The sequence below is a fragment of the Ruminococcus sp. RTP21484sp1_RTP21281st1_A8_RTP21281_210402 genome (assembly GCF_040914025.1).
Classification (GTDB): Bacteria; Bacillota; Clostridia; order Lachnospirales; family Lachnospiraceae; genus Blautia_A; species Blautia_A faecis.
This window is the reverse complement of record NZ_JBCPGE010000003.1, coordinates 1-55463: the sequence shown is the minus strand read 5'-3', so window position 1 is coordinate 55463 and position 55463 is coordinate 1. Positions and strand designations below refer to the sequence as shown.

The 55463-nt window shown below is 44.3% G+C and carries 68 protein-coding genes, 2 tRNA genes and 1 other RNA gene (1 of these 71 running past the window's edge); 12 read left to right on the top strand and 59 right to left on the bottom strand.

Annotated elements, in window-relative coordinates:
* Nucleotides 1–309, bottom strand: the start of a protein-coding gene (locus AB5170_RS02080; RefSeq protein ID WP_173735392.1) for a folylpolyglutamate synthase/dihydrofolate synthase family protein. The gene continues 984 nt to the left of window position 1, outside the view; only the first 309 of its 1293 coding nucleotides appear in the window; it begins with the start codon at nucleotides 307–309; its stop codon lies off the left edge, out of view.
* Between the two features lie 114 nt (nucleotides 310–423).
* On the opposite strand from AB5170_RS02080, the gene AB5170_RS02075 reads away from it, so the two are divergent.
* The 3 genes from AB5170_RS02075 (at nucleotide 424) to AB5170_RS02065 (ending at nucleotide 2301) form a co-directional block, all read left to right on the top strand.
* Entirely contained in the window at nucleotides 424–813 is a 390-nt protein-coding gene (locus tag AB5170_RS02075) for a hypothetical protein (protein WP_173771834.1), read from the top strand.
* 133 nt (nucleotides 814–946) lie between these two features.
* Nucleotides 947–1870, top strand: coding sequence for an aspartate carbamoyltransferase (gene pyrB, locus AB5170_RS02070; protein WP_148462381.1), 924 nt, complete (start codon nucleotides 947–949; stop codon nucleotides 1868–1870).
* A complete protein-coding gene (locus AB5170_RS02065) occupies nucleotides 1864–2301 on the top strand; it encodes an aspartate carbamoyltransferase regulatory subunit (RefSeq protein ID WP_118578704.1) in 438 nt (145 codons plus the stop codon). The genes pyrB and AB5170_RS02065 overlap by 7 nt, the downstream gene beginning before the upstream one ends.
* A 257-nt stretch (nucleotides 2302–2558) precedes the next feature.
* Here AB5170_RS02065 and rnpB read toward each other — a convergent pair.
* From rnpB to AB5170_RS02025, 8 genes are all read right to left on the bottom strand, one after another.
* Nucleotides 2559–2910, bottom strand: an RNA gene (gene rnpB, locus AB5170_RS02060) — RNase P RNA component class A.
* Nucleotides 2911–3027: 117 nt separating this feature from the next.
* The gene (locus AB5170_RS02055; RefSeq protein ID WP_173771836.1) at nucleotides 3028–3942 is read right to left on the bottom strand and encodes a type IV pilin protein; all 915 of its coding nucleotides are present in this window, start codon (nucleotides 3940–3942) and stop codon (nucleotides 3028–3030) included.
* Between the two features lie 38 nt (nucleotides 3943–3980).
* A complete protein-coding gene (locus AB5170_RS02050; protein ID WP_173769372.1) occupies nucleotides 3981–5645 on the bottom strand; it encodes a nucleoside kinase in 1665 nt (554 codons plus the stop codon).
* Between the two features lie 137 nt (nucleotides 5646–5782).
* Entirely contained in the window at nucleotides 5783–6565 is a 783-nt protein-coding gene (locus AB5170_RS02045; RefSeq protein ID WP_173771843.1) for a Nif3-like dinuclear metal center hexameric protein, read from the bottom strand.
* Nucleotides 6555–7364: a class I SAM-dependent methyltransferase gene (locus AB5170_RS02040; protein WP_173716357.1), complete on the bottom strand. Its 810-nt coding sequence runs from the start codon at nucleotides 7362–7364 to the stop codon at nucleotides 6555–6557. Before AB5170_RS02040 ends, AB5170_RS02045 begins: the two co-directional genes overlap by 11 nt.
* A gap of 10 nt (nucleotides 7365–7374) precedes the next feature.
* On the bottom strand, nucleotides 7375–8502 hold the full coding sequence (gene rpoD, locus AB5170_RS02035) for an RNA polymerase sigma factor RpoD (RefSeq protein WP_118578714.1): 1128 nt from the start codon (nucleotides 8500–8502) through the stop codon (nucleotides 7375–7377).
* A 38-nt stretch (nucleotides 8503–8540) separates the two neighbouring features.
* A complete protein-coding gene (dnaG, locus tag AB5170_RS02030) occupies nucleotides 8541–10334 on the bottom strand; it encodes a DNA primase (protein ID WP_173771845.1) in 1794 nt (597 codons plus the stop codon).
* Between the two features lie 100 nt (nucleotides 10335–10434).
* A complete protein-coding gene (locus AB5170_RS02025) occupies nucleotides 10435–11445 on the bottom strand; it encodes a deoxyguanosinetriphosphate triphosphohydrolase (RefSeq protein ID WP_173771847.1) in 1011 nt (336 codons plus the stop codon).
* Between the two features lie 211 nt (nucleotides 11446–11656).
* On the opposite strand from AB5170_RS02025, the gene AB5170_RS02020 reads away from it, so the two are divergent.
* Nucleotides 11657–11741, top strand: a tRNA-Leu gene (locus tag AB5170_RS02020).
* Between the two features lie 66 nt (nucleotides 11742–11807).
* Nucleotides 11808–11892: transfer RNA gene (locus AB5170_RS02015), tRNA-Leu, on the top strand.
* Nucleotides 11893–12250: 358 nt separating this feature from the next.
* Here AB5170_RS02015 and AB5170_RS02010 read toward each other — a convergent pair.
* From AB5170_RS02010 to AB5170_RS01995, 4 genes are all read right to left on the bottom strand, one after another.
* A complete protein-coding gene (locus AB5170_RS02010) occupies nucleotides 12251–12883 on the bottom strand; it encodes an N-acetylmuramoyl-L-alanine amidase (RefSeq protein ID WP_173771848.1) in 633 nt (210 codons plus the stop codon).
* A 27-nt stretch (nucleotides 12884–12910) separates the two neighbouring features.
* Nucleotides 12911–13042 (bottom strand): hypothetical protein, encoded by a 132-nt coding sequence (locus AB5170_RS02005; protein ID WP_276512281.1) that lies wholly within the window; start codon nucleotides 13040–13042, stop codon nucleotides 12911–12913.
* Between the two features lie 31 nt (nucleotides 13043–13073).
* Nucleotides 13074–13532 carry a holin family protein gene (locus AB5170_RS02000; protein WP_173771849.1) on the bottom strand — a complete coding sequence of 153 codons (459 nt, stop codon included), beginning with the start codon at nucleotides 13530–13532 and terminating at the stop codon, nucleotides 13074–13076.
* Nucleotides 13533–13622: 90 nt separating this feature from the next.
* Complete coding sequence (locus tag AB5170_RS01995; RefSeq protein WP_173771850.1) at nucleotides 13623–15413, bottom strand: tail fiber domain-containing protein; 1791 nt, start codon at nucleotides 15411–15413, stop codon at nucleotides 13623–13625.
* Nucleotides 15414–15478: 65 nt separating this feature from the next.
* Here AB5170_RS01995 and AB5170_RS01990 point away from each other — a divergent pair, with 65 nt between their 5' ends.
* A complete protein-coding gene (locus tag AB5170_RS01990; RefSeq protein ID WP_368365037.1) occupies nucleotides 15479–15745 on the top strand; it encodes a hypothetical protein in 267 nt (88 codons plus the stop codon).
* A gap of 581 nt (nucleotides 15746–16326) precedes the next feature.
* On the opposite strand, the gene AB5170_RS01985 is transcribed toward AB5170_RS01990, so the two are convergent.
* The 45 genes from AB5170_RS01985 to AB5170_RS01765 form a co-directional block, all read right to left on the bottom strand.
* Complete coding sequence (locus tag AB5170_RS01985) at nucleotides 16327–17319, bottom strand: tyrosine-type recombinase/integrase (protein ID WP_173771852.1); 993 nt, start codon at nucleotides 17317–17319, stop codon at nucleotides 16327–16329.
* Between the two features lie 369 nt (nucleotides 17320–17688).
* The gene (locus AB5170_RS01980) at nucleotides 17689–18243 is read right to left on the bottom strand and encodes a hypothetical protein (protein ID WP_368365036.1); all 555 of its coding nucleotides are present in this window, start codon (nucleotides 18241–18243) and stop codon (nucleotides 17689–17691) included.
* Between the two features lie 17 nt (nucleotides 18244–18260).
* Nucleotides 18261–21332: a hypothetical protein gene (locus AB5170_RS01975; protein ID WP_173771854.1), complete on the bottom strand. Its 3072-nt coding sequence runs from the start codon at nucleotides 21330–21332 to the stop codon at nucleotides 18261–18263.
* An 11-nt stretch (nucleotides 21333–21343) separates the two neighbouring features.
* Nucleotides 21344–21730, bottom strand: coding sequence for a hypothetical protein (locus AB5170_RS01970; protein WP_173771855.1), 387 nt, complete (start codon nucleotides 21728–21730; stop codon nucleotides 21344–21346).
* A complete protein-coding gene (locus AB5170_RS01965) occupies nucleotides 21714–21962 on the bottom strand; it encodes a hypothetical protein (RefSeq protein ID WP_173771856.1) in 249 nt (82 codons plus the stop codon). Before AB5170_RS01965 ends, AB5170_RS01970 begins: the two co-directional genes overlap by 17 nt.
* 12 nt (nucleotides 21963–21974) lie before the next feature.
* Nucleotides 21975–22379: a DUF6711 family protein gene (locus AB5170_RS01960; RefSeq protein WP_173771857.1), complete on the bottom strand. Its 405-nt coding sequence runs from the start codon at nucleotides 22377–22379 to the stop codon at nucleotides 21975–21977.
* 11 nt (nucleotides 22380–22390) lie between these two features.
* A complete protein-coding gene (locus tag AB5170_RS01955; RefSeq protein ID WP_173771858.1) occupies nucleotides 22391–25279 on the bottom strand; it encodes a hypothetical protein in 2889 nt (962 codons plus the stop codon).
* A 39-nt stretch (nucleotides 25280–25318) separates the two neighbouring features.
* On the bottom strand, nucleotides 25319–25669 hold the full coding sequence (locus tag AB5170_RS01950) for a hypothetical protein (RefSeq protein WP_173771859.1): 351 nt from the start codon (nucleotides 25667–25669) through the stop codon (nucleotides 25319–25321).
* 26 nt (nucleotides 25670–25695) lie between these two features.
* Nucleotides 25696–26130 (bottom strand): hypothetical protein, encoded by a 435-nt coding sequence (locus AB5170_RS01945; protein WP_173771860.1) that lies wholly within the window; start codon nucleotides 26128–26130, stop codon nucleotides 25696–25698.
* An 11-nt stretch (nucleotides 26131–26141) separates the two neighbouring features.
* Nucleotides 26142–26558, bottom strand: a complete 417-nt coding sequence (locus tag AB5170_RS01940; protein ID WP_173771861.1) for a phage tail protein — start codon at nucleotides 26556–26558, stop codon at nucleotides 26142–26144.
* A 16-nt stretch (nucleotides 26559–26574) separates the two neighbouring features.
* Nucleotides 26575–26949: a hypothetical protein gene (locus tag AB5170_RS01935; protein WP_173771862.1), complete on the bottom strand. Its 375-nt coding sequence runs from the start codon at nucleotides 26947–26949 to the stop codon at nucleotides 26575–26577.
* The gene (locus tag AB5170_RS01930) at nucleotides 26946–27461 is read right to left on the bottom strand and encodes an HK97-gp10 family putative phage morphogenesis protein (RefSeq protein WP_368361403.1); all 516 of its coding nucleotides are present in this window, start codon (nucleotides 27459–27461) and stop codon (nucleotides 26946–26948) included. The genes AB5170_RS01935 and AB5170_RS01930 overlap by 4 nt, the downstream gene beginning before the upstream one ends.
* Nucleotides 27458–27832, bottom strand: a complete 375-nt coding sequence (locus AB5170_RS01925; protein ID WP_173772689.1) for a hypothetical protein — start codon at nucleotides 27830–27832, stop codon at nucleotides 27458–27460. Before AB5170_RS01925 ends, AB5170_RS01930 begins: the two co-directional genes overlap by 4 nt.
* A complete protein-coding gene (locus tag AB5170_RS01920; RefSeq protein ID WP_202030789.1) occupies nucleotides 27807–28145 on the bottom strand; it encodes a phage head-tail connector protein in 339 nt (112 codons plus the stop codon). Before AB5170_RS01920 ends, AB5170_RS01925 begins: the two co-directional genes overlap by 26 nt.
* 5 nt (nucleotides 28146–28150) lie before the next feature.
* Nucleotides 28151–28396, bottom strand: a complete 246-nt coding sequence (locus AB5170_RS01915; protein WP_173772687.1) for a Rho termination factor N-terminal domain-containing protein — start codon at nucleotides 28394–28396, stop codon at nucleotides 28151–28153.
* A complete protein-coding gene (locus tag AB5170_RS01910; protein WP_173772685.1) occupies nucleotides 28393–29325 on the bottom strand; it encodes a hypothetical protein in 933 nt (310 codons plus the stop codon). The genes AB5170_RS01915 and AB5170_RS01910 overlap by 4 nt, the downstream gene beginning before the upstream one ends.
* A 17-nt stretch (nucleotides 29326–29342) precedes the next feature.
* Nucleotides 29343–29993: a DUF4355 domain-containing protein gene (locus AB5170_RS01905; RefSeq protein WP_243881981.1), complete on the bottom strand. Its 651-nt coding sequence runs from the start codon at nucleotides 29991–29993 to the stop codon at nucleotides 29343–29345.
* A gap of 133 nt (nucleotides 29994–30126) precedes the next feature.
* The gene (locus AB5170_RS01900) at nucleotides 30127–30291 is read right to left on the bottom strand and encodes a hypothetical protein (RefSeq protein WP_173772683.1); all 165 of its coding nucleotides are present in this window, start codon (nucleotides 30289–30291) and stop codon (nucleotides 30127–30129) included.
* Nucleotides 30292–30395: 104 nt separating this feature from the next.
* Nucleotides 30396–30566, bottom strand: a complete 171-nt coding sequence (locus AB5170_RS01895; RefSeq protein WP_173772681.1) for a hypothetical protein — start codon at nucleotides 30564–30566, stop codon at nucleotides 30396–30398.
* Nucleotides 30567–30743, bottom strand: a complete 177-nt coding sequence (locus AB5170_RS01890; protein WP_173772679.1) for a hypothetical protein — start codon at nucleotides 30741–30743, stop codon at nucleotides 30567–30569.
* Nucleotides 30744–32318, bottom strand: coding sequence for a minor capsid protein (locus AB5170_RS01885; protein ID WP_173772677.1), 1575 nt, complete (start codon nucleotides 32316–32318; stop codon nucleotides 30744–30746).
* On the bottom strand, nucleotides 32315–33742 hold the full coding sequence (locus AB5170_RS01880; RefSeq protein ID WP_173772675.1) for a phage portal protein: 1428 nt from the start codon (nucleotides 33740–33742) through the stop codon (nucleotides 32315–32317). Before AB5170_RS01880 ends, AB5170_RS01885 begins: the two co-directional genes overlap by 4 nt.
* A 5-nt stretch (nucleotides 33743–33747) precedes the next feature.
* Entirely contained in the window at nucleotides 33748–35121 is a 1374-nt protein-coding gene (locus AB5170_RS01875; RefSeq protein ID WP_368357072.1) for a PBSX family phage terminase large subunit, read from the bottom strand.
* Between the two features lie 34 nt (nucleotides 35122–35155).
* The gene (gene terS / locus AB5170_RS01870) at nucleotides 35156–35935 is read right to left on the bottom strand and encodes a phage terminase small subunit (RefSeq protein WP_173772673.1); all 780 of its coding nucleotides are present in this window, start codon (nucleotides 35933–35935) and stop codon (nucleotides 35156–35158) included.
* Nucleotides 35936–36026: 91 nt separating this feature from the next.
* Complete coding sequence (locus tag AB5170_RS01865; RefSeq protein ID WP_173772671.1) at nucleotides 36027–36620, bottom strand: hypothetical protein; 594 nt, start codon at nucleotides 36618–36620, stop codon at nucleotides 36027–36029.
* A gap of 10 nt (nucleotides 36621–36630) precedes the next feature.
* Nucleotides 36631–37584: a hypothetical protein gene (locus tag AB5170_RS01860; RefSeq protein ID WP_173772669.1), complete on the bottom strand. Its 954-nt coding sequence runs from the start codon at nucleotides 37582–37584 to the stop codon at nucleotides 36631–36633.
* Between the two features lie 588 nt (nucleotides 37585–38172).
* On the bottom strand, nucleotides 38173–38631 hold the full coding sequence (locus tag AB5170_RS01855; RefSeq protein WP_330602727.1) for a hypothetical protein: 459 nt from the start codon (nucleotides 38629–38631) through the stop codon (nucleotides 38173–38175).
* The gene (locus AB5170_RS01850) at nucleotides 38570–38779 is read right to left on the bottom strand and encodes a hypothetical protein (RefSeq protein WP_173772667.1); all 210 of its coding nucleotides are present in this window, start codon (nucleotides 38777–38779) and stop codon (nucleotides 38570–38572) included. The genes AB5170_RS01855 and AB5170_RS01850 overlap by 62 nt, the downstream gene beginning before the upstream one ends.
* Nucleotides 38772–38966 carry a hypothetical protein gene (locus AB5170_RS01845; protein ID WP_173772665.1) on the bottom strand — a complete coding sequence of 65 codons (195 nt, stop codon included), beginning with the start codon at nucleotides 38964–38966 and terminating at the stop codon, nucleotides 38772–38774. Before AB5170_RS01845 ends, AB5170_RS01850 begins: the two co-directional genes overlap by 8 nt.
* Entirely contained in the window at nucleotides 38920–39069 is a 150-nt protein-coding gene (locus tag AB5170_RS01840; RefSeq protein ID WP_173772663.1) for a hypothetical protein, read from the bottom strand. Before AB5170_RS01840 ends, AB5170_RS01845 begins: the two co-directional genes overlap by 47 nt.
* The gene (locus tag AB5170_RS01835; protein ID WP_173772660.1) at nucleotides 39063–39311 is read right to left on the bottom strand and encodes a hypothetical protein; all 249 of its coding nucleotides are present in this window, start codon (nucleotides 39309–39311) and stop codon (nucleotides 39063–39065) included. The genes AB5170_RS01840 and AB5170_RS01835 overlap by 7 nt, the downstream gene beginning before the upstream one ends.
* Nucleotides 39312–39470 (bottom strand): hypothetical protein, encoded by a 159-nt coding sequence (locus tag AB5170_RS01830; protein WP_173772658.1) that lies wholly within the window; start codon nucleotides 39468–39470, stop codon nucleotides 39312–39314.
* A 42-nt stretch (nucleotides 39471–39512) separates the two neighbouring features.
* Nucleotides 39513–40709, bottom strand: a complete 1197-nt coding sequence (locus tag AB5170_RS01825; protein ID WP_243881980.1) for a phosphoadenosine phosphosulfate reductase family protein — start codon at nucleotides 40707–40709, stop codon at nucleotides 39513–39515.
* Nucleotides 40710–40898: 189 nt separating this feature from the next.
* Nucleotides 40899–41126, bottom strand: a complete 228-nt coding sequence (locus AB5170_RS01820) for a hypothetical protein (RefSeq protein WP_173772654.1) — start codon at nucleotides 41124–41126, stop codon at nucleotides 40899–40901.
* A complete protein-coding gene (locus AB5170_RS01815) occupies nucleotides 41123–41524 on the bottom strand; it encodes a RusA family crossover junction endodeoxyribonuclease (protein ID WP_226837535.1) in 402 nt (133 codons plus the stop codon). Before AB5170_RS01815 ends, AB5170_RS01820 begins: the two co-directional genes overlap by 4 nt.
* Before the next feature lie 241 nt (nucleotides 41525–41765).
* Entirely contained in the window at nucleotides 41766–44045 is a 2280-nt protein-coding gene (locus AB5170_RS01810) for an AAA family ATPase (protein ID WP_173772652.1), read from the bottom strand.
* A 2-nt stretch (nucleotides 44046–44047) separates the two neighbouring features.
* Nucleotides 44048–45637, bottom strand: a complete 1590-nt coding sequence (locus AB5170_RS01805; protein WP_173772650.1) for a DEAD/DEAH box helicase — start codon at nucleotides 45635–45637, stop codon at nucleotides 44048–44050.
* Between the two features lie 2 nt (nucleotides 45638–45639).
* A complete protein-coding gene (locus AB5170_RS01800) occupies nucleotides 45640–46086 on the bottom strand; it encodes a hypothetical protein (RefSeq protein WP_173772648.1) in 447 nt (148 codons plus the stop codon).
* Between the two features lie 16 nt (nucleotides 46087–46102).
* Nucleotides 46103–47254 carry an ATP-binding protein gene (locus tag AB5170_RS01795; protein WP_173772646.1) on the bottom strand — a complete coding sequence of 384 codons (1152 nt, stop codon included), beginning with the start codon at nucleotides 47252–47254 and terminating at the stop codon, nucleotides 46103–46105.
* On the bottom strand, nucleotides 47255–48547 hold the full coding sequence (locus tag AB5170_RS01790) for an AAA family ATPase (protein ID WP_173772644.1): 1293 nt from the start codon (nucleotides 48545–48547) through the stop codon (nucleotides 47255–47257).
* Nucleotides 48548–48550: 3 nt separating this feature from the next.
* The gene (locus AB5170_RS01785; protein ID WP_173772642.1) at nucleotides 48551–48913 is read right to left on the bottom strand and encodes a DUF3846 domain-containing protein; all 363 of its coding nucleotides are present in this window, start codon (nucleotides 48911–48913) and stop codon (nucleotides 48551–48553) included.
* 88 nt (nucleotides 48914–49001) lie between these two features.
* Complete coding sequence (locus AB5170_RS01780) at nucleotides 49002–49250, bottom strand: hypothetical protein (protein WP_173772640.1); 249 nt, start codon at nucleotides 49248–49250, stop codon at nucleotides 49002–49004.
* A gap of 118 nt (nucleotides 49251–49368) precedes the next feature.
* Nucleotides 49369–49527: a hypothetical protein gene (locus AB5170_RS01775; protein WP_173772639.1), complete on the bottom strand. Its 159-nt coding sequence runs from the start codon at nucleotides 49525–49527 to the stop codon at nucleotides 49369–49371.
* Nucleotides 49517–49852, bottom strand: a complete 336-nt coding sequence (locus tag AB5170_RS01770) for a hypothetical protein (protein WP_148463810.1) — start codon at nucleotides 49850–49852, stop codon at nucleotides 49517–49519. The genes AB5170_RS01775 and AB5170_RS01770 overlap by 11 nt, the downstream gene beginning before the upstream one ends.
* Nucleotides 49853–49869: 17 nt before the next feature.
* Nucleotides 49870–49998 (bottom strand): hypothetical protein, encoded by a 129-nt coding sequence (locus tag AB5170_RS01765; RefSeq protein WP_270414050.1) that lies wholly within the window; start codon nucleotides 49996–49998, stop codon nucleotides 49870–49872.
* 78 nt (nucleotides 49999–50076) lie between these two features.
* On the opposite strand from AB5170_RS01765, the gene AB5170_RS01760 reads away from it, so the two are divergent.
* Nucleotides 50077–50880, top strand: a complete 804-nt coding sequence (locus AB5170_RS01760; RefSeq protein ID WP_173772636.1) for a DUF4393 domain-containing protein — start codon at nucleotides 50077–50079, stop codon at nucleotides 50878–50880.
* Nucleotides 50881–51069: 189 nt separating this feature from the next.
* Here the strand turns inward: AB5170_RS01760 and AB5170_RS01755 are convergent, their stop codons facing one another.
* The gene (locus AB5170_RS01755; RefSeq protein WP_173772634.1) at nucleotides 51070–51285 is read right to left on the bottom strand and encodes a helix-turn-helix transcriptional regulator; all 216 of its coding nucleotides are present in this window, start codon (nucleotides 51283–51285) and stop codon (nucleotides 51070–51072) included.
* 191 nt (nucleotides 51286–51476) lie between these two features.
* On the opposite strand from AB5170_RS01755, the gene AB5170_RS01750 reads away from it, so the two are divergent.
* The 5 genes from AB5170_RS01750 to AB5170_RS01730 all read left to right on the top strand — a co-directional run bounded on the left by AB5170_RS01750 (nucleotide 51477) and on the right by AB5170_RS01730 (nucleotide 55248).
* A complete protein-coding gene (locus AB5170_RS01750) occupies nucleotides 51477–51800 on the top strand; it encodes an XRE family transcriptional regulator (RefSeq protein ID WP_173772632.1) in 324 nt (107 codons plus the stop codon).
* A 107-nt stretch (nucleotides 51801–51907) separates the two neighbouring features.
* Entirely contained in the window at nucleotides 51908–51991 is an 84-nt protein-coding gene (locus AB5170_RS01745) for a putative holin-like toxin (protein WP_226815750.1), read from the top strand.
* 201 nt (nucleotides 51992–52192) lie between these two features.
* A complete protein-coding gene (locus tag AB5170_RS01740) occupies nucleotides 52193–52687 on the top strand; it encodes an ImmA/IrrE family metallo-endopeptidase (RefSeq protein ID WP_173772630.1) in 495 nt (164 codons plus the stop codon).
* Between the two features lie 11 nt (nucleotides 52688–52698).
* Nucleotides 52699–53880 (top strand): NINE protein, encoded by a 1182-nt coding sequence (locus AB5170_RS01735; protein WP_243881979.1) that lies wholly within the window; start codon nucleotides 52699–52701, stop codon nucleotides 53878–53880.
* A gap of 258 nt (nucleotides 53881–54138) precedes the next feature.
* Nucleotides 54139–55248 (top strand): tyrosine recombinase XerC, encoded by a 1110-nt coding sequence (locus AB5170_RS01730; protein ID WP_173772626.1) that lies wholly within the window; start codon nucleotides 54139–54141, stop codon nucleotides 55246–55248.
* Nucleotides 55249–55463: the final 215 nt, after the last annotated feature.

The window sequence follows — 55463 nt, the reverse complement described above, 5'->3', positions numbered from 1 at the left end:
GGAAATTTCTGTCACATACTTTGCAAAATCTTCCTGTGAGATCTTCTCGCCGGCAATCTCAAGACGTTCTCTGTAAGAATAAAGAGTTGGGGATATGTATCTGCCCACTTTATAGCCTGCCCGGGTAAGGGTGGTGTATAAATAAGCAATCACGGAACCCTTTCCATTGGTTCCGGCTACGTGGACATAAGGAACTGCATCCTGAGGATTTCCAAGCCTGTCCAGCATTTCACGCATATTATCAAGTCCCAGCACGGAACCGTATTTCGCCGAATCATCGATATATGCACGGCATTCCTGATAGTTCATAATAAAAGCTCCTCGTTTGTCAAATATCTTTTTCTCTCCATTATAACCTTGCGGCATAAATTTAGCAAGAATGGGAATGTTATTTTTATCATTTTACCCAAGGAGACCAAGCATATGAAAAAATACCCTTTTCTCTTCTGTGGTTTTACCGGCTTGTGTCTGGAGATTCTCTGGACCGGGCTCCATTCCCTGCTCCGGGGAGATGCGTCCATGAAAGGGACTACCTCTCTTCTTATGTTTCCCATTTATGGCTGTGCATCCCTGATTCTGCCTGTATACAAAAAGCTGAAAAACCTTCCGGCACTTCTGCGAGGCTCCCTTTATACTGCCGGATTTTACCTGGCAGAATTTGCCAGCGGTTCTATCCTGCAGGCTTTTCACATGTGCCCCTGGGACTATTCCGGAGTGCCCCATCAGTACAAAGGAATCATCCGTCTGGACTATCTCCCGGTCTGGTTTCTCACTGGATTGTTTTTCGAAAAAATACTTACAAAATCTTCTTGAAAAATCATTCCAAGTAGTATATGATAGGTCGAAGAGATTTTGCGTTACCACTCACAGAAGATCCTTTTTGAAAGAGTTTTTGTGAACCGTAACACTCTACCCCAAAACCACACACTCATAACGGAGGTATATCATGAGACACTTAATGAGTCCGCTGGACCTTAGTGTTCCGGAGCTTGAGAAGCTTCTGGATCTTGCCAGCGATATTGAGAAAAACCCCAAAAAATACGCACATACCTGTGACGACAAACGGCTTGCCACACTTTTCTATGAGCCAAGTACCCGTACCCGTCTCAGTTTTGAAGCTGCTATGATGAACCTTGGCGGTAAGGTTCTTGGTTTCTCATCTGCAGATTCCAGTTCCGCAGCGAAAGGGGAAACTGTTGCCGATACCATTCGTGTTGTTTCCTGCTATGCAGATATCTGTGCTATGCGTCATCCCAAAGAAGGTGCTCCGCTGGTAGCTTCTATGGTTTCTAATATTCCTGTTATCAATGCCGGTGACGGTGGTCATCAGCATCCAACTCAGACTCTTACAGACTTACTTACCATCCGTTCCTTAAAGGGACGTCTTGACAACATTACCATCGGTCTGTGCGGAGATCTGAAATTCGGACGTACCGTTCACTCTCTGATCGAGGCACTGGTTCGCTACAACAATGTTAAATTCGTACTGATCTCTCCGGAAGAGCTTCGTATCCCAAGCTATATCCGTGAGGACGTGCTGAAGAAGAACAACATCGAGTTCCTAGAAGTAGAACGTCTGGAAGATGCTATTCCGGAGCTTGATATTCTTTACATGACACGTGTTCAGAAGGAGCGTTTCTTCAACGAGGAAGACTATGTTCGTATGAAAGATTTCTACATACTGGACAAGCAGAAACTTTCCCTTGCAAAGGATGACATGTACATTCTTCATCCGCTTCCTCGTGTTAACGAAATTTCTGTTGAAGTGGACAGCGATCCGAGAGCTGCATACTTTAAACAGGCCCAGTACGGTGTATATGTGCGTATGGCCCTGATTCTTACATTATTGGAGGTGGAACTGCCATGTTAAATGTTGGAGCACTTCGTGAAGGTTTCGTATTAGACCATATCAAAGCCGGCAAGGCTATGACTATTTATCATGACCTGAAGCTTGACAAGCTTGATTGTACCGTTGCGATCATCAAGAACGCAAAGAGTAATAAGATGGGCAAAAAGGACATCATCAAGGTTGAGTGCCCGATTGAGGATCTGGATCTGGATATCCTTGGTTTTATTGATCACAATATCACTGTAAATATTATTAAGGATGAGAAGATCGTTGAGAAAAAAGACCTTCGTCTTCCGAAGCAGGTTGTAAACGTGATCAGATGTAAGAATCCCCGCTGTATCACTTCCATCGAGCAGGGACTGGATCAGGTGTTTGTTCTGGCTGATGAGGAGAATGAGGTTTACAGATGTAAATATTGTGAGGAGAAATACTCCGGTCACAGAAACAAATAAGTTATCTCTGTAAATCATTGTTTTTTATAACAATATTGATATTTTATTGTGGAAGCTGAATACAGCTTCCACTTTTTTGTAACAGAAAATTCCGGTGAAATTTCCTGTCCATCTGGTCGCATCCTCGCGGAGCGTTTTTTGCTTTATCGGAACATTACGGAGTAATTTCCTATAAAGCAAAAAACCTGAGAAAATCCAGCAGAACTGAATCTTCCCAGGTTAAATATCATATTGTATGATACAATCCGATTCTTAAATACGCAAGCAGACCGATAAGCCGGGTTATGTCGTTGAGTGATCATCTGTCTAGGCCTTCCGTTGCCGAAAGGCTCAAGCGACCTACCTGAAAGCACGACGGGCCGCCGTATCGCTTTCTGCTCGGTCTTGCTTCGAATGGAGTTTACATGTGCCCGGCCTGTTACCAGGACGGCGGTAGTCTCTTACACTGCCTTTCCACCCTTACCATGGCAAGCCATGGCGGTTTATTTCTGTTGCACTGGTCTGGGAGTCGCCTCCACCGGACGTTATCCGGCATCCTGCCCTGTGAAGCCCGGACTTTCCTCGTCTGAACCCTTTCGTCTGTTCAGCCGCGATCACCTGGCCTGCTTGCGCAAGTGCTATTTTAACATTATTGCTTTAAGATGTAAAGCACTATTTCTCATTTCTTCCTGTCGTAGAACCTGTAAAGGTTACTGTAAACGGAGTAAACAGTAACCCTGTAAATAATCATTTGAGTAAATCTTTATACTCTTTCTTTTCAAGTTCCTTCTCATATGCAGCATAGGCTTCTGACAGAGAGCTATACACTTGACCACCCCCGGCCATAATAACCTTTTTATACCCTTCTTTATCTAGGTGATCGGAGATTGCCACATGCGTTACCTTGTTATTTTTGCCAATTCTCGCGGCAGTTGTAGAATTCGAAACATAATATTTCTCGTCTCCTGTTTGAATCAATATTGGAATCTGCTTACCAACTCCCACCTTATCGATATCAAATGAAGTCCAGAACAAATATCTTTCAGATTTCTTTTCTGCCCTTCCATCTCCCAGAAACGCCCATGTACCATTCTTCAGCAGACTTTGTTCGCCCAATACTGCTTCGATTTTCGGGACAAAAGTTGAAAACCCCGCTGCTTTCGAATCAATTTCAAAATTACTGTTATTCTTTATTTGTGGTTCATTCAGACAGCCACTGCTTTCCAGAGTTGCAAAGAAATCCTCCCTCATGTTATAGCTATTTGACGCAGAAGTCCCATCCCCGCTCCATACAAATTTGGTTCCATTTTCCTGGTCAAACGAAATCTCACAATGTCCACCTGCTCCTGGTTTTCCCCTCCAGTTATACGTATCGCCTTCCTTTACTGAATGGCTGATTCCCCCAATTGTAATTACATCCGCTGACTGCCAGTCATACTGTTTCTGTTTCAGATCGACAGTAACCACTTTATCATAGATTCCCATGTTTGCCTCAGTCAGCACTTCTGCATAAGCAGCGCGTACATTTGCAAGGTCTGCTGCTTCCCTGCTTTTTTCCAACTGACTTCCGAAAACAGGTATTGCAACAGCCACCAGCACCGCAATAATTGCAACCACGATCAAAAGCTCAGCCAATGTAAAGCCTTTGCGACTTATTTTCATAAAATACTCCTCAACTTCTTACAAGCACATCTGCATCATCAGGTGTTAAAACAGCTTCCCCCTATAAATTCTCTTAACAGGGAATTATTAGGCACTTCCTCGCTTGGCACAGCTACAAAATAATCAAAAAATTTCAGCAACCTGTTTGCCTCCAGATATTCCGGCTCCTCTTTGGAAATTCCGAAGAGAAGAGGCTCTGCGTATACCTTCAGACATGCCAGTTCATAGATCAGTGCCGAGTTAAACATAACATCCGCTTCTTCCTGGTATGGAAAAATGTTTTTCTCCTCGCCGCGTCTTACAGAGGGCCATCTTGCAATGGTCTCGCCGGCTGAGGTTCCTCTGGTTCTTGCATCCCGGACAATTCTGCGAATCAGCCTGCCGTCTGTGGTAGGAATCCGGTTGTGTTCATCAATGTTCAACTGGGTGAGGGCGCTGATATAGATTTTGAACTTGCTCTCCTTCGGAAGTGCGTAGCTTAATTTGTCATTCAAGCCGTGGATTCCCTCAATAACAAGGATGTCTTCTTTTCCCAGCTGGAGAAAATCGCCTTTATATTCTCTCTGCCCGGTCTTGAAGTTGAACACCGGAAGTTCTATTCTCTCTCCATTAAGAAGTGCCAGCATATCTTTGTTGAACTGCTCCACATCAATGGCTTCCAGACACTCGTAATCCTTTTCCCCGAATTCATCCAGCGGGGTATGCTCTCTGTTTACAAAATAATTGTCAACAGCAATGGGATGTGGCTTCATTCCATGTGCCGCCAGCTGAATGGAAAGCCTGTGGGAAAAGGTAGTCTTGCCAGAGGAGGACGGACCGGCGATCATAACGAACTTCTTGTTTCCGGCCTCCACAATCTGCTCTGCAATTCTGGCAATTCCAGACTCCTGGATTGCCTCCTGCATAAGAAGGATCTTCTGTATTCCCTGGGAAACGATCTGGTCATTCAGTTCACCTACTGTGGAGATTTCCAGCTTTCTGCCCCACTCTTCAGAATCCTTCTGCACCTGGAAGATCTTCTCCTGGGGCTGGAATTCCGGAAGCACATCCGGAGTCTTAGCCTCCGGCAGAATCAGCACAAAGCCTTCATCATACAGCTTCAGGTCAAAATATGGCACATAGCCGGTATCGTAAGCCATTGCCCCGTAAAAATAGTCCTCGAAATTCTCTATGCTGTAAATATTCACCCTGGAAACCCTGCGATAGCGGAACAGCTTCTCTTTATCATACATTCTGTGATGATGAAAAAGCGCAATTGCTTCATCCGTTCCTACACTTCGTTTCTTCACCGGGATTTTCTGCTCCACCAGTTCTGTCATCCGCTTCTTTACCTGGTCAAGAAATGCCTGATCCAGCTTCTGTTCTCCCGCCATGGTAAAGTAAAAACCGCTTCCTACAGAATAATGAAGCACCACTTTATCTACTTTTTCTTTGCCTGCAAGATCGTAAATTGCCTTTAAAAGCACCAGACATGCAGTTCGCTTATAGGTTTTATTTCCAATGCTGTCTTTTGTGGTGACCAGCCGGACTTCACCGTCCCGTTCCGCTTTTTTATGAAGCTCACAGATCTTGCCTCCTGCAATTACAAGAATAACAGGGGCCGGGCTGGTCTTTTCGTACTCTTTTACAACTTCTTTATAGGTAATTCCCATGGGAAACTCTCTGGTTTCCCCATTGATTGTAAGTTTCACTGCATGATCCATAAAATCTCCTTTTCTAATCCGAAAGATCAATTAGGCTAAACATAAATCACATTTTCCAAAACCAGACAATATTATTCTGACAACTCATTTTATCTCCGGACGGACGTCATCTCGCCCATCCACACCAGGTCTCAACCTTATAGTATAGTATACGGGCTTCTCACCTTTGCGCAGCTGACTGTAAGCTCCGGAAACGCTTTTGCCAGTCTTTCCTTCATATCTTCCATAAAAATATATTCCGTACCGTAATGACCTGCATCAATGATTGCAAGCCCCTGGGCAACGGTGTCAATTCCGGTATGGTGGTCTATATCACCTGTCACATATACATCAGCCCCGGCTGCAAGCACATCCTGGATCATGCTTTTACCAGAACCGGTACATACGGCAGCCGTTTTCACAGTCTGTTCCAGATTTCCGTACACTTTCACATCTGAAAGCTTCAGATTCTTTTTTACAAGAAGGGCGTACTCCTTTAAAGTCATCTCACAAGGCAGATTTCCCACACGCCCAAAGCCAATGGTCTCCCCGTCTTTTTCCCCGGTGGCACAAAGTACTTTCGTATCTGACAGTTCCAGATATCTGGCACTTAAATCTGCCATTCCCAGAATATCATAGTTGGTATGCATCGCATAATAAGATATTCCATGGCGCACCAGACTGATAATCTTCCGTCCTGTAAAGCTATGATTGTTAATCTTCTTAATACCGGAAAAGATCATAGGATGGTGGGTAACGATCATGTCAGCGTCAGCCCGGATAGCCTCGTCTAACACTGCTTCGGTAAGATCAAGGGCAAGAAAAACATGTTTTACTTCACTCTCGTCATCTCCTGTAAGAAGTCCCACATTATCCCAGTCCTCTGCAACTGCTGCCGGAAAATTTCCTCCCAGCCATTCTGTCAGTTCTTTAACCTTCATATTCTGCCAGCGCAGCAGCGATCAGCTGCGCCTCCTCCTTTACTTCCAAAATGCGGGCAGTAACTGCCTCTGCCTTCGGTGCCGTTTCCAATTGGTCCAGAATCTGGGAGCGGATCCGGGATTCCCGCTGAAGATAATGGTAAAGCACCTGGTTCTTTTCCTGAAGAAGATATTTGCCAAAGGCTTCCTCCAAGGTGTAAGCAGCTGGATTTTCCGGCATTTCTGCCCATTCATCAGCATGTAGGTTCTCAGAAGAAGCAGCTTTCACAGACGTATTTTTTGGGAAAGAATCCACGTTAAGTTTCAAACTGCTGTGAACATTTTCCCCAGGCACCACCCGCATCATGGGATAAAATTTCCCATCCTCTTCCACCATTTTCTCTTCTGTGATCTCCCAGCCTTCAGACTGGATAAATCTGCGAAAATGGGGAATGTCGGACTGTGGCTGTAAAATCAGCTCAGAGAAAGAATTTCTCACAGACCTGCCATCTGTGAGAATCCTTTCCATAAGGGGACCGCCCATACCTGCGATCACAAGGGTGTCACCCTCTCCGGCTTTCAAGCCTTCAAGTCCGTCTGAGAGCCGGGTCTGTATGTATTCCTCCAGTCCATACTGCCGGATATGTTCCTGTGCCCTGGAAAGTGGCCCTTTTCGCACATCCATTGCAATGGCGGATGGAATTTTTTTCTGCTGTATCAGGTATACCGGCAGATATCCATGATCGCATCCCACATCTACCAGCCGGTTTCCTTCTGTCACCAGGTCTGCGATTGCAGACAGTCGTAAGGATAACTGCATAGTCCTCTCCTTAATCCAGATAATCCTTCAGCTTGCGGCTGCGGCTTGGGTGACGGAGCTTACGAAGAGCCTTTGCCTCAATCTGACGGATACGCTCTCTGGTAACATTAAACTCCTTGCCAACTTCCTCAAGTGTTCTTGCACGTCCATCATCAAGCCCGAAACGAAGGCGAAGAACCTTCTGTTCTCTCTCAGTAAGAGTGCCAAGAACTTCTACCAGCTGTTCCTTCAAAAGAGTAAATGCTGCAGCATCAGCCGGAACCGGAACATTGTCATCCTGGATGAAATCTCCAAGATGGCTGTCCTCCTCTTCACCAATAGGGGTCTCCAGAGAAACCGGCTCCTGGGAAATCTTCAGGATCTCACGCACGCGGTCAACCGGCATGTCCATCTCTTCCGCGATTTCCTCCGGAGTAGGTTCACGTCCAAGCTCCTGGAGTAACTGTCTGGAAACGCGGATCAGCTTGTTGATCGTCTCAACCATATGAACCGGAATACGAATGGTACGCGCCTGGTCTGCAATGGCTCTTGTGATAGCCTGACGGATCCACCAGGTAGCATAGGTACTGAACTTGTAACCCTTTCGGTAATCAAATTTTTCGACAGCCTTGATAAGACCAAGGTTACCTTCCTGAATCAGATCCAGAAAAAGCATTCCACGTCCTACATAACGCTTTGCAATGCTGACAACAAGACGAAGGTTGGCTTCTGCCAGACGCTTCTTGGCATTTTCGTCGCCCTGTTCCATTTTCTTTGCAAGCTCGATTTCTTCTTCTGCTGAAAGAAGCGGAACTTTACCAATTTCTTTCAGATACATACGAACCGGATCCTCAATGCTCACACCTTCCGGAACAGAAAGATCGATCTTGTCCAGCTCTACTTCTTCCTCATCGTCCAGGCCATCAATATCCATGTCATCGTCCAGCATAAGGTCATCTGCACTGTTCTCTGTGATACGCAGCACATCTACCCCACTTGCCTCAAGGAAATCGAAGATCTTGTCCATCTGTTCCGCATCCAGTGGCTGGTCTTTGAAATAATCACTAATTTCCTGATATTCCAGTACGTTTTTCTTCTTTTTTGCAAGCTCCAGAAGTCCCACCAGTTTCTCACTGAATTTGCCCATATTCATTTCCATAGGTACTCTAACCTCCATATAGTGTTAATATTTTATCCTTATTCAAAAGAAATATGCAATTGCTGCCTTTTTCTTCCAAGCTCCTCCAGATCCTTCTTGGCCTTTACAAGCTCCTGTAAAGCCCCCATATCTGCAGGATCCCAGTTTTTATTTTTCTCCGCCAGACTCTCCTGTTTAATGCGGATCAAAGCATCGGAAAATGCTCTCTGCTGTTCCTCCTTTGTCTCAAGGTGGATCGTGGCATTAAAGAGAGAGGCCACCTCTTTCTGCTCTTCACTGTCTGTAAAAGCATTCAGAAGTCTGGCCGGATTCACATCTCCCTCTTCGTGCTGCTTCCAGAGCATTTCTGCCACCTCTTTATAAAGAGGAACTACAAAATCTGAAGGGGAAAGATATTTCTCCACAGTATCAAAAATTGCCGGATAGGTAACCAGCCAGGTAAGCATCAGCTTCTGGGATTTATCTGCCGCGCTCTCCTTTTTTCTCATTGGAGAGCCGCCGGATTTTGGCTGGATACGCTTCTCTGCAGGCGTACCCTTCAGAGCAAGGGTGTTTACACGCTTCCGAAGGTCTTCCACACTGATTCCATATCTGCGGTATTCTTTTACAATTGCTTCAATATACAGATTCCGCTCCAGTTCATCAGAAAGTTCCAGAAGATACTGGGCACACCGCTCAAAAAACCGGTTCTGTCCCTGTGGCTCATCCATAGGAAAATCACCGGAAGCAATACTTACCCGGAACATAAAGCTGTCCGTAGCTGCCTCCAGCCTTTTCTCAAAAGCCTCTGCGCCTTCTGCTTTGATAAATTCATCAGGATCCTTGTGAGGCCGTAAATTCACCACTCTGGAATTCACGCCGGCTTCCCGTAGAATGGGAATGGCTCGCAAGGCGGCTTTTACACCAGCTTCATCACTATCGTAAAGAAGAAGCACTTCCTGTGTATACCTCTTCACCAGACTGGCATGTCCGGATGTAAGCGCCGTTCCCAGAGAAGCCACTGCATTGGTAAATCCTGCCTGGTGCATGGAGATTACATCCATGTAGCCCTCGCACAGGATCAGGTAATTTTTCCTGGTGGTTCTGGCTATATTCAATCCGTACAGATTACGGCTCTTGTCAAAAATACGGGTCTCTGGCGAATTCAGGTACTTGGGCTTGCCGTCTCCCATCACTCGCCCGCCAAATCCAATCACCCTGTTATTGACATCCATGATTGGAAAAATAACACGATTCCAGAATTTGTCATACATGCCCTGGCGTTCATCCACATTGAAAAGGCCGGATTCCCGAAGAAGTTCATCACTGTAATTCTGGGATTTCAGATATTTATACAGGTCATCACTGTACTTGTCTGAATACCCCAGACCGAATTTCCTGATCGTCTCTTCGCTGAGACCTCTGCCTGTAAGATAATCGTGGGCATTTTTTCCACCTTCACGGCGCAGCTGGTAATAAAAATACTGAGCCGCTTTCTTATTGATCTCAAGCAAGGCTGCGCGCTTCTCCGCTTTCGCCCTTGCCTCCTTGGAATATTCGATCTTGGGAAGTTCCACACCGGCACGCTCTGCCAGATGGGAAAGTGCTTCTCCAAATGAATAATTCTCATATTGCATTACAAAATTGTATACATTTCCTCCAGCTCCGCAGCCGAAGCAGTAATACATCTGCTTGGACGGCGTTACGGAAAAGGAAGGGGTCTTCTCATTATGAAAAGGACACAGACCAAAATAGGAGCTTCCTCTTCTGGTCAGTCTTACATACTGGGATATCACGTCTACAATATCATTTTTCATTCGCACTTCTTCAATGATATCGTCGGAATAGCGCATGCTTATCCTCCTTTGATTTGATATGCCGCATATCCAAGAAAATGCGACATCTTTCGCGTAAATAAATATTATATCTCATTGCAAGAGTTTTGTCCACGTTCTAATAAACCTCCCAGGCTCTTGGTATGAAAATCTCCTTGAATTTCTTCATGGAATACTGATCCGTCATTCCTGACAGCCAGTCACATACCGCCCGGTCTTTGGGAACTCCCTTTTTCTCAATAAGAGCAACGTACTCCCTGGACATTGCTTCCGGGTGATCTATGTAATAGGCGTATAATTCTGTCAGCATTTTGATTGCCTTGGATTCCTCACGCTTCGCAATGGGATTCAGATATACTTTCTGGAACATCTCTGATCGAAGATCCATGAGTGCCTGCTCTACAGGAGCAGACATCTGAATGGAAGGCTGGTCAATGCTGTGCTCAATCACATCATGTACAAAGGTATTCAACCTTTCTCTTGTGGTCTGTCCAAGAAACTCCCTGAGACTGGCAGAAATATCATTCTCTGTAATGATCCCAGCTCTCTGGGCATCGTCCATATCATGATGAACATAGGCAATCTTATCAGAAAAGCGGACTACCTGTCCCTCCAAAGTGGACGGATGACCGCTGGTACGGTGATTCAGGATTCCGTCTCTTGTCTCCCAGGTAAGATTCAGTCCGTCTCCATTCTTCTCCAGTACTTCCACCACGCGGACGCTCTGACGGTAGTGGGCAAAGCCCTCAGGATGAACGGTATTAAGTGCGGTCTCTCCTGAATGTCCGAAAGGCGTGTGACCAAGGTCGTGTCCCAGTGCAATCGCCTCCACAAGATCCTCATTCAGGCGAAGTGCCTTAGCTATAGTACGTGCGATCTGGGATACCTCCAGAGTGTGCGTCAGCCGGTTCCTGTAATGATCTCCTTCCGGAGCCAGAAAAACCTGAGTCTTATCCTTCATCCTGCGAAAAGCTTTGCTATGCAGGATCCTGTCCCGGTCTCTCTGGTAAACCGTCCGGACGTCACACTCTTCTTCCTCCCGGTCTCTTCCTCTGGAACATCCACTGTATGCGGCATAAGGACTCAGCAGTTCCAGTTCTCTTTCTTCCATGCTCTCTCTGATATTCATATATCTTCTATCCTCCAAAGACTGACAGGTACGCCGATAATCTTCCTCCTATTAATTATATTCTACACAAAATTTCAAATTCCTCTTTTTTTCAAAAAAAACTTGAAAATTTTTAATTTTTTTTAAAAAATGTGTTGACAATCATATACCCCTTTGTTATACTAATATCCGTCGCAGCGAGAAAGAAATCTTTCTCCGAGAAACGCGATATGCGGAAGTGTCGGAACTGGCAGACGAGCAAGACTAAGGATCTTGTGAGCATTGCGCTCGTGTGGGTTCAAGTCCCATCTTCCGCATGACTATTTAATAGTCACAATTTCATATTTTATCGCGCAGAGGTTTTTCCTCTATGAATGCGATATGCGGAAGTGTCGGAACTGGCAGACGAGCAAGACTAAGGATCTTGTAAGCATTGCGCTTGTGTGGGTTCAAGTCCCATCTTCCGCATTTTTTTATTTTATCAAGAAATGTCAAAAGCCTGCAAAGCGCCTGTTTTGCGGGCTTTTTTGGACTCCGAATGTTCAGGAGGTAGATAAAGTGTGTCAAAACTCTGCCCCTTTTTTGCCCCTCGAGGGGCAGAGATTTTGCCCCTTAAGGGGCAGGATTCTTGCCCCTCACATTTTCCAGAAAAAATAAAGCAAGATTTATAATATAAGAAGAAAAGCCTTTACTCTCCTGAGGGGCAACTCGCGGGATTGTAAAGGCTTTTCTTGTCTAAGGGAAATCTCATGTTCAGTTTTACTGTACCAGATTCTTTCTCATCTGTCGAGTTTTATCGTGCGAGATAGTGCGACAGATTTCGACATCACAGATTCTTCACCAACACCTGGAAGCCTGCTGCCTTCAGCTTCTTTACCACCTTATTGGCAGCTTTCTTTGTTCTGTAAGTGCCAACCTGGGCACGGTATGGGACAGAACCGGATACTTTGCGGATACTTGCTGAAAATCCTTTTTTCTTAAGCACTTTCACCATCACGTCTGCATTTTCTTTTGTTCCGTAGGCTCCAGCCTGGATGTAATACTTTGCTTTCGGTTGCGCCGGCGCAATTGTGATCGTTTTTCCCAGAATGCCCTCTGCAATCAGCTTGCCATGAGCGTCCATGCCAAGTTTTTTCGCTTTGGCATAATCGTCCTTGTTATCGCAGAAGAAAGATTCTACCAGGACAGCTTTTGCCTTGGTCTTTCTGGTCCAGTACAAACCTGGACGTTCTTCAGCTCCTCTATCATGCCAGACAGTGCCAAGCTTCGCGCTGATCCGCTGGGCTTCCGGAAGTCCATTTGCATTGTAACAGTATGCTTCACAGCCATATGCCTCTCCATTAAATGCATTCAGATGAAGCTGAACGGACAGATCATAGTTCTGTTTATGCTCTTCTTCAATGAAATACTTAATTTCATCATTCAGGGAATGCAGCTGACCTTCCGGAGCAATGCACAAGGTTGCCTCATGACCTGCTGCCTTAAGTCATTTGCACACATAAGGTGCCAGTTCCTTGTTGTATTTGTATTCGTTTACGCCACCTTTGCTGGTGCCATCTGCAGATGAGATGACGCCACCGCCATAGTTCGCGTGACCTACACAGATAAAATATTTCATGTTGAAATTCTCCTTTCAAAAAGGAGGGCGATCACTCGCCCTCGTCAATATCTTCTCCATCTTTATTGATTGCCTTATCCGCCACTTCCAAACCCTTGATCAGGATTTTCGGGACGTCCACTCCCATTTCCACCAGATTCTCACAAATAGATCTGATCTCATTTACTAATAGGGATGCCAGGACAAAGAATCCAAGTAATGTGGTGATTCCCAGATCAACACCAAGCGTCTTTCCGATTTCCACGAACACTGCAGATGCCCCAAAGGCTACCGCAATCATGATCCAGTAAGCCAGTTTTTTCAGGACTCCTTTCCATCCGGCTTTGGAATTTTCCTTGTGTATCAGTCTGGCTTTCATCCAGCCTGTGATCCAGTCGGCAACATTAAATGCCAGGAACAATGCAAACAGGATCCAGTGCTCTCCAAAGATATAGCTCAATACAGCAACAGCTGCGCCAACAATGGCATTATACGTATCAATCACCTTCATAATTATGTGTTCTCCTTCTTATTATATTATTTTATGGTATAAAAATAAGACCGGTTACACGGTCTCGCCCTGGGTTCGTTCATATAATTTTCATGCCACCTTTCTTTTCAATGCTTCAATTTCTTCGTGCTGCTGCTGGATCGCCTTGATCAGATACGGGATCACAGCTCTTTCATTCCAGTCTTCAATCAATCCGTTCTGGTATCTGGCAGCTAATGGAAGATACTGTTCCACATCCTCTGCGTAAAGCCCTGGAATAGGAACGGCGCTGTCTTTTTCCAGATAGCCAGGCTTATAAACAAAGAACACGGTTGGAAGCTTATACAGATTTTGTATATCATTATCTGTCATGTCCCGGATATGGTTCTTATATCTTCTGGATGAACTGGACAAATAAGAAACCGTAGCCCCATCACTGTCAAAGACCAGGTGTCCTCCAGACGATACATGACCTAATCCGAATATCTTGAATCTCTCCGTACCATCATCGAAACCACTGCTATCTGTATTTACATTTGTGTAAAGATGTAAGCCGTTTTTTACTGTGAGCGCTCCTCCAGTTGAACTTATTTTACATGTTCCGAATTTTAAATATCCATCCGAGTGTATAGTCATCGCATCTATTCCGGCAAAACGTGACTGAATTTTATCGGACGATATCGTCCATCCTCCCAGCGTACCTTTGGTGCTTTTTATACTTCCATCGGTTAAAATGCAAAAATAGCTATTAGCAGTTACCACACCGTTTAAATTGATCTTACTCGCGTTAATGGAAATACTTTCTGCAGACTGGTTGATCTGGGAGATCAGACTGGCCTTGTCTGCCTTTTTGCTCCAGGATGTGGAACTGGTTACAGTGCTGACGATTGCGGAATCTGTGATCTTCAGTGCGGCCTGGGACTTCCAGGTCTCTAGATTTGATATCTTTGTACTGGCGTCGCTCAGCCCCTCCTTAGTTGCATAAGTCTTTGAAACAGATGCTGTGATGGAATCTGCATTCTGCTTAATGGCTGATTCCATAGCGGTTACAGTCGGATACGATTTCAGAAGTTCTTCTGTATTTGCATTCGCAGCTTTTACGGCTGCACTTTGTGCCGCATCCGCATATCCCTTTGCGGATTTATCCGCTGATTGTAAGGCACTGTCCGCATAGTTTTTAGCCTTCTGGTCTGCGCCGGATAGACCAGCTGAGAGATCTGCTCCTGTCGCATAGGTCTTGGAAACGCTAAGTGTTATACTGTCGGCCATTTGCTTGATTGCAGAATTCATGGCTATGGTAGTGGAATAATTCTTCAGTTTATTATCGGTATCAGCTTTTGCATTGGATTCCGCTGCATCTGCCTTGGACGTTGCGTCTTGCTGTGCCTGGCTTATTGCGGTACTTTGTGCAGTGTCTGCATATTTCTTTGCATTGGTGTCAGCTTCTGCCAGTGAAGATTTAACGTTTTGCGTTGTCGCATAAGTCTGTGAGACAGTACTGGACAGCCCATCCACACTTGCTTTAATGGCTGCATTCATTGCAGTAGTCGTGGAATAGTCATTGTTTATCTTGGTGCTAAGACTGGACAGGTTCATCGAAAGTCCATCCAATCCTGCTTTGTAATCTGCTACTTTTGCATCCAGGGAGCTGTATTTACCAGTTACGGTATCATATTTACTGCTGATATCGGAAAACTGCAGCTGAAGGCTGTTTATATCCAGTACGGCTGATGCAAGTTTACTGTACATGGTTGCCTTGCTGTTCTGCAGTTCAATCAATTCTGACTCGCTGATCAGTGCAGAGAGCTTTCCTCTGACTACTTGGACAGCTGTTTCATTTGACTGGAAACGCTTCAGTACATAATCCTGCGAGTATATATTGACTGGTTGTTCGAATAGCATTGGGTTTTTCCTCCTTTCCGGATAAAAATCCATAATAAAAGACACCTTGGGAGATGCCCTTTAGCATGAATTCTTGTTTTACTAAACAATATGGCAATAAAGCTCAAAAAGCTACATACGCTTTAAATGATAATATCAACGATATATTGGTATCTGGCAACTATTGCGAAATTATTCCAGCATGGGGAAATATTGGAGGTTTATACCCTTCTTGGGCTTGGGGTATAGTTCTAACGTCTAAAAATATTGCAAATTTTATTGGAGTCGCTACAGTAAGCAAAAAGCTTGCCGTTGCACAATACAGTAATGGTGCTTGGACAAAAATTATGTAAATGATTATTTCTCTATCCAATTGCCCCATACATCACTTTCTTTTGACCTAAGAAATATTTTTTTATTAACAAGCGTCAAAAATTCTTACATCGCATATTTGGAACCATCAATATACATGGTTCTTAAAATACCATGTTCCCCTGGTGCTGGGCTATTTTGACAATTTCATTTAATTAGAATTGCTCTGGCATTTACTACGTTTGTATTATTCGTATCGATAGTACATGTGAAAGTTTTGGAATTGCTATCCCATTTAGCCTCGTTAGTTTTTGCATTGCTTGAGACAAATGACAGTATTTTCGAACTGTATTTAGAGCCATAAACAATCAATGCAATAGCGTACACAAAGGCAGAAATTTGATAAGTTAAGCAGATAAGACCATAGTCTGTATCACTGATTGAAAGTTTTGCATTTAATGTTTTATTTTCAATAGTGATTGCGACTGGTATCTCCATGAACAACTTGCCATATTATATGCAAGCTCCTTTTTCCCTCAAAAATACAATCGTTTTCTCAAAGGCCGCACTTCCCCGAGCCACCTTTTCAGCTGGCTTTTCCAACATTTATTTTTTCCTTTTCCTATGCGATTAGACGCATAAAGGATGCTTTTACTGATTCCTGTTTAACACTTACGTACAGCATTGTTGTGTCCGACTTTGCGTGCCCAGCATAAGCTTGGATTTCTTGTAATGGCACACCTCTGGCACCTGCATCCGTAAGTAATGTTCTTCTAAATTTATGCGGATGCGCATGTACTCCTGCTTCCGCTCCAAGTTTCCGGAGCATGTCTTGTATTGCCTGCCTTCCCAGGCGATTATACGGCTTCCTTCCTCTCACAAACAATGCCGGATTGTTATCGTCTCTACTCTCCAGATATTTCTTAAGATGATAAACACAACCTTCTGTAAGATACACTTTACGCTCCTTCTTACCCTTTTGACCGTAAATGATTATTTCTCTGTTTACAAAATCTACATCATCACGATTAAGAGCTACTACTTCTCCAATACGACCAGCAGTACTGTATAAGATCTCCATGATTGCTACATCTCTTTCTGTTTTCGCCACATCTTTGAGGTGCTCCCTCTCTTCAGCTGTATACGGCTTCTTGATTTTCTGCGGCACTTTTACACGTTTTAATCTTCTAGCTGGATTCCTGTTTACGTAGCCTTCATCCGTAGCCCAACTGAAGAATCCGCTGATATTGTGCCGCAAAGTTTCAAGGTAAGCCAACGAAATTTTCCTCTGTTCCTGGTATACAGCCAAATAGTACCTAAGATCATTGGTAGTTATTTCGTGAATTTTCTTATTAATTCCCTGAAATAGTAGTGTAATGCACCGATTGTACGCCAGTAGTGTAGATTCTGCGCAGTTTTCCAAACGCTTACTAGCTATGTACAGCTTTAGGATTCGCTCCCAGTGTCGTTCCGAAGTAACCAGCTGTGTACACTCCTCTCTCACTTCCATCCCGTGAAGATTGATTGCAAGAACGTTTTCCAGTTTCTGAAGCTGTTCGTCAGTAAGGCTATCCTGCATTGCTACAATTACATTTTGAATCAATTTTTCGGTCATAAATGAATACCTCCCTTCCTGATTCCATTATATTTTCTGGTATCAGGAAGGTCTACCCTACAAAGTGCTGACTATATAATATGGCAAAAGCTTAAAATGTAAACGTTTCCCATCACCCTCAAGTGAGACGGATATTTTAGAATACGCATATAATATCGTGCAAACTAACGAGGTGGGTGTTGAAATAATTGGCACTGCAAATGTCACAGATGGCAAAGCCTATGGTTATTCTCCAGGGCTAATATTGCATAACTATGATACTTGTGCAATCTTGCTTGTTAATTTTACAAATGGCAATATACAAACAAATATCTGCACTCGTGCCGGTGGCTGGAAAGGCTGGAAGGAGTTTGCTGGGGTGTAAAATAATTATTTCATTTGAAGCCCATATATGACGATTCTGTTGTTACCTTTAGACTTGTATTTTGCCCAAATATAGTAAGTAATATCCTCAGATACTCTATCAAGTACGTGTGTTAGTACTGTTGGGTATTTTTCACTATTAACAACAATTGTACTTATATTATGGTTTAAATCCGAACCTGCAATTGAAATTCCTACTGACTCTGAAGTATTATAATCGGCTCTTGCTGTAAAGATAAATAAAGTGTTTTTCGGGACTGTAAACGACAATCCTGTATATACGTATTCATTAGCTACTTGAATATCCACACCTTTTTCTTTCGATATAAAAGATGACTTGCCATATAAATAGTTAATGGCTGCCGGTAGCGTCTGGGTTCCACTGTCTAAACCGAAGGTTTGTGAGGTCAATCCATTCAAAATCTGCTTCGTCAAATCCTCCAACGTAATAATCCCACCCTCATTCGTGGTGGGATCGATGAACATCAATTCTTTCCCTGCGGGAATCTGTGTTACTTTTGTGAGGCCGTTTGCGTCCTGGCCGTCTTGTGGTAATGCCATAGCTTAATCTCCTTTCTTCATACCGCATCTACATTCAGATTGACAGCTTTCCCTCCGATCACAAGGAGTTTGCCGCCTACTATGAGCGCTGCAGTCTTGTATGTGGTAAATCGTCCGATCACCACACCGCCAAACATGTAATCTTCATTCTTTACTTTGATACTGTAGCCGTATCCCAGGAAGCTCTCACCGCTTTCGGTCTTTTTACGCCAGGAAAACCATGCTGCCGGATAATTCTTTGTGACCTCGCTTCCATTCTGGTACACAACTGCAGTCACGGTTGTAGTGCCGTCTTCGTTGTCATGATAGCGGACATTGTACAGAAGTGAATTTCCCACCAGACCGTGTAGGTCTGTAGTCGTCTCGGACAGATTCATCTTTAAACCATCCACGCTTGTCTCAATGTTGGCTACTTTCTGGTTTGTCGTGACAATGGCAGCTTTTGCCTGGTCTGCGGTCTTCTGAGCGGCTTTGATATCATCAGCCAGGCCTTCCGCATCCGCAAGGAGCATGACGGTCTGGGTATCTAGGTTCTGGGCTCCGGATGTATCATATAAAGTACAGCGGATCATGTTCACGTCAGCTCCGGAGGGAGCGTATATCTTCATGATCTCAGCAGATGAAGAACCATACTTCAAAACATAGGTCTTTCCATTGTCTTTTGATTCCTCGATCTGAAAAATTCCGGAATAACTGCTGATGATTCCATTGTCATTCTTAAATGCTGAGAAAGTCACGCTTTCCGGAACCAGAGTCTTTCCGTCCTTTTGTTTCCGGATCACCTGGCTGCTGACTCGGAGATCATAGCTGAGACCAATCTTTCCGTCCTTTGCCTTGCTGATGGAAAATCTCTTGGTGATCCAGGAGCCCATTGACTTTACAACAAGCGTTTTACCGCCTACAACAAGCCCTTTTCCACCGACCAGAAGAACTTTCCCTTCCAGTCCGTAAAGCCCCGAAATATCCACGTAGCCGTTGTCAGAAGTCATTGCTGTGACCTGATACGTTCTGGTTTTCGGGTTCCAGGTACCGCTTACACCTTCAGAAGCTTTCACCGTAATCTGGTCAATGTGATCGGAAACATCCGTATCGCCCAGATACACGAAAAAAGTGGTATGACAGCTGCTGTAATCCCCACCGGAACCATCCGTATAGGTATGGACCACATGCGCATCATTGTCCAGGGAAGCCCCGATTGCATCCAGGGTAGAAATCCCGGACAAAGTGTCCAGAGCTTTCTTCGCTGCGTCAGAAGCTGCATTTGCCGTGTTGCTGGCGGCATTTGCGGTACTGACGGCATTGGATGCAGTCGTAGAAGCACTGACAATGTTGGTATTCATCTGGCTGTATAACTGGTTCAGGCTCTGGTTCTGATCGTCAAACCAGATCCGGCTGCTCTTGATACTCTGGGAGCTGCCATTGATAGCTGATACCACCGAAGGGATATCCAGCTTAGTTCCGGCAATGGCTGCGTTATCCGCCACCATCTTATTCACGATCAGACCATCCGCGATAGCTCCAGGCTTCACGCCTGTGGAATCCAAAAGAATCCCTTTTCCGGTCTTATCGAACAGGGAAAAGGTAAAATCACCGTTTGCATCCCTGCCAGCCTGCATCCGGACAGTTCCGTCTGCGTCCCTCCACTGCTGGGTTGCCCCCTGGATCTTAATCCCGCCATCGTCAGATGTGATCATAAATTTATTGGTGGAAATGGTGCCACTTAAAAGATCCCCAACTGAGACCGTCTGCATAACTGCAGTTCTGATCAGTGCCGAGTCAATCACTGCATTCTGGGAAGTAAGGTGGATGTTCTGCAAATCCCCCACACCGGCACCACCTGCAAGCAGCGTTTTGATATTGGCATAATCGTTATCCAGGATATTGATCTTTGCATTGGCGGCAGTAAAATTTGTAGCAGTCAGATCCCTGAAGCTTCCAAACTCTGCATCCAGATTCTGTACCGTAGCATTGACCGCATTCAGATTCTGGATTGTTGCAAATTTCAAATTGGCAGTATCCACATCCAGCTTATTGATCATTGCGTGGTCGATCATCACCAGCTGTGCATAATACCGCTCCATTTCTTTTGTGGTCGGACCTTTCCAGTTCGCATTTGTTTCATCTTCTGATAAACCCACAGACTCCACAGAATCCGTAAAACCGCCATCATACTCCCTTTCCAGTTTCATCAGCGGGACCTTGTAGGAACCCCCTTTTCTGTCTTCCACGGTGAGGACGTCCCAAGGATCCAGCCGTGGGTCTCCCATCATCCGGAGGGAGCCAGGCATATAGGAAAAACCTTTCAGGGAATCCATCACTTTGTCCAGGGTATCCTGTGTCATAAACGGATTGGAAAAGATCACTGCCCTTGGCCCGTCTCCGGATGAAACAGAAACATCTTTCCCCTCTTCGTCCTGGCCAGTGTAACAGGTAAGCTTTTCCACCTGGAACAGGTAATCGTTGTGTTCAAAAGAATCCCAGTATCTGCCGGTGCTGACCGTATACCCGCTGTCCTCGTAGCTGTGCAGTTCAATCTGTCCGTTTCTGTTACATACCGCAAAACAGCCATGAAGCTGTGCTGCGTAAGAAAGGACCTCCCTGCAGCTGTAACCTTTCGGAACCTCCATGGAAATGCCGGAAAGACCATCTGTTACAACCATCACACCTGTGATTTCCTGGATCCTTTTCAGAACAGCCGCCGTATCCGTACTGTCTCCGTCCATAGAGAATGCACGCTCTGTTTTCATCATCCGGTCATAGGCTGTAAACTCAATCTGCTCTTCATTTCTGGATGGTTTTCCAGGCGTGAAATATCCCATGGGGATGTATTCCACCAGACCGTTCACTTCCATTCCGATCTGGACCAGGAGCTCATGCCCCTCAATGGCTTTTCCCGGATCCGGAATTATGATGGTAACGTACTGGCTCACTGTGGAGCCAAGGGAAAAGTCATCCTCCCCTTCTGCTCCGCCAGTAAACTTAATGCTTTTCGCATTTGTTATGGATACATCATCATATGTGATGAGTGCTTTAAAAGTTCGGGAATCCTGTAGTACCAGGTTTCCAAAAGCTTCTGAAGACTGATACACAGGACCACCTCCTACTCAGTCATGATCTCAAGTGTTTCCAGGTCAGCCACTGTCAGGGCATCATAACGTGGATCATCACATTTCTCAATCTCTTCCTCAGAAACAGTATGGATACCAACCTCTGTCTCAATCGCCAGGAGCTCATCCAGGTCTTTTGCAAAGCCCTCTTTGTCCTCGATGGAATACTGCCCATTCTCAACCAGGAACTTTCCATCCTCACCTTTTGCTGCGTATTTCTCAAGCAGTTCCTGGCGCTCTGCATCATAGGCATTGGCTGCATCACTGACTGCTGCCAGGTTCTTCTTGATCGCATAGCCAAGCTTTACCGGCAGCCGCTTCTCCCTTAAGGAAGCACAGCCATTGACAAAATTTAATATGTCTTTATTTTTCAGTTTCATCTGCGGTACCTCCTGTTACACGCTCGTCCTCAGCTGCATAGACTAACTGGTTAAATGCTTCAATATCTTTTCTGCACTCTGTCTTGTTTGTCTCATACAAGTCACGATCCTGGACGGTAATACTGGTGCTTGCGTTCCCAGCTTCCGGGATCTGCGCAGACATGTACACAACAGGTCTGTCATTGATCATGCTGTTGAAATTCATGGATGTTGATTTTGTTCCTTTTAACATTTTGGTTTCCTCCTATTTTTGAATCAGGTCCACAGCCACACCCTGGTACGTCTTCACACCTTTACGGTAGGTATATACAGGGTAGGCTGGAGCGCTTGCATAAAATCTTTTTGTTACTTTGGTATTTGTCCCTGGATCCAGGAAAGTCACATTGAAAAAAGCAGGGGAAACGGCTTTATCAATCACCGCTACCTGCTCTCTTGTCAGCGGCGGCCAGCTGCATTTCAAAGTATATTTAATCGCAATCAGGTCTCCCACCATCTCGCCATTGGCTGCACGTCCGGTATTTTTTGACCATATTTTTTCTTTGGTTACGGTAAGGCCATTCAGCTTAAGACCTGGCATTGGCACTCCATCAATTTCAATATCTGAAGATGTTTTTGTAGTAGTTGTTCCGCTACTTACAAAGTCACTCAACCGACCACCTCCTAACTAAATACCGGTTTCCCAGTAGATTTCTGATACTGCTGTCCCTTTTTTCGGACAATCTTAAACAGCTTGTCTGCATCACCTTCCAGGTAAATATGGATCTCTGCCTCTCTGTCTTTGGACTGCGATCTGCTCTCCAGCGCATTGACCACAGCATCATATACACCGGCACGAATGCCTTCGATAATCTGGTTATTGTTGGCAACGGCATTTTTACTTCCCATCCGGCCGACCAACTCAGGGCCGCTCTCGCGTGCCATGAACATTTCGCCGTTCTCTGGGAAACCGCCTTTGGCATACCAACTCAATCCAAAGCTTGGTGTAGAGAAACTCACAGGACCTACATTGTGTTTATTCCAGGATACGGAAACATGCGGTAGCGGAATATGTACGGAACCAAATCCACTGGCAAAATTCTGAATTGCATTTTTTCCGGTATTGAACAAATCTGGGATTGCATTGCTGATCTTATTTGGAAGATCCTGAAACCAGTCCCCTATGCTGTCCCATTTTTCACTCAATCCATCTTTTAAACCAGATAAAACATTTCCGCCAGTCTCAACCAGCCAGTCTTTGGCATCTGACAGCTTGTCCTTCACCCTTCCTGGAATTTTCCCAATCCAGGTTAAGACAGAACCGATATTATCCTTCAGACCTTTCAGGAGTCCTGAAATAATAAAGCCACCCTGTTCAGCCATAACTGTCGATGGACTGTGAATTCCGAATGCATTTTTGAAACCATCGATAAATGGATCAAAGATATGCTGCTTAATCCAAGTACCGATTTCCTTCACACCATCAACAATACCTTTAAAAATACCTTCGACTACATTTCCACCGCACTCTTCAATCTTCTTCTGGAAATACTGCTTTGCCTCCTGCACTTTTTCGCTGATTACGCCTCCCAAGAAAGCCGCAAGACCTCCAAAGGCCGCACCGATCAGTTCAAAAGTACGGTCTGCGATTCCATTCCAGTCAATTGCCGCAAGACCTTCCCAGACTTTTTCTCCCAGCTGGTACCAGTCAATCCCTTCAAGAGCAGTTATTCCAAAATCCAGCAGACCTTTCAAGCCATCGGAGAATGTATCTCCAATGCCAGCAAAGTCAACCGTCTGGATCGCGCTGTTTACAAATTCAGACAATGCATTACCGGTTCCGATCCAGTCAAAATTCTCTATTGCAGTATGAATAAAACCTATAACTGTATTAATCCCGCTTCCAAGCGAATGCCCTACCAGTCCCCAGTCTGTTGTCTGGATAAATCCGTTCAGTCCATCCGTAATACCTTTTGCAATATTAAAGACCGTCTCATTGATCAGATTCCAGTCAAGACCGCCAAGAGCCCCATTGATACCGTTTCCTACGGCATTTCCAAGGCTCTCCCAGTTGAAATTCTCAGCAAAGGTATTAGCAGTTCCGAATACCGTGTTGATTCCCTGGGATAGCGTATTCCCAACTAAATTCCAGTCCGTAGCCTCTATGAAACCATTCAGGAATGTAGCTGTGCTCTTTGCAATCCGGTTGCAGGTATTCTGAATAGAATCCCATGGAATGTTCTGCAAGGCTGAATTCAGCTTGTGTCCAACAATTCTGCCAATTCCGGTAAAATCAGCATTTCTCCAGGCTTCCTTGATCTGCGCTGCAAGTGCTTTCATTTCGTTTGAAACATTCAGTGTCTCAAACATGTCCTTTCCAGTAAGGCCACCAGTACCGGCACTGTCAGAAGAACTGGAACCGGACGTATCGTCCAGTTTATTGATCTGGTCGAACCCAAGAAGTGTACGCTGCAGCTTTTTATTTGCATCATTTGCCTTGTTGGCGCTCTTTGTGTTCTTGTCAAGACTTGCAGCATAATTCTGGTTCAGCTGTTTGGCTTTGATAAAGGTACTGGCGCCGGTCAAAGCACTGGTAAACTGTCCAATTGCATTTACCACAGAAATGATTTTCTGGATTACTGCATTCAGGATTGGTGCCACAATATTCAGTACCGGTGCAAATGCTGTTGCAAAAGCATTTTTCAGCTGAGTCAAGGAAGACATCAGCATGGAAAGGCTGTTATTGGTATCCCCGCTGTATTGAGACAGATTTTTGAATCCATCCACCAGTGCACTCCGTAGCTTGTTCACCAAGGCAAACAGACTTCGGATTCCCAAGGAATACTTCAGCAGATTTTTCAGTCCGCCGCCAAAGGAACTGCCATTGTCTTTCACTCCACCAGTGAACCGGTTTAGGATAGGAATTCCGCTTGTGAACTTCTGGATCAATGCACCGAATAAACCAGATGTACGTCTGATCACACCGCCTACTTTAGAAAATGCAGAGGTGACTCCGCCAAGGATTCTTACCAGTCCTCCCCAGCCTTTCGAAACTGCTGATGCACCGAGACCTGCTACCTTACCAATGCCACCGACAACTGATTTTCCCAATCCCATTGCCTGCTTTGGAAGAGATACCGGTCTCTCTACATCCGCACCATTTGCTTTCATCTCTGACATCTCAGCCTTATATCCTTCAACGGCATTCTTTGCCTTTTCGATATCATATTGCAATGATTTCCATTCTCGGCTCTGTTCTTTTACACCAAGTGCCTCCAGTTTCTTCTGCTTTTCAAGTAAATCAGCCAAAGCATCTCTTGCCTGGCCTGCTTCCTCCCGAAGCTCCTGAAACTCCTGCGTTGGAACCTTTATCCCGGATTTTACCTGAAAGTCTTTTACCATTCCCTTTAAAGAAACAGAGGACATTGTTTTCCTGATCTTCTGCAACATCCCCTGGATCTGTGAAGTACTTTTCGCAGTGTCCTGTTTGGCACTGTCCAGCGCTTTTTTCAATGGGCTCTTATCCGCTGTCACGGTAACCTTTAAGGTTGCAAGATTCTTATCGTCTGCCATTCATTTCACCTCCTCAGGGCATAAAAACCGGCAGTCGGGTTATAAACCTAACTGCCTTCGTCTGTTTACTTCTGCAATATATGCTTTTCTTCGCTCCCTATAGTCTTCCATCTGCTGTTTCAGCTGATTCTCTTCCCAGGACTTTTTCTCTGCTTCAAAGAAACTGGGATAATAATCCCAGGGATGGGGCATTGCTTCTATATCACCAGCAACAGGTGCCAGGATATTAAGTGCAATCACTTCTGCTATAATGAAATCGTCCTGAATTTTCAGCTTACGTTCCTGCTCTTTCCGTCTGCCGTAGCTTTCCAGCATGTCTATGATCTCATTTACAGAAGAATTCCAAAACAGGTCAATGGAAATACCTGCATCAAGGGCATATGGGTACAACTCGCCCAGAAACTCTGAGGTTGTCTTTACTGGTTCTCCAGCTCCTCCATGATGCTCTGAGCCTGTTTCTCCGGGAAAAAACCCGAAACCACCAGGGTAGGGATTACCACCTTTTCGAACAGATCAACCTGGTTTCCACCTTCCTCTGTCCAGTAATCGTAAATCTTCTGGATATCTGGGTAATCAATCCCATGCTCCCAGGGCTCCATAGCCGCCTGAATAATAGTCAGCATGACCGACAAGGAGGGCATGTCTTCCACCAGGTTCATAATGTTCTGGCGGTATTTGTTTTCCAGTTTTCCGATTGTAGAAGCTTTCAGTTTCAGTCTGTAATCCCTGCCTTTTACTGTCCAGTACCAGAAGGGCTTGCGTTTCTTTTTCTCTTCATCCAGGTTTACAACCTTTTCGTCTTTCATTTCGTCCTTTTCAGATACATCATTTAATCCGCCTAAACTCTCCATCAGCTACCTCCTTATGCCGGATCTACATAATCAATGTCAGACTGAACAATCATGGTCAGCTCGAACTCGATCACGCCGTTGACACCACCTCCAGTACGTTTCACAGAAACCTGGGCATCAAACTGAATCTTGGTACCGTCCGCATCTGTTTCCTCAAAACCTAATACCTCTTTATCCTCTGCTGCCTGTCTCATAACACGGTATGGACTGTCAGCCTTGGTATTATCATATTTGAATTTGTACACCATATCCGGCAAATCGCCGATTCCAAGTTCATACATTTTATGAGGATCTGTAAGAGTTGTATTTTCAACTTTCTCTGGCTCAGAACCAAGTTCCGGAATCTCTTTCAATCCCGGAAGGTCTTTATACGCAGAGCTTGCTTCAGATTTCTTTTTATATCCTAACTTTGCACCATTTGCTAACATGCTTCGTTCTCCTTTCCTAATTCAGCCAGTATACCTGGTCTGAATCCATATCAATAATTCCTTCGTACCTCATCTGCTTATGCTTCATGCCGGATGAATCCGGAACATCTGCACAGCCGATACGCTTTAACCCGAGAGCGGACACAACCTTATCTACAGCAACTGCGGTTGGTGAGGTATTTTTAAGATCCCAGATATCAATGCGGTACCGTACCTTGGATTTATCTTCTCTCATTCCTTCTGCACTTCCACTGCCTTCAAAGACGCTGTTGTCTTCTTCGGTAAACTGAATGGTTGGTTCATTCCCAGCCCACTCTTTCGGGTATGCATCAGACACATGTTCTGAAACAGTGAGCAGCGCCGCGAATACTTCATCTTTTACATTTTTCATTTAATGCTCTCCTTTATGGCAGCTGAAAAATCAGCTTTCATTCCTTCCAGGATCTGATCCTGGCTGTCTTTTAATGCTGGATACATGAATGGATAAGCGGGCTGTCCAGTGCACAGATAAAAGCGTCCGTCTGGAGTATCCATGTAAAACCAGTGGTATTTCTCAGCCACACGCCTATCCACCTGGCTTTCATGGATCCACCAGGGATTCTGCGTATAGGCTGGTGTAATCTCTGGTGAAATGCCTGCATGGTTCTCCTGGCCTTTCGGTCCGGTACCAAATTCCAGATAGGTCGCATAAGGTTTATTTGTCCAACAGACGCCAATTGCCGTATCACCGTTATCCTCCACCTCTGCATAAATGCTCTGCCTGAGTTCCCCTGTATCCACATGTACATTCATAACGGCTGCGCTTCGTACAGTTTGGATAGCATTTCCAACTGCCTTATTCAGATCTACATCTGCCAGCTGATCCAGCTTTATTTCCAGTTCATCCAGACCTTCCGCGCTCATGTCCGTTCCACCTCCAGCGTCAGAAAACGGTATGGTTTAATTGCAACAATCCTGTAATCCGGCTCAGTATTCTCACCAACGAACAGGCAGATTCCATCCAGTTCCATCAGATCAGTACCATTATCCAGAATGTAATGCAACCGTCCATTTTCATCCGGCTTGATGGCATATTCTCCGTTAATTTTCACATTACGGATGTACCCAAGCCGCTGTCCATACTGCTGCGCCTGAACTTTCCCGGAAGCTGGCCAGGACTCTCCAGAAAAGGAGCGGGCAGCACCGTACTCTTCATAAGTGCTGCCCTCATTGTCCTTTTTTACTACCCGTTTTCTATGATAATAAGTCTCAAGTCTGCTTTGTCTTAGTCTCATAGGTTCTGCCTCCTACTCTGGCTAGCCGGAAACGGTTCAGTACATCATAAATCTGCCTGGGAGCATTGTCGAAAGAATAGGACTCACCACCTTCACTTCTGCCTGTCTCGCCCTCTGTTCCCAGACGGTTCAAGGCAATCACTGCAAGATCGCGCACTGCTTTTTCAAGCCCGGTAACAAGCCGGGTCCGGTTGGTATACCCCAGAACAAACGCTTCCGCCTCGTCAATCAACACTCCAATCAGTTTCTCATCATTGTTGCCGGTAAGGATTTTCAAACGCTCTATGGCTTTTGTTTTCTCTTCATCCGTCAATCCAATCACCCTTTCAGGACGCCAAGCAGTTCTTCTTTGCTCAGACTGGAATAGCCGGAAAGACCTTTTTCTTTGGCAACAGCTCGAAGCTCTGCCAGGCCCATGCTGTCAAGGTCTCCAGGAGCTTTTGCCTCTGAGGATTCCTTTTTGGAATCCCCGGAAGTCTCTACCAGCTTATAGCCATCTTTAAGCAGCTGCTCGCATTTGGAAGCATCCACTTCGCGTTCCACATTTTCTCTGATCACTCTCATGCTTTTGCCTCCTTGATATTCACATAAACGGAATCCAGTTTGTTCTCCAGGATCCAGATATCATGGAATCTACGGTAATCCAGCTGCCATGCGTTTAATTTCTGGTTTACTAACGGATCAAAAATTCTCATGACATCCTGTTTTGTGATCGCGATCGGTGTGGTTACCGGGCAGATAAAGAAATTGATATTCTTTGCTGTAGTTCCCTTTTCATAACCGCCCTGTTTCTGTCCCTCTGTCTTTCCATCATTGATCTTGATAGAAGTGTACATACGGTTAGAGGATGTTGGAATAATCGGCACGCGGTCCACAGAAGGAACCTGTGTATCAATGCCGCCTTTGGAAAAGGTTGTCGCAGTGATTTTTCCAGCAAGTTCCAGTTCCAACTCCATGATAAAATCAGTAGTTGCCTGGCATACAAGAGGTCCGGTATAGTTATCCTGTACCGCCTTGATACCTTCTTTAAAAGCTCTGAGCGCAGAAGTTCCAGTGGCTCCCGGAGTGTAGCCATAATCCACCATTCCTGCCTTTTCAGCTGTGATTGCCTCTGTAGCCACTTTAGAGATACGGTAAGCATCAATTTCTGGAACTACGTGCATTCTCTGGAACTCACCCATAACAGCAGACGCTGTTGGAATGAAGTTCGCCTCGTTGATATCCATTGGATCAAGATTGAACAGACGTCCACGATCCTGAGTCATTGTTTTTGTCTGATAATTCAGAGTAACGGAGCCCTGTGTATATCCGTTATCCCTGTCATAATCTCCCATTCCCTGAAGGGACATTTTCGGGATCTTTACTTCATTTCCACCGTTATAGATCACACGTCCCGCATTGGCGTCCATCCATCCGGTTGTTGCTTCCTGTACTGCGACCTTATCCAGCATAGTCATAAATAAGGTTGCAGCTGCTAATGTGTTAATTGCCATAATTTATTCACTCTCCTTTAATTATTGCCCATCATGATGTTATACACCTGCTCTTCCAGGGCTTTCTGTGCGTCACCGCCAGGTGCTTTTTTCGGAGGCTTGCCGCCTTTCAGCTTTTCCTCCACTGCAGTCTCTACAGCTCTCTGGAACACTTCCTTGACTTTCTCCATGGATTTCTTGCAGGTATCAGCGTCCGAATAATCCAGTACCTCTGCAAGTTCCTGGGGAAGCCCGTCACTGGCAAGGGTGTTCTTGGCTTCTGCCATCAGCTCCTTGCGTGTGATTGCTGCCTCTCTGTCGGCAAGTTCCTTTTCTCTTTTCTGCTGCATGTACTGCGCTTTTTCTTCCTTTGTCATCTTTGCCAGCTTCTCGGCTTCGGAAAGCTTATCATCCGCCAGTGCCTGCCACTTCTCCTGGGCTTTTGTCACTGCCGTATTGACCGCCTTCTGGACACGTCTGTCAAACTCTGCCTGATTGCCGCCTGTTTTCAGGAAGTCATCAAAAGATGGAGGTGTGTCTGAACCAGCTCCACCTTCACCGCCTGCGCCTTCTCCATCACCGGATCCACCGCCATTGCCGCCATCAGCCCCAGCGCCGTCTCCTCCTTCTGCAAAAAGCTGCAAGTTCATTGGTACTTTACAAAATGCTTTTATAACTTTATTTCTCATGTCTATCCTTTCCGCCCAGCCTATTCCCTACAGGGCCCGGGCCATTCGTTTCAGATTTTTTAGTTTACCCTCATTTCGGAGCATAAAAATAAGACGCGTCACCCTGCGTCCCAAAGGGAGATAATTGGATCACCTATTCCTTTCTCTGTGCGGTCTTAGCTGGTTCCTTCACGATTTCAGCCATGCCTTCCTTCACCAGGTGATCTGCCCTTGCCTCGTCCACCTCCAGGACGGTACCAGGTTCGATTACCTTGTGCAGACGGATGTCGCTGTAACGCTTGATTGCTTTTATTTTCATGGTCCTCACCTCCTCTTGCGCCGGCGCATTTTTTTTAAAATAAGCACAAAAATAACACGTCTTATGGCGTGCTATCACTGTTTTTATAACTGTATTGATATTTGTTAATCTGAAATTACCTTTTCAACATCATCCACAGTCTTGTCATATAAAGTTTCCCAGTCTTCAGATGAGCTTCCCACATCTACGATCAGAGAACCATCTGGAAATACTTCCATAACGCTTCCAGTTCTTCCGTCCTTCAGGAGGACTGTATCAAACTCTTTGATTTCCATCTAATCCTCCATCCTATGGATTACTTTCACTATATCATCAATAGTTGCATCAATAGTGTCCCAATCAGCAGGCGAATCCCCTACATCTACAAGAAAATGTGTATCATCTAATATTTCGACAATCGCTGCTTCGCGCCCATCTTTTAAAAGCACTGTATCAAATTCTTTTATCTGCATTTACTTCGCCTCCTTAATGTACGCGCTGGTCAACTTTGTTGTGCCATCTGCATTTTTGAGCCATGCTACAATTACATTTGCCGGTGTTCCCTTTTCACCATAAAGGACCATCTTCTGAACATATCTGTCGCCGTATCCGTTATTGTCAACATACTGAGCTGGATACCTTGGCGCACCATCTTTTAATGCTTTTTGCAGCTTCTGCCAATTATCCTTTCCATAGCCCAGGCGGTCTGTGAAGGCTCTGCCCTTAGGATATCCCTTCTCGCTATTTTCATCGAAAAGATATTTTGTAAACTTAGGCTCCGGCAGAATAGCATTTTCCGCATTCGGCAGCTTCAGCTCCGGATGTTCCAGAAGTTCATTTCTTCTCTGATAATCCATTTTCATGAACCTCCACATCTCAGGTTTATTATACTTCATATCCTGGAAGTCTGCAAAAGATTTTGGGACGGTTTTGCCTAAAACTTTCTGATAGCGTTCATACTGCTCCCGGTCAGAAGAACTGTTTTTAATCGCTTTCTCCTGTGCCTCAGCTTTGGCATTCCCTTTCACATATTTCTCATACCACTGGTCATAGGTCATATTTGCTGGTATCAACTCGATACATCCTGTATCCGGGTTATAGGCGTTTTTTTGCATTCGGGCAAGAGTTTCTTCATCAATAATGCTAATGGTTGTAGAACGGCACCAGGGGTGCATAGGAGGATAATTCTTTCCAACCATTCTTTCTGCCAAAAGGAAAACCTTCCCATCCAGACTCCGGCAGATCTTGCTTGTTCGCAGATCCAAAGTCGCAAGATACCGATACTTCTCTACGCCGCATTTCTCATAAGCCCTGGCAGTAAACTCACCGGCTACAAAGCAGCTCTCTGTTCTCACCAGGCGCCTTGCCTGGATAGCTCCTGCCCCGAATTTGTTTTCAATGATCTGTGCTGTCTCCCGATCCGTGCGGCCAGTGAGAAGACTGACCAGCATTTCTTCCTTCAATGTCTGAGCCAGATTTTCCGTATTCTTCCATATACGCTTTGAGTAATGCTTTCCAGACCAGTTCATTCGCAGCACCTGATCAACCTGTTTCTGGCTGATATGGGAAAAGCTAAATCCAAGACCGGTACGCTTCTGGATATTGTAAATGGACTGGTAATAAGCCCTTTCTCCCAGATCACGGAGGAAACTGGTGTCAAACTGCTGTTCCTGGTGATAAACGTTTTCCATCAGCTTGTCTACCTGCTGCATAACATCCTGTAGTCTTTCAAGCCTTGCGCGGTACGCCGGAGATTCCAGTTCCTGGACAAGCTCCTGCTTGGTCTTTTCTGAATAATCTTTATTCTTTAATGTCTGCAGAACTTCATCCAGAGAAGTCTTATCCTGTAAGGTATCCAATAACCGGCGGGCTTCTGCCTCTGACAATTTATGCTTTGTCATATACTTTTCAAATATATCTTTCGCAGCGTAAGTCAGATTCATGGAAGCACTTCTGTACACTTTTGCGATCAGATCAGCTGTGGCTTCTGCGTTATCCAGGTTCTTGTATAAGTCCCACACGGCGCGTCTTTCCCAGTAGTTACTCATTCAGCATCATCCTTTTCAGATTTATCTGGTTCCTTCTGATCCGGATTACCATCTTGTGGTGGTGTGTTCTCCTGCATGCCAAAGACCTCCTGCTGCCGTTTCAGGTTCTCTTCTGTCTCTTCATCCAAAGCTTTCAGTTCTTCGTCCACATCATCCACAAATGGTACCTGGGACAGTAGTGTTTTTCTACTTACTTTTCCCCACAGGTTTGCCACAATCTGGGAGATCTCCAACAGATTCTTCGGCAGTGCCCTGGTAAAAGTCATTGTGATTCCGGCCGGATCCACACTCTTGCCATGGAGCTCCAGATAATTGCAAAAAATCCGAATGCGCTTTCTTAAACCTTTTCTGTAATATCTGGTCTTTATCTTGGTGATGTTCTCCATTCCCAGAAGCTTAAACTCCATAGCCACGCCAGACACATTTCCACCAAAGGATTCATCTGACATACAGGGAATATGGGAAAATTTATGAATATCCTGTTCAATAGCTTTTTTTAGGATTTCCACTCCGGATTCATCAAACGTCCTGGTCAGGTACTCTGCCTTAGCTGTATCAGGCATTTCAAGCACCTTGTACTTTTTCAGCCTTTCTTTTGCCTTTTTGATATTCTGATCTTCCTCTTCCGTACCAGATTCATCCTCATCTGAGAGCAACGTGCCATAAATGGCAAGAATGGCATCAATAAACTGCTCCTTGTCTGTAATACGGTCGCTCATCAGTGCGTTGTAAGCGTCGATCAGAGGAATCTGAAGCTCAAAGTCCCCAATGGCAAGCTTATTGTTCAAATACTCAATAATCGGGATTTCTCCCAGGTAATGGGGAACTGGCAGTTCTGTTGTCAGCTGTGGTACTTCATTGTTCTGGATGTCCAGCTCATACTTGTAATTCGGCGTCAGCACGGTTGCTATGTAATGCTCCGGTCCCGTCTCCGAATCATCTTTCCGGACATAATAATAGACAGCAAAGAGCTCGTTTTCCTCTATGCTGTCATCTTTTACCATGAACGTATTTTCCGGGGACAGGTTCTTGGTCAGTAGATTATTCTCATTTTCCTTCACATACACATATTCATAAGCCAAGCCATAGATGGAAAGATCCAGACCATTATCACCGTCAGTCTCATCTGCCCCTGCTGTCTCCAGCGAATCTGTCAAATCCTTTATATCAGCATCTGACTTATAAGTAACCGGATTTCCGATAAAATAACTGCTGGCTGTGTCTGAAATGTCCTTTGCATGGTTGCATACCAGCCTGTTTTCCCGCTTGGCATCTTCCAGGATCTTATGTTTGCCCTGGTAATAAGCCATGTTCTTTTTCAGATCTTCAACCTGGCTGATGTGCTTACTGATTAGCTGACGGATGATCCTTTTGTCCGGTGCCAGCTCGTCAAATTTTTCTCTTGGAATTGTAAATATATACATTGTTCTCACCTACTTATTTCTCGAAGTCTCGCTACCCTGCTGCCAAGCACTGTGCTCACAAAGTAACGTACAGCGTCACAGCTGTGATCGTGCTGCTTAACTGGCTTATCCTCCCCACGTTCCAGGGCTTTTTCATCCCAGATGTAGGAAGCAAATTCTTTTATGGTTTCTGTACAGGAACTGGCGAATTTCAGCAGTTCCAAATTCAGCAGCATTCCCACTAGGCGGATTCCATCCAACACATCATTGTTGGCTTTCAGCACTTTGTACCCGCGCTTGCGGAGCTCTGCAATGAAGGAAGCTGCAGATGGATCCACGATGATTGCTTTTATCTTCGTACCATCCAGCCATTTTTTTAAATCATCTGCATATTCAGAATCTGTTTTCTGTCTGCCTTTATCACGTCCTGAATAGTAATATTCCCGGATACAGTACCAGACTCCATCCCTGCCTTTGTTCCAGAGCAGGAAGACGGTTGCATTCTGAGTACCATAGTCACAGGAAACATAGCGGTTGCCGTTGATCAGAAGCTGAAAGAAATCCTTGATATCGCGGACATGCCTGGCTTCATCAAACATATCATAAATAACGCCCTCGGCTGCTGCCCATAATCCCAGGATGTAACGCTTGAAGAATACGCCAATGTACATGCTGCGGTATCTGGTTTTTACCTCTTCATCCAGGGACAGGTTGTCATCCATGGTAAAATGCAGATACAGAAGCGCTTTCAGTCCTGGATCCTTGCCTTCTGCTTTTGCCTTCTGGCGAATCTTCTCGACCTGTTCTTTTCCCAGATATCCGGTAGACTTGTCAATCCAGTTGACCTTAAACCAGTGATACGGCCCGTCCGGGTTACAGTTAAACCAAAACTTGGAGCCTTTCACAGAGCAACGTCCTGTTGCCTGGTTGACAAAGGATTCCGGCATCAGTGCAACCTCATCAAAGAACACACCAGCCAGTGTAATACCCTGAATAAGATCCTGAGAACGTTCATCTTTACCGCCAAAGATGTAGAAATAGTTTTCAATACTATTCTTCCGCACAACTACCAGGTTGTCTGCTCTGTGATCCGTGATAGAGTAACCTCTTGATCGAAGCATGAGCTTCAGCCAGAACAAAACATTTCGCCGGAAGGAGCCGATTGTCTTTCCGCACATGGCAAAGTTCTGACCTGCAAAGCCGCTCATTGCCCACATAACAAAAGACAGCGACATGCTGACAGTCTTTCCTGATCGGATAGCTCCGTCTGCTATGATTCCATCTTTGTCATGGACTGGGGATTCTTTGCACCACCAGGTCAGTACCTGTTTCTGCTTCTTTGAGAATGGAGAGAAGTGAAATGTCTGGCCGTTCTGTCTGGTTGTCCGGTTCTGCTTCATCTGCTGCAGGCGCTTCTTAAGGCTGCTCAGTTTCTCATACATCCTCATCACCCCAGACATTTTCGGCAGAAGCATTCATGGCTTCCAGGAAGCCGTCATCTGTATCATCCTCGTTCTGTCCATCCTGTTTCAGAAGCTCCAGCTCGAACTTCATAGTTTCAAGCTCCAGATGAGCATCATCATAACCAAATTTATGCAGGGCTTCAATTGCCCTCTGGCGTCTGGCCTGGACTCTGGTCAACGCATCCTCAATGGACTGGATCTGACCAAGGATTCCTTCGTATTCCCTCAGGAGTGTTGGCTTTCCTTTCTCCATTCCATATTTGTACTTTGTAACAGACATTCCGGGAGGTGCTTTTTCAAGCTCATCCTCCCCTTGGTCATCTTCCGGATCCGAAGTCTGCTCCAGGAACTTCAGGGATTCAATCCGCTTTAACATACGCCGTTCCCGGACAGTCAGCAGCTGAATCTCCTGCAGAAGCAGCTGCTCTTTATCTGGCTGTACTGTCTGGATCAGCTTCTGTTCATCTGGTTCTAAGCAATCAAAAAAGAGAGTCTCAAACTCTCCTGTCTTAACTGCATTCTTATTCTCCGGCGGACCGGTTGCATTTTGATTGCCTGGCTGACCGCCCTTTTTCCTTTTTGCAACGTTGCGTTTTTCTTTTGCAACGTTGCAATCCCATTTATATCTATTTTTCCAACTTCGAACAGTACCTTCCGGCAGATTCAGCTGACTTGCAATCTCAACTAATTTCATGCCTTTCAGACACATAGCCTTCGCCTGTTCAATTCTTGGATCCGGCGCTCTGGCCATGTCTCATCACCTCTATTCGTCGTTTTTGGGTACAACAAAAGCAGCCCCGGGGAGCTGCCTTTGTGCTGTGTATGTCTTATACATATCACTACTACTTATTCATATCTGTATCAATAACTTTATATATCTTCTTCAAAATCATAAATAAATTTATAAGTAATAAAAAGAGAAGATAATAAAGGCATATGCTTTGAATTAAACCGTAGGTTTTTACAAAAACATTAAAAAGACAAATAATTAAAATACCAACACTGACTAGTATTGCAAACATAATCGCATAATATGCTCCAATCAATGCTTTTTTTGATGTACGCGCATCCATACTATAATATTCTGGATCTTTTTGAATTTTAGATTTCATATCAATCACTAACATCAAAAGATTAAAAAGCAATGTAGTCAAAATGGATACTACCACAGTGACTGTATTTATTATATTTCCGTCCATTTCATGTTTTAAAGCAGCCACAATGCTTACCAGTAGCGGAACTCCAAAATAATACACCACTGGCAGGAACAATATTCTTCCATTATCATCACTAAAACAGGATAAATAATTCTTAATAATCTCTTTGACAGAAGTATATCTCATCCCGCCAAAACGATATCCTATTAATAGCAAAACAAGAACCACACTGCACACAATCACATCTGGCTTTTGCAAAAAACTTGTAAGTTCTTTCATGCTTTCACCCCTATAAATATGCCATTCCAATTCCCTGTAAATACCCTCTGCCAATTTCAATCATAACAGGTTTTAATGTATCAAACGTCGGCAATCCATCTAACATTGTAACTCTATCGGATATATCTTCAGTTATAACTATTCTGTCTACATTATCCAAGTTAATTGTTTTTTCCGTATTTCCTAATTTGAAAACAAATTTAAGATTATCATAATCATAATCATCAATCTGTACAATATCTGATGCCGCTCTCTGACCATTCATCCATTCTGCAATAACATTTGCTTTTCTTTCCAAAAAGCCAGTTGGTTTATGAATTATTCTTTCCTCATATGTTTCATTTACACCATAATTCACACCCAATCTTTCAGTTTCATCTCGAGGAATTTCGTACCTAATCATGGATATTTTTTGTAAAATACCTTCTCGAAAATATTTCTGGATATACTGTCTAGGCATTACTGGACCTAAAGATACAAACAAATCATTATCTGCCATATGTATAATTGATTCTAATTTTTTCTGCAAAGACAATTTTATACTATATTGTCCCAAATTCTGCATCACTACAATACAGCTATTCACATTTCCTACTGGAACAATAATGCAAAAACCAAATGGCATAATATCAGCTTGATCGATAGATCTGTTATAAACATCTCCTGTATTTACGTCGATCAGTTCTGAACTAATTCCATATTCTCCTGTTTTTACAACTCCCGAAAGAACATTCCCTTCTAACCTGCCTTCAGCATCTAGCATCACATCTAATTGACACTGTGAAAAAGCAAACAAGTTTTCTTTATGGTGATCATTATCATATCTATTAAGATTTTGCTCTATATATTCGTTGACAATTTGAATAAGACTTCTTCCTTGAAAAATATTATTCAAATTCACTCTGTCAACACCATTTCTAGATATATTCATACCATAAACAGATACTTTAACCTTCTTTGCCATATGCAGTTCCCCCCCCCCATAAAATATAATTTGCCTAAATCATACTCCACAATTCAACATTTTGCAACGAATTGCGAGAATATTTGACAACTATATTTGTAAAGTGAATATCTGCATTATAGAACATTTGTTCGTCAATGTCTATATCGGAAAACTAAACAAAAAGAACCTCGTAATTTCTACGAAGTTCTCTCTGCAAATTATATTCTTTCGGGGAAGAATTGTATTTATAGCTCCTCTCGAAGCCAATCGGAACACCAGGACTCGAACCTGCGGCTCGGCTTAACGGCTCATGCTCCCTCCCGATCGGGGAGGTGTTCCGGTAGTGCAGTGAGCTCCCTCACACATGACTGCCCCGGACTCATACAACACGGAGTCGAACCGCGTACCAATGTGTCAGCCTGCACTGTAATATCATTTCGGCTCTGCTGTGGCCTCAGCAATTCCCTGGTTGATATCTGCCAGAATCAACTGCCAGGCTGTGACACCTGGCAATCACTTAATAAGGAGCTTAATGAAATCTTTTCGTCAATCCCAGTATACATACTACCATAGCCGAAGCGGACATGACCGGACATTTTGAAAATTTTATAATATTTTTTCAAGATATCGGTCATGACGCTTTCTGCAGCTGTCTTCTGTATATTTCCGTTTTGGAAACCGGCTGTTCATATTTGCTGCTACCGCCACCCATGTCATGTCATCCAGGTAATAAAAACGAAACATCATTCTCAGATCGCTTTGTGGGATTTCCCGGATAAAATCATCTACTGCATTCAGTGCGTCCTGCAGTTCATCTTCCAGTATGTGAAGCTTTGTTACCCGCTTTTTGATCATACCCTTCACCTGATCAACTTCTGGAAAAGGATAGCCGGTTATCTTGATCGGACCGAAGGTTCCATCCTTTCTGGTTCCCTTCACGGTATCAGAAACCACACCCTCATTCTCGATCTTGACCAGCCTGCGCCTGTCCCGGTCTATGCGGTTATGTAGGTCTTTGATTTCTTCCTTTAGCTCCACATACTGCTCCAGCACCGTCTTGTCCACCTCTATCACCTCCCACAAGCAGTTCGTATCTATGTACCTGTGCCAGGATTGCCGGTTCTGATCTGGCATCCTCCAGGAGCTTCCTGGCCTTATCCGGGTTCATGCTCAATTCCTTGGCAACCTGCAGCACTCTCTTCTCATCAATCATCTGGCACCTCCACTTCTGGCCACAGCATCGGTACGTTCAAATTGCGAAAATATCCTCTGCATACCTGCCGTATCGCACAGTTAAATACGCAGTCGTGAATGTCATTGTTTTTACAGTAAATTCTAATCGTGTTCACCGCCTCAGTGGCTTTCCGGTCCGTTGCCTTTCCCTGCTTGGTCTCTGTCATCTTTTTCACCTCTATCCTTGTTTACGGCACTTAATGCCCAGGCGATCACGCCAAAGGCTCCGATCAGCACGCCAACACCCATTGCAACAATTACATCTACCATTTACTTTCCCTCCTTGGACACCATCTTGGACTTGTCTTTAAAGTTAATTTTGATTCTCTTTCTGGAGTTCCAAAGCCTATAAAGCCTTCCATCTTATTGCCAAATGCTTTTCTAGGCAATTTCTCTGTTTCTGGATTTTCACAGAAGAATTCGCTTCTTCCGTATATCCCAGATTTGTTAAATTTGGCATTCGCCCTGGTTGTCATCTTGCAAAAATCACATTCACTGCATTTTGGTATCATCTATTTTACCTCCCAGCTTTTACACTCCCTGCAGCGGATCTTACTGCTGCACAAGGTGCCTTTTATCATTGACAGCCTCGGGCAGGTCGGGTGGACGTATACGATCAGCTCACCCACTCTGCCGGTACTGTGTTTACAGGTTTTATATTTTTCCGCCATAATCGTTTTCTCTCTTTCGTTTCTGGTAGACACTTAGGGTAATCAGCATGGTCCTCCCTCTGCTCCATGAAATGCTCCGGCTGGATACCTCCATGAACCATTTACAAAAATGTCTGCTGTTTCAAACTCTCCACTTACCAGGCTATGCAGCGCCTTGGCATCTCCATGATATACACAAGACTCTGCATCTCCCACAAAGTTATCCAGATCCTTTTTATTGTCCAGAGTAAAGCCGAGGATTTCTTCGTCTTTCTTTAAAAGTTCGTACTCTTCTGGCATTATCTCCCGAATTCCAGCAAACAGTGACGGTGTCGAAAATATGCACATAGCACAACTACACCGGTTCCAACCAGCTCTATAACAAGGGTGTGGATTTACCTTGTGGCGTTTCAATACTTCCCACACATCTTTTTCTGAGTAGTCAATAACCGGACGCCACTGGTGTACTAATCTGTGTGCCTTGGCTGTGGCGTTGGTTCTGTGTATTTCCATTTCGTTGTACTTTGACCGCCCTGTTGATTCCCCGCGTCGCTCTCCGGAAACAACCAGTATTTTTACGTTCTTGCTGGTCTTGTCCAGGTTCGCTGTAACGCTGTCCTGCACGGCAGCTTTCAAGTTTCCACTGCACCAACGACCTTGATGAGTTCCGCCCTTGGCCGGGAACTTCTGGCGCTTCCCACCTATTTCTTCAAGTTCCCCCAGCTGGCTCAGGTTGTTCATAACGGAGTCTGCAACCATAATTTTCAGGTATGCACTGCACCAGCGACGGCTCAAATCTCCTGTTTTTGCTGGGAATTTCATTCTGTAACCGTACTCTTTGAGTTTCTCCTCCATTTCCTCTGTGGCGATCTCTTTCAGCTCCTGGCATTGTATGTATTTCCTAGACAGCTTGCACTGGCATATTTCCCCGGTGTCCGGGTCCATCCACTCAACCGGCTCACTTGCGCCGATCCTGTAAAGTTCTCCAAAAAATCCATTTACCCGCCAGGATAATCTCAGCGGTACCTGCTCGGCTTCTGCAAATGCTTTTACATAATTTTGTGTGCAACGCCAGTCCATTCTACGGGACGGGTGCCCGCCGTCTATGTCATGGTGCCATAGTTCAATTTTTCCTTTCGGCACGCCCAGCTCAATGAGTTTATAATAACAGGCTATACTGTCTTTTCCTCCGGACAGTAGTACCGCGATCATGTCGTATTCTTCCAGGGGGAGAAGTTCTTCCAGGTATATTTTTTTCATGTGTTCGGAATCCTTGCGACCTGATACTTTCGGCTTTATCCGTTTACCTTGCCCGTATATAGGCGTATCTTCGTGTCCATATATCACAGGAGTATCCTTTGTACACTCAATGTCTTTGATATAATTCATCTTTCCAAGAAGCCCGGTATACCATTGCCCCGGCCGGAGGCTGGCTCCTTTCTTGCTTGACTATCTTTTTTTCTTTGCCAGACATTCCAGCTGCCACACTACATCCAGCAGTGCAACTTCTACTTGCATCGTCTGGCATTGTTCTCTAATCTGGTGACAACGTTCTGCAACTCTCTCCCAGGCTCCAGCATCTTCCGGAAGAATACCGTTGTACTCTTCATACAGCTCCTGTACTTCTGGATATTCTTCCCAGAGAGCTTTTCGTTCCTGGGGTGTCAGCCAGATCATGGCAGCCTGTCGATCCGGACATAAATCCCAGGGACTTCCGCCCAGAACTTTTCCACGATCTCCGAAGCCACCAGTGCATCATCATCCCAGAAACCAACTTTCGTCATGCAGTCCTTTAATAGTTTCTGCAGATTGTCCGTATCCGGTTTGGAAAGTCTGTAGGTACCATCCAAATGTTTTCCCCTGGGGAAGCACCATTTTGTGATCAGCCTGACTCCACAGTGATATGGTTCATCTGGTACATGCTGTCCAAGATATGCCACCAGTTTCTGTCTGGCTGCTTTTAATTCCGGTGGCTCATAGAACACTGGCTTTCCTCCGGCAACCCTGACCTGTTTTTCCTGATGGGTTACAGTCGGCGGAACCATTGCCATGAAAAACTCAAATTCCAAAATCATCAACTCCTTTTTTCAGGTGATCAAGGTATGGTGCCCACCTGAGTGCGGGGGTGGGTGGTCGTCGTGCGTGAGCTTATCGCACGACTACCTACCCCCGCTAGGTGGGGTGCGCACATACACATATACGTAGTATATGGTTGCGCACCCCCCATTTTTGCGCACTGCTCACAACCATAAAAATAATGGTTTTGCGCACCGTGAACATCATTATAAAAAATATGGTTCTGCGCACTACTCTGTATCATGGTTGTGAGCACTCCTGCGCACCCTTTCTCCTGATGTATGTTTTTCCATCTTCACCAAAATATTTTTCAAATTTATTCCGCAATTCTTTCTTCTGACGCTTGCCTTCTCCCAGCCAGGAAAGTAACTCTTTTGCACTTGTTTCAAGTGCTTCTGCCAGCTCTGAAGCAGAAATTTCACGGCCATCAAATTCAATATTCTGGAATGCAATCTCAAACTCATTTAACTTACGCTCACGGTTCTTTTGAGCATTTTCTTTTCGCCTCTGGGACGCTTTTTCCCACGCAGGCTTATCATCTTCCAGCTGCAGGTCTTTCAGGCTTCCTACCTGATCAATCCTGTGTACCGGATAATCGAACCACATATTGACCGGATCAAACTTCGGGAACTCTCTTAAGGTTCCCTCAATTCTCCATGCAGTACGCGCCTGTACTTCCGCTTTCGCAGCCGTTATCTGCTTATCCAGGGCTATTTTCTGCCATTTATCCAGGTGTGCCTCACAGTAACCCAACATCTGTGCACTGCTCAACAGATCGTCCTGTGAGAGGTCATCCTGCCACTTATAATGTGCATCCAGATATGCTTTACAAGTTCCACAGACAGCCTTATTTTCTTCCTGTTTCATCAATGCCTCTGTCGGCTCTAGCTCGATCAAATCCAGAAGTGCATCCGGATCACGGGCAAATACACCGGATCCAGAAGCGCGGTCCATGGACTTCTTACCGCCCTGATTTCCTTTGCTGTGATGATGACAGTAGATCACGGCACAGCCAAGCTCTGTACACACTTTATCGAACTGGTTACAGAAGTTCGCCATCTGATCGGCACTGTTCTCATCACCAGTAATGACCTTATAAATCGGGTCTATAATGATCGCTACATAATTCTTCTTTGCTGCCCTTCTGATCAGCTTTGGTGCAAGCTTATCCATAGGCACAGACTTTCCTCGAAGGTTCCAGATATCAATGTTCTGCAGGTTGTCTGAGACATAGCCAAGGGACTCATATACATCTTTAAAACGGTGAAGACAGCTCGCCCGGTCAAGTTCCAGGTTCACGTACATCACACGTCCCTGCGCACAATGCCACTGCAGCCACTTCTTGCCCTCTGCTATGGCGATACACAGTTCAATCTGAAGGAAAGACTTACCAGCCTTGGATGGTCCAGAGATCAGCATCTTATGCCCTTTACGAAGCACCCCATCAATGAGACAGGGTGACAGCTCCGGAAGATTGTCCCAGACACTTTCCAGACCTTCCGGCTCCGGAAGATCATCATTCACACCTTCAATCCACTCATACCATTCATTCCAGGAGGATTTTCCTATGTTGGTATCTACAATGAACTGCTTCTTTTCCCCACGTTCTACACCGGGCATCCTGGACAATCTGGAAGGGTTCCGGTTCTGGGTATCTACATCAATCCCGTTCTTCTGGCAGACTTCATACAGATAATCAACGCGCTTCCTGTACTCGCCATAATCCGCTGCATCCACCCTCACGATTGCGTGAAGGCTTTTCTTTCCGGAATACACCAGGCAGGCAATGGGAAGCTCCAGCTCACGCAGGATGGCGTTCTGCTGGTCGATTTCCATGTGATCAGATTCTACAAGAGCATACCGGTATTCTGTTACATTTTCGTTTTTACAGCCGTTTCCATCCAGTGGGTTGAAACGGATCCACGCGCCAGCTTCCGGATTGTAATCGCCAAGCACTGCCCCTATGTCACCTTTGCAGGTGTTCAGCTGCTCGATCAGCTGTCCTGCAGTACGGTCCCAGCTTCCCTTTTGTGGAAGCCATCTGGTACCTTTCTCGTCTGTCTTTTCCCAACTTCCAGTTACGTACCCTACGTTTTCCCCAGCTTCAAACAGGGTTTCCAGATATGTGATCAGCTGCTCTGCCGGGTTCCAGTTCTTTGGTTCCTGGATCTCCCTGCCTTCCAGCCAGTTCTTATCCACTACTACACGGTCACTGTCTACCTGTATACTATCGTTCCAGTCCAGTTCATGGCCTTTTTCCGGCACCCATCCGCGCTCCATTGCCATCTGTACAATAGTCCCACCAGTTACCGGAGAGGAGGAACCAGAAAAACTTCTCCACTTCTTCTCACATTCTCCGGCATGGTACCGTCCAAAGTCCTTCTGGCTCCACTGATCCCAGACGCTTACCGGATAGCCTTCCAGTTTCAGTGCCATTCCGACATTCACCCAGTCCTGATAGCTCAGGGAACCGGGATCGATGTATTCAATTATCTCTGTAAGGCTTGTCCTCTGCTCCATGTTTATGCTCCTTTATATTCCTGTGGTACAATGTCGTTCGGGATCTTCCATCCGTTCCCGGCAATCCTGTCAATTAAATTCTTGGCTGTGTTAAACTGCCAGGTCCCCACATGTTTAAATCCCCTGCCCTCCAGGAAGCGGATCTGCTTCGGGGTAGTAAGTCCCTCATTTCTACGCTTGTCCAAACGGTCAAGAATCTTAGCTGCCTTCCCTGCATTCTCAATCTGATCCGGCATGATTCCCAGCTTTTCCAATGTCTGCTTCTGTTTGTCAGATGGCGGTCCCATCTCCCATCCAAAAGACGGAACATAACTGGACAGGTCTTCTGCCTGAATAGACATCTCGAACTGCAGTGGATCTACAAGCTTCTTTTTCCGTTTTTTCATCTCTGCCAGCTGTTTAGCCAGGGATTCCTCACGCTGTGCGACTACATCTTCTGAGGCAGTCTTTTCCGCCTCTTCAATATCAATAGCTATGCCGGCTTCTCGTTCCAGGTTCTCCGTCATCTTCTGGGCTACTTCTTCATTCTCACAGATCAGACTTGCGGGGTGGCACAGTTCATGCCGCTCTGTATGCCAAAGGAAATCCAACAGCAACAGATGATCTTTTCCTGTTTCTGGTGAAAGTCTTGTGCCACGTCCCACCATCTGGCAGTAAAGGCTTCTTACCTTTGTAGGTCTTAATACCACAATGCAATCAACTGACGGGCAGTCCCAGCCTTCTGTCAGGAGCATGGAATTACATAACACGTTGTATTTACCAGCATCAAAATCTTTTAATACCTCAGCCCTGTCCTGGCTGTCTCCGTTTACTTCTGCCGCCTGGAAACCATAAGCATTTAGGAGATCTCGGAACTTCTGGCTGGTCTTTACCAGCGGCAGAAATACCACAGTTTTTTTATCCATGCAGTATTTCTGCATCTCCTGGGCAATTCCTTCCAGGTATGGATCCAGCGCAGTACCAATCTCACTTGCCTTGAAGTCCCCTGCCTGTACAGAAACGTTGCTCATATCGATCTTGAGTGGAATTGTCAGCGCCTTGATCGGGGACAGGTATCCTTCCTTGATTGCCTTAGGAAGGGTGTACTCATAAGCCAGGGATTCAAAATATACGCCAAGGTTCCGCATATCCCCACGGTCTGGCGTTGCCGTTACGCCTAACACCTGTGCTTCCGGAAAATGCTGCAGCACTCTCTGATAGCTGTCAGATATACAGTGATGGGCTTCGTCAATAATGATGGTATTAAAATAATCAGCCGGGAAACTTCCCAGCCTCTTTTCTCTCATCAATGTCTGTACAGAGCCAACCACTACCCGGAACCAGCTGCCCTGGCAGGAGCTTTCTGCCTTTTCCAAGGCACATCCAAGCCCGGTTGTCTTCATCAGCTTATCTGCTGCCTGATCGAGCAGTTCCCCTCTGTGTGCCAGGATCAGTACGCGGTCACCTTTACGGACACATTCCTCTGTTACCTTGGCAAATACCACAGTCTTTCCACAGCCTGTAGGAAGGACCAGCAGGGTTTTTAACACCCCGCTGTCCCACTGTTCAAAAATAGCTTCCTTCGCTTCTTTTTGATACGGCCTTAGTTCCATTTTTAAAAGCCTCCCGGTGTAAATGCAGGTTTACTGGTATCCTTTGGATACAGCTTTTCAATGTAATTGAACTTCTTGTTTGGATCCTTAATTCCAGGCTTCAGTCCGATCTTAGCGCGCGCAGTCTTGCCAGGAAGTGCACTCCAGTCCATACGGAGTTCTTCTCCCTCCTTCTTAAGGCCAACGCCACGGAACAGCTCAGACAGCTTCCACTCCAAACTGGTATGCAGTACATAATTTTCACGGATGGTAACCTCACGTTCTGGAACATGCACCGTAAAATAAACAACTGCCATATTGCATGGAGGGAGCTTACCCTCACCTTTAGATCTGCTACGGTCAAATTTCTCAATTGTTACGTTATAATCCCCTTCTGGAATTGGCTCATAATCCTGGGCATCCTGTTTGATGGAATCCTCCCAGCCTAACTCTCTTCCTTCTGCTGCCATAAATTTTTATCCTCCTTTAATTGAACGGCACCTGTTGTGTCGCTTTCATTTCTTTGATCATTCCATAGACCTGTGGCCATGCCCCGATCAGACAGCCATTGATAAAGTCCATGTCATAATCTTTCACCTTTACATCAGAGGGATAATACCCTCTTGCTGCCACTACGTTCTGGATGTCCCATTCATCTACCTGGTTACTCTCCATCAGGTCACGTAAAGCTTTAGGGATTCCGGGATCAATGGTGCTGCTCCTTGCTGTCGGTTCCGGAGTCTTTTGTGGTTCATTAAGCGGAAGGTTCATCTGCTCCCCAACAGTAACAGCAGGTTCTGTCTTTGTAGCTTCCTGTACCGTAGTCGGCTGAGGCTGTACAGTTGGCTGAGCCTGTACCGGCTGCTGCGCTGGTACGGATTTTGGCTGTGTTTCTTTTACTGGCACGGCATTTCCCTCAATGATTGTCCGGATGGAATCATAACTGAATGGGACTTCATCTGGCAGACCGTAGCGGTTCTTTGCATCCCAGCAGGCATTGTGGGTGGTATACATCACACGCTCACCGCCCTGGGCTTTCCTCTTTTTCCCTTTATCATCCACCGCAATAGAGAATGTTTTATAATTGGCAAACAGTAGCATGTCCGCCCATTCCTTGATCAGTGGGGAGGTCTGGGATGCTGTTTTCTTTCCAAGCTTTAACTCCCATCTGTCATAAGCTCCCAGTTCATCCGGCTGTTCAAACTTCCGGATCTGCGCATGTGCAGTAAGGACCACGTTGACATCAGCCTCTACAACTTCTGTCAGCTGATTGAGGAATTTCCCCAATTCTTCTTTTACATAAACATAACCATTTCCGTAACCAAAGTCCTCAATACCGGACTTTCTGTGCTTGTCGCAGATATGCCGGATACACATAGATTCCGCCCAGTCAATGGTATCTATGACCAGTGTCTTGCACATAGTCGGATGTGTGCGGACATAATCCACCTGGTCCAGCAACATCTGCCAGCTGGACGCCTTGGGAAGTCTCGCAACATCCATTGAATTGGTACTTCCTTCCGTGTCAATAAACACCGGATCTGGGAACTTGCTGGCAAAAGTGGATTTGCCAATTCCCTCTGGTCCGTAAATGACCACCTTCTTTGCACAGGGGATCACGCCTCTGATAATTTCCATTTAAAATGCACCTGCCTTCCATGCTTTTGGCTGTGGTTCTTCCGGATGTTCCTGTCCAACCACATAACCGTCTTCAATAATAATGCTGCACTCATCACCAGTAGAAACTCTGGTAGCAATTGCCTGGAGTCCTTCTGCTTCCAGCCACTCTCCAAACTCCTGCAGTGTCTTTCTGTCCATCTGCTCCAGCTTGTCCAGAAGAACGAAACCGCACTGCGGGTTCAGTTTGCGGACAATAGCGGTAGAAACCTTCAGACGTTCCGCACCGGACATGTTGTCCCACTTCTGGCCTTTATAGACCAGCTCTCCATCTTTTACGGATAGCTCTGGAAGAGGAAGCTCTGCAGAAGTCAGAAGCTCATTCTTCTTATCCCTTGTCTCTTCCAGCTGCTTTGTTAGATTGTCGTACTTGGTACGGTACTCTTTGGCGTCATCCTCCGCTTTTTCCTTATCCAGGTTGGCTCTGACTTTACGGTTGATTTCCTCGATATTGGAGATATTAGCTTCCAGTTCTTCTGTGGACTGATCCGTCAGATCCTTTGCAGAAGTCTCTGCAATATCCAGATCTTTTACCAGCTGCAGATGTTTCTGCTTGGCTGCTTCCAGAAGCTCAGACAATCTGATTACTTCCTCATGGGCACGCTTCACAGATTCCCTGAGCTGTGCAGCCTGATCGCGTTTTCTCTGGTTTTCTCCATTCTTTGCCAAAATCTCCTGTTGCTGTCTGATCAGCTCAGAGGGTGACACCAGATCTCTTGGAGCCTCCGGGTAATAAGGCTGCTCTTTTGCAAATTTCTCTTTCTGATCAGCGGTACGTCCTACATACAGACGCTCCTGGTAAAGCTCTTTTTCTTCCTTTTCCAGTTCTGCAAGCTGAGGTCCCACGCCAATGATCTGCAAAAGCACTTTTGCCTTCTCTGTTCCGGAGGCTTCCATAAATCTTGGAAGATCCAGGGCAAGCTGTTCCACAAATTCATTAAGCAACTGCTGTCCGGTCTTCTGACCATTCGGGTCCGTAACCTTGAGGGCACTATTCTTTCCCTTACGCTCCACTACCAAACCATTGTTCATCACAATATGTAAGTTCGGCGGCACCATGGAGCCTTCTCTTGTACTCTGGGAAGGTTTGTAACGTTCCCCGCCAAGTGCCCAGGCGATGGAATCCAGAACTGAGGTTTTGCCCTGCTGGTTATCTCCGCCAATGATGGTTAAGCCGTTCTGTGCAGGTTCCAACTTTACTGCTTTGATACGTTTTACATTCTCGATTTCGAGACGGTTAATCTTCATGCTCATATCTTATCTTTTCTCCTTTTTCAAAAACTCAAAATCATTTAGCAGTTTCTCCATCAGTTTTTCTGGTTCCTGCACTGCCATAATATCTTCATAACGCGCTTCCGCCAGGAGCGCATCCCCTAAGATTGGAGAACCATGTCTTGGCATGTCGTACATCCAGCTTCCAAAACGATTTAATGGCAAATTCTTAAAATGCCCTTCCTCATCTACCAACATAATCACTGGTCCCTGAAAGTAATTATTCATTTTGACAGTATGGACAGTTTCAAAATGGCCTCCTAAAGCTTTTTGAATACTCTTGAAATCGTCAAAATTCACATCAATGATTGAGATTTCGTTATCTGCTGAAATTTTTAATGTTTTCATTGATTTTTCTCTCTTTCTCCTCTACAATAAGAGGGTGATAAACTGTTTTTGTCCATTTGGACACCGGATCCTGATGAGCTCCCAACTCTCAGGATCCATTTTCTTTTAACAACCGTGTAAGATGCTCCCTGGCTGCTTCGTAGTTTTTAACGGATTCTTTCATCAGCGCTTCGTCACGATAAATATCATAAGTAGTCATTTTACTTTCTGTTGGTTCCTCCACCCAAACCCGGCATGGATATCCAGCTAATCCTATTTCGAAACTTATATGGATTCCGCTTGCTATAGTTTTCTTCGAAAGCTCATACAACTCATCTATCATTTTTTCTAAAATCATGGCCTCCTCCCTTCCGGCTTGGCTCTTCTTTTGGGCTACATTGCTGCTCATTAATTTTTCAGTAATGAGTGAATCCAAATTACAACTAAAATTCCTAGCGCAACTAATTCACCAACGCTCATGTTCTCTTCCCTTCTGGCTCTGTGCCCTGTATCAGCATCCACGCAAGCATTGATAATGCCAGTGCTCCTGCAACCTGCAGTCCGTCCCACTGCCAGAACGGCAGGTATGTAGCAAGGGTGCCTATGATGACAGATATGATTATGTTACGCTTCATTCCCAGTCTCTCCTTCCACAACAGCCCGGTTGCTCCAGCCAATCATTTGTACCAGCTTTTCCGGATGAAATGCCGGAGCATACTTTCTGGCATTGCGATCCAGAAGCTGGCGCCGATAAGTAAGATAATCAATGAACACCAGAACGTTGATCAGGACAATGTTTCCATCCCGGATAATGGCATAATCGTTATAACGCCCTGTTTTGATTTCATCTTCAATTTCAAACAATCTTGTCCGCACAGTTCCGGCACTAATCTGGAACTCTTTTGTAAGCTGCTCTTTTCTCATGTACGGATATCCCCGTATGGATTCTGTGTAAACCATCTTTTATTTACCTCCCGTTATCTTCTCATGCTAAGTGCAAGGCAAATTATTGCTATCGAATTCAACAGCGTTGCAAATAAATTTATCAGTAATGCTGTATTCTCTATCTTCCTCATCTCCTTTTCTGTTACTTCTCCAAATTTCATTGACTTTTCTTCCTTACACTCCTATTCTGTAAATATCGGTACTGTCATGCCAAATACATAAGAAAGAAGGTACTAATAATGTCAGAAAAAAATTCTTTTCCTTTTGATATTCCTGAACTTCCAGATTCAGTTGATAATGCTTTAAAAAATCTCTCCGATGCCCCAACAAAATCAATTGGTCAAACTCTATCTGATGCATGGTTTTTAGTTTTTGGAGGAATTTCTCACCAAGCTAATAAACGCCGCATGAAATATGCCCATGATTTGGAGATATACAATTACGAATTGTCTCAGGCAATTGCTAATGTCCCTCCCGAAAACCTTATTGAGCCGGATATTCAAACAACTGCTCAAGCACTTGAAAATTCTAAATACTGTATCGAATCAGAAGAACTTCGCAAAATGTTCGTCAATTTAATCAGTAAGTCCGTAAACTGTGCTTATGTTGAAAAAGTTCACCCTTCATTCGCCGAAATAATTAAACAAATGAGCCCTTTAGATGCACGTATTTTAAAAAGCATGAATCCACGTTACAGTTTTCCACTTGTTGACTATGTTCTGAGTAGCTCTACTGCGAATAAATTTAGAGAGACGTTTGAAATTAATCTTTCAAATGTCTATATTCCCAATCTTTCTGGAGTAAATATACAACAAGCAAGCAGTTCAATTTCTTCCTTAAGCAGACTGGGGATAGTTACAATTGAAACTCAGTCTACAATTACAGACTCTAGTGTTTATGCGCCTTATGAGCAAACTGACTATTACCTAGAATTTTCGCGTAAAGCACGACAATTTTACGCATCTAAGAGAGCTGATCTTCATAAATATCTAGGGCAATTCACTCCTCTAGGCAAGAATTTCTTTGAAGTTTGCGTAAAATAGATAATGTGTTCTCATTATTCTTAGTTGTCATTTCGCACATGTCTTTAACATAGCCATCTACCTTTTTGAAATAGTAGGTGGCTAATATTTTAGTAGTGATCACTGACACTAAAATACTTGCTCCAATAATTTCCATCTTGCTTCATCTCCTTTCCTGTATTTGCTTGTAGTCTTTTATCTTTTTTATTTTCAGCTCACCTCCTTCTGCTCGTCTGTTGCAAACAGATAGTCAAGTGTCTTGTCTGGAAACATTAATTGTTTTATGAGCACGCATTCTTTTAATGAAAGAGAACTCTTTCCGTTTAGCTTAAAAGAAAGTGTCGTTGGTGTTACCTGTAACATTTCGGCCATCTGCAATTGGGTTATCTTGGATCTTGCCATTTCAGCTTCCAAGTTAGGAAACATTTCCTCACCTCCGTCTCTTTGTTACGATTTTTCGTGATTACATTTACAGTATATACGATTTTTCGTGATTGTCAATATGTTTTTCTCGAATTTTTGAGATTTTATTTTTGATTTATATATATTTATATTGATTTTTCGAGATTTTAGTGTTAATATAGCGTTAAAGATACAAAGAAAGGTAGGCATTATATATGCAAGAATTAGAATCTAAGATAAAAGAATTAATAATATCCAGATATGGAAGCTTAAAAAAATTCTCAGAGAAAATAAATATGCCTTGGACTACTTTAGACAGTATCTTAAAAAGAGGAATCGCAAATTCTAACATCACAAATGTCCTTAAAATAACACGCGAATTAGGACTTGACGCGGAAAAGCTTGTCGATGGAGAATTATTATTTACGTCTGAAGAACCTACCACTCTTGCAGCTCATTTTGATGGCGAAGAATACACCGAAGACGAATTGAATGAAATTCGCCAGTTTGCAGAATTTGTAAAAAACAAAAGGAAATAATTGGCAGATCTGCCAGAATGTACATTGACAATATAATATATTTGCCCAGGGAACTGGGGGACGTGCTCTTTGCCTAATCCGGACACCTTACGGAGGAGGTGAAGTTTATGAGCGATTACGAGACATTTATGATTATGTTGACTTTTGCTAATTTAATCGTAGCCATACTTACATATGCACATAAAAAATAGCCGTCCTAATCTTTGGCGAGATCAACGGCTATTTTTTAGCTAACTATATTCGCTGGATTGGGTGAAGTGCAGTCACCTTCCAGCTCCCTTGTTAAATATATTATATGTCACTCCAAAATATTTGTCAATTTTCTTTTTGGGAAGCAGCTGTACAGATTTTTGTACACGTATTGAGATATACTAGAGCGGGAGGTGTTTACAATGAGCACATATGAGGAATTACAAGACCAGGCCTGCGCGGACGGTATAGACGTAATGGACTATGAATTTAATAGTCCAAACATAAAAGGCTTATATTGTAACAGCACTGTAGCAATCAATAAATCCATTTCAACCCAGGCTGAAAAATCATGTGTACTGGCCGAAGAGCTTGGCCACCACTACACTACTGTTGGTGACATTATTGATCAGTCTGAGGTCAGCAACCGAAAACAGGAATACAGAGCCCGTCTCTTTGGTTACAACCTTAAAATTGGATTAATTGGGATTGTGCATGCCTATGAAGCCGGATGCCGTACTTTATATGAAATGGCAGAATATCTGGATGCTACAGAAGAATATTTAAAAGAAGCACTGGATTGTTATCATTCCATACATGGGGTTTATGCTACTTTAGACAATTACATAATTTTCTTTGAGCCTACATTTACGGTAATGAAAACAGTTGCTGAACCAAACCATTTTATTGGTTTATAAAAGGATATTAAATGAACACAGTAAAATCGAATTTTAGCTTAAATTCTTTTAGTGATATTGAATACCGAGCATTAAACCGATTAAAAAATGCTAAAATAGATGAAGATTTTCAGGGAGAACTAAATCTCACAATTCATAGACCCTCGTTTTGCGATTTTTGTATATCAGAGGGGCTAATACGCTTATCCACTAGCACTGAAGATCAAAAACTATTAACAATAGCTGTTTATAAAACTTATTTGCATGAACATCACCTTAAAGTCTCTGGAAATAAGCAAGAATTAATCAACCGTATTAACAACTTCGATTCTTCTTTTTTTGGAAAAAAACACTACATTTTAACAGATAAAGGAAAAGAACTGCTTTATAGCTTCTGGGATTCGCGCGAAAATCGTCCTACACTCGCGCCAGAAGAACGGCTTAAATCCAAATTGAATAAATATAATATTCCTATGTCCATTTATAATAAACACAGACAACTTTTTCCGCCCTGTTATTCTGATAATGATGTAATATGGAATATTTTTAACGATCGTATATTAGAGTATTCTTTCCAATCTAAATATACTGATTTAAGAGAAACTTATTTAAATATGGCACTACTTTTAGAAGACGATAAAATGTATGTCAAAGCATTCAGCTATTTTTGCATGACTATTTGTTTTGACATAAATGGATATTCCCGATTAAACCAACCGACTCTTATTGCATGGATTGCTAATCGCTTATTTTACCTACGCAAACACTATTCGGAAGTTCTGCCAAGTATTATCTATTCGCAATGTCTGTTCAATAAACAATATTGTTCGGAAGAAAATTTTTCAGCTCTTATTAGCGATTTAGTAACCGCTGAAAAAGCTTTTTCTAATGAAGAATGCAAAATATTACTACAAAAATATGCTTTTTCTAATCCAACAACCGAGGAAAAGGCAATTTATGCCAATCAAAACAAGGAGGAATATTCCATGGCAAACTATGTTACGATTACAAGTGATAAAAGAAAGAAGACGGCTCTTCTATTATGTGTCTTTTTAGGGATGTTTGGGGCACATCAGTATTATGTCGGAAAGATTGGAAAGGGTATTTTATATACCTGTACTTTTGGACTGTTCGGCATCGGATGGATTGTTGATATCTTTAAAATAGCACTCGGAAATTTCCGCGATAATACAGGTGCACCGCTTCGCCAGTAAATAATAAAGTCCTAAAAATAACTAAATAAAAGAAAAACCGGCTCCTGCGCCAACAGGAACCGGCGAGCACATCCGAAGATGTACGCTACTTTCAGCAAAGATATTGTATCATCTTCGGTGCAGCCATGCAAGCGGAACCTTTGTTCGCGCAGGCTGTTATTTTTGTACTTATTTTTCCCGGCACTTGCGCCGGCTCAACCAAAAAAGAAACCATCTCGGTGATTCTGCCGGAATGGTCCGTATAAGGAGGATGATATCATGTGGGTTGAAGAATCGAAAAATGGCAAATTCAAATTCTGCGAGCGGTATGAGGACTATTTGACTGGAAAAACAAAACGTGTATCTGTCACAATGGACAAGAATACCCCTCAGTCCAGAAAAACAGCACAGAAGACTTTGGAATTAAAAATCCAGCAGGCTATGGGAGCCTGTCCAGATCATCAGTGCACCTTAAAAGAATTGGTTGAGGAATATAGAAAAGATCAGAAAAAGACCGTTAAACAATCTACATACTCCCGAAATTATTTTGCCTGCAATGCCATTATGAAAATGCTTGGTGAAAGTACAATTGTGGAGCACATGACTGCCAAGTATGTCCGCAGCAGGTTTCGTGATTCTGGAAAGGAAAACAGCACTTTAAATGAACACCTTACTCGTTTCCGCGCTCTGATCCGCTGGGGATATAGTAACGATATGATCAGTGACATTACTTTTCTGGAGAAAATAGAACCTTTCAAGGATCTTCCTCATAAACAAAAAATACAGGATAAGTACCTGGAATCAGATCAGCTCAAAGCCTTATTGGATGGAATGGATCACACTCTTTGGAGACTGTGTACTGAATTCATGGCGCTGTCTGGTCTGAGAGTTGGTGAGCTGATTGCCTTGGACCGTATAGATGTGGATTTTAAAAACAAGGTGATCCATGTAACAAAAAACTATGATTATATAAACCAGATCGTCACATCTCCAAAGAGCTTTTGTTCGATCAGGGATGTGTATATGCAGGAGGAACTGGAAAATGTATGCAAACAATTAAATGCGCTGATGCTCCGCCGACGCTTAATGTTTAATATTGGAAAGCCAGCCCTGTTTCTCTTTTCCAGGAATGGAACTTATATACACTATTATTCCTACAATAAATATTTAAGGGAAAACTCCAAGCGTGTCTTAGGGCGTGCTATCACCCCACATGCCCTGCGTCATACCCATGCCTCTCTTCTCTTGGAGCAAGGTATCAGCATTGATACCATCTCTAGGAGACTCGGACACGAAAACAGCAAGGTTACCAAAGAAATATACTTACATGTCACAAAAAAGCTCACGGAGAAAGACAACGAACAGATTGCAAAAGTATCTATTTTTTAAAGTTGCCCCTTTTCTGCCCCTTTTATTGAAACAGGTATTTAGTGCCACATTGAAAACACCGCATAAAATCAATATTTTTCCGCTGTCAAGATGGAATTAATTCAAGTCCCATCTTCCGCATTTTTTATTGCTTAAAAGTAAAAAAGTGTCTTCGACACTTCAACTCCCCTGCCCCTCAATCTTGAGGGGATAGGGGTTTCTTTTTTTCAACTTTT

Coding starts and splice junctions, on each gene's coding strand:
- AB5170_RS01875 (WP_368357072.1), bottom strand. CDS start 35,121: ATGAAGCAGAACCGGACAACCAGACAGAACGGCCAGACATTTCACTTC.
- AB5170_RS01770 (WP_148463810.1), bottom strand. CDS start 49,852: ATGGTTTACACAGAATCCATACGGGGATATCCGTACATGAGAAAAGAG.
- AB5170_RS01985 (WP_173771852.1), bottom strand. CDS start 17,319: ATGACCGAAAAATTGATTCAAAATGTAATTGTAGCAATGCAGGATAGC.
- AB5170_RS01820 (WP_173772654.1), bottom strand. CDS start 41,126: ATGATCTGGCTGACACCCCAGGAACGAAAAGCTCTCTGGGAAGAATAT.
- AB5170_RS01740 (WP_173772630.1), top strand. CDS start 52,193: ATGAGCACATATGAGGAATTACAAGACCAGGCCTGCGCGGACGGTATA.
- AB5170_RS01910 (WP_173772685.1), bottom strand. CDS start 29,325: ATGGCAATTAACACATTAGCAGCTGCAACCTTATTTATGACTATGCTG.
- AB5170_RS01930 (WP_368361403.1), bottom strand. CDS start 27,461: ATGAGCGCGGAAGGTCTGGATGAACTGGAAATAAAGCTGGATCAGCTG.
- AB5170_RS01830 (WP_173772658.1), bottom strand. CDS start 39,470: ATGGCGGAAAAATATAAAACCTGTAAACACAGTACCGGCAGAGTGGGT.
- AB5170_RS01745 (WP_226815750.1), top strand. CDS start 51,908: ATGAGCGATTACGAGACATTTATGATTATGTTGACTTTTGCTAATTTA.
- AB5170_RS01865 (WP_173772671.1), bottom strand. CDS start 36,620: ATGAAAGAACTTACAAGTTTTTTGCAAAAGCCAGATGTGATTGTGTGC.
- AB5170_RS01755 (WP_173772634.1), bottom strand. CDS start 51,285: ATGTTTCCTAACTTGGAAGCTGAAATGGCAAGATCCAAGATAACCCAA.
- AB5170_RS02045 (WP_173771843.1), bottom strand. CDS start 6,565: ATGAAGGTTAAAGAACTGACAGAATGGCTGGGAGGAAATTTTCCGGCA.
- AB5170_RS01805 (WP_173772650.1), bottom strand. CDS start 45,637: ATGGAACTAAGGCCGTATCAAAAAGAAGCGAAGGAAGCTATTTTTGAA.
- AB5170_RS01790 (WP_173772644.1), bottom strand. CDS start 48,547: ATGAGCATGAAGATTAACCGTCTCGAAATCGAGAATGTAAAACGTATC.
- AB5170_RS01775 (WP_173772639.1), bottom strand. CDS start 49,527: ATGAAGCGTAACATAATCATATCTGTCATCATAGGCACCCTTGCTACA.
- terS (WP_173772673.1), bottom strand. CDS start 35,935: ATGGCCAGAGCGCCGGATCCAAGAATTGAACAGGCGAAGGCTATGTGT.
- AB5170_RS01955 (WP_173771858.1), bottom strand. CDS start 25,279: ATGGCAGACGATAAGAATCTTGCAACCTTAAAGGTTACCGTGACAGCG.
- AB5170_RS01850 (WP_173772667.1), bottom strand. CDS start 38,779: ATGATTGATGAGAAGAGAGTGCTGCAGGTTGCCAAGGAATTGAGCATG.
- AB5170_RS01760 (WP_173772636.1), top strand. CDS start 50,077: ATGTCAGAAAAAAATTCTTTTCCTTTTGATATTCCTGAACTTCCAGAT.
- AB5170_RS01735 (WP_243881979.1), top strand. CDS start 52,699: ATGAACACAGTAAAATCGAATTTTAGCTTAAATTCTTTTAGTGATATT.
- AB5170_RS01925 (WP_173772689.1), bottom strand. CDS start 27,832: ATGAGACTAAGACAAAGCAGACTTGAGACTTATTATCATAGAAAACGG.
- AB5170_RS01945 (WP_173771860.1), bottom strand. CDS start 26,130: ATGGAGAGTTTAGGCGGATTAAATGATGTATCTGAAAAGGACGAAATG.
- AB5170_RS02040 (WP_173716357.1), bottom strand. CDS start 7,364: ATGCAGTTATCCTTACGACTGTCTGCAATCGCAGACCTGGTGACAGAA.
- AB5170_RS01990 (WP_368365037.1), top strand. CDS start 15,479: ATGAATTCTTGTTTTACTAAACAATATGGCAATAAAGCTCAAAAAGCT.
- AB5170_RS02055 (WP_173771836.1), bottom strand. CDS start 3,942: ATGAAAATAAGTCGCAAAGGCTTTACATTGGCTGAGCTTTTGATCGTG.
- AB5170_RS01970 (WP_173771855.1), bottom strand. CDS start 21,730: ATGAAACTGAAAAATAAAGACATATTAAATTTTGTCAATGGCTGTGCT.
- AB5170_RS01815 (WP_226837535.1), bottom strand. CDS start 41,524: ATGATTTTGGAATTTGAGTTTTTCATGGCAATGGTTCCGCCGACTGTA.
- AB5170_RS01765 (WP_270414050.1), bottom strand. CDS start 49,998: ATGAAATTTGGAGAAGTAACAGAAAAGGAGATGAGGAAGATAGAGAAT.
- AB5170_RS01780 (WP_173772640.1), bottom strand. CDS start 49,250: ATGATTTTAGAAAAAATGATAGATGAGTTGTATGAGCTTTCGAAGAAA.
- AB5170_RS01890 (WP_173772679.1), bottom strand. CDS start 30,743: ATGCAGATAAAAGAATTTGATACAGTGCTTTTAAAAGATGGGCGCGAA.
- AB5170_RS01885 (WP_173772677.1), bottom strand. CDS start 32,318: ATGAGTAACTACTGGGAAAGACGCGCCGTGTGGGACTTATACAAGAAC.
- AB5170_RS01980 (WP_368365036.1), bottom strand. CDS start 18,243: ATGGCATTACCACAAGACGGCCAGGACGCAAACGGCCTCACAAAAGTA.
- AB5170_RS01835 (WP_173772660.1), bottom strand. CDS start 39,311: ATGATACCAAAATGCAGTGAATGTGATTTTTGCAAGATGACAACCAGG.
- AB5170_RS01810 (WP_173772652.1), bottom strand. CDS start 44,045: ATGGAGCAGAGGACAAGCCTTACAGAGATAATTGAATACATCGATCCC.
- AB5170_RS02000 (WP_173771849.1), bottom strand. CDS start 13,532: ATGAAGGTGATTGATACGTATAATGCCATTGTTGGCGCAGCTGTTGCT.
- AB5170_RS01940 (WP_173771861.1), bottom strand. CDS start 26,558: ATGTTAGCAAATGGTGCAAAGTTAGGATATAAAAAGAAATCTGAAGCA.
- AB5170_RS01905 (WP_243881981.1), bottom strand. CDS start 29,993: ATGAGAAATAAAGTTATAAAAGCATTTTGTAAAGTACCAATGAACTTG.
- AB5170_RS02065 (WP_118578704.1), top strand. CDS start 1,864: ATGTTAAATGTTGGAGCACTTCGTGAAGGTTTCGTATTAGACCATATC.
- AB5170_RS02025 (WP_173771847.1), bottom strand. CDS start 11,445: ATGAATATCAGAGAGAGCATGGAAGAAAGAGAACTGGAACTGCTGAGT.
- AB5170_RS01795 (WP_173772646.1), bottom strand. CDS start 47,254: ATGGAAATTATCAGAGGCGTGATCCCCTGTGCAAAGAAGGTGGTCATT.
- AB5170_RS01965 (WP_173771856.1), bottom strand. CDS start 21,962: ATGTTAAAAGGAACAAAATCAACATCCATGAATTTCAACAGCATGATC.
- pyrB (WP_148462381.1), top strand. CDS start 947: ATGAGACACTTAATGAGTCCGCTGGACCTTAGTGTTCCGGAGCTTGAG.
- AB5170_RS01935 (WP_173771862.1), bottom strand. CDS start 26,949: ATGAAAAATGTAAAAGATGAAGTATTCGCGGCGCTGCTCACTGTTTCA.
- AB5170_RS02005 (WP_276512281.1), bottom strand. CDS start 13,042: ATGAAATATTTTATCTGTGTAGGTCACGCGAACTATGGCGGTGGCGTC.
- AB5170_RS01785 (WP_173772642.1), bottom strand. CDS start 48,913: ATGAAAACATTAAAAATTTCAGCAGATAACGAAATCTCAATCATTGAT.
- AB5170_RS01915 (WP_173772687.1), bottom strand. CDS start 28,396: ATGAGAGTGATCAGAGAAAATGTGGAACGCGAAGTGGATGCTTCCAAA.
- AB5170_RS01880 (WP_173772675.1), bottom strand. CDS start 33,742: ATGTATATATTTACAATTCCAAGAGAAAAATTTGACGAGCTGGCACCG.
- AB5170_RS01800 (WP_173772648.1), bottom strand. CDS start 46,086: ATGGCAGCAGAAGGAAGAGAGTTAGGCTGGGAGGATTCCATCAAACAG.
- dnaG (WP_173771845.1), bottom strand. CDS start 10,334: ATGCGCTATTCCGACGATATCATTGAAGAAGTGCGAATGAAAAATGAT.
- AB5170_RS02075 (WP_173771834.1), top strand. CDS start 424: ATGAAAAAATACCCTTTTCTCTTCTGTGGTTTTACCGGCTTGTGTCTG.
- AB5170_RS01750 (WP_173772632.1), top strand. CDS start 51,477: ATGCAAGAATTAGAATCTAAGATAAAAGAATTAATAATATCCAGATAT.
- AB5170_RS01840 (WP_173772663.1), bottom strand. CDS start 39,069: ATGGTAGATGTAATTGTTGCAATGGGTGTTGGCGTGCTGATCGGAGCC.
- rpoD (WP_118578714.1), bottom strand. CDS start 8,502: ATGGAAATGAATATGGGCAAATTCAGTGAGAAACTGGTGGGACTTCTG.
- AB5170_RS01900 (WP_173772683.1), bottom strand. CDS start 30,291: ATGAAAATAAAAGCAATCAAGCGTTACAGCGACATCCGTCTGCACAAG.
- AB5170_RS01825 (WP_243881980.1), bottom strand. CDS start 40,709: ATGAAAAAAATATACCTGGAAGAACTTCTCCCCCTGGAAGAATACGAC.
- AB5170_RS01995 (WP_173771850.1), bottom strand. CDS start 15,413: ATGCTATTCGAACAACCAGTCAATATATACTCGCAGGATTATGTACTG.
- AB5170_RS01895 (WP_173772681.1), bottom strand. CDS start 30,566: ATGGAAATCAAAGAGTTTGATACAGTCCTCCTGAAGGACGGAAGAACT.
- AB5170_RS01845 (WP_173772665.1), bottom strand. CDS start 38,966: ATGACAGAGACCAAGCAGGGAAAGGCAACGGACCGGAAAGCCACTGAG.
- AB5170_RS01730 (WP_173772626.1), top strand. CDS start 54,139: ATGTGGGTTGAAGAATCGAAAAATGGCAAATTCAAATTCTGCGAGCGG.
- AB5170_RS02050 (WP_173769372.1), bottom strand. CDS start 5,645: ATGGATCATGCAGTGAAACTTACAATCAATGGGGAAACCAGAGAGTTT.
- AB5170_RS01860 (WP_173772669.1), bottom strand. CDS start 37,584: ATGGCAAAGAAGGTTAAAGTATCTGTTTATGGTATGAATATATCTAGA.